General features: G+C 71.7%; 55 protein-coding genes and 1 tRNA gene (1 of these 56 running past the window's edge). 31 read left to right on the plus strand and 25 right to left on the minus strand.

Translation table 11 applies throughout. The features are described from left to right. On the plus strand, positions 1 to 630 hold the 3' portion of the coding sequence (gene rph, locus FHY03_RS03565) for a ribonuclease PH (RefSeq protein ID WP_183921875.1). It extends 84 nt beyond the left edge of the window; only the last 630 of its 714 coding nucleotides appear in the window; its start codon lies beyond the left edge, outside the window; its stop codon occupies positions 628 to 630. Next, positions 627 to 1,253 (plus strand): RdgB/HAM1 family non-canonical purine NTP pyrophosphatase, encoded by a 627-nt coding sequence (gene rdgB / locus FHY03_RS03570; RefSeq protein WP_183928773.1) that lies wholly within the window; start codon positions 627 to 629, stop codon positions 1,251 to 1,253. The genes rph and rdgB overlap by 4 nt, the downstream gene beginning before the upstream one ends. Positions 1,254 to 1,706: 453 nt before the next feature. Here the strand turns inward: rdgB and FHY03_RS03575 are convergent, their stop codons facing one another. Continuing rightward, positions 1,707 to 4,082 carry a membrane-bound PQQ-dependent dehydrogenase, glucose/quinate/shikimate family gene (locus FHY03_RS03575; protein ID WP_183928775.1) on the minus strand — a complete coding sequence of 792 codons (2,376 nt, stop codon included), beginning with the start codon at positions 4,080 to 4,082 and terminating at the stop codon, positions 1,707 to 1,709. Positions 4,083 to 4,608: 526 nt separating this feature from the next. Between FHY03_RS03575 and FHY03_RS03580 the strand changes: the two genes are divergently transcribed. Next, the gene (locus FHY03_RS03580; protein WP_183928777.1) at positions 4,609 to 5,388 is read left to right on the plus strand and encodes an SDR family oxidoreductase; all 780 of its coding nucleotides are present in this window, start codon (positions 4,609 to 4,611) and stop codon (positions 5,386 to 5,388) included. A 27-nt stretch (positions 5,389 to 5,415) separates the two neighbouring features. On the opposite strand, the gene FHY03_RS03585 is transcribed toward FHY03_RS03580, so the two are convergent. The 4 genes from FHY03_RS03585 to FHY03_RS03600 all read right to left on the minus strand — a co-directional run bounded on the left by FHY03_RS03585 (position 5,416) and on the right by FHY03_RS03600 (position 7,978). After that, a complete protein-coding gene (locus FHY03_RS03585; RefSeq protein ID WP_311721296.1) occupies positions 5,416 to 6,015 on the minus strand; it encodes a CAP domain-containing protein in 600 nt (199 codons plus the stop codon). Positions 6,016 to 6,279: 264 nt separating this feature from the next. Further along, entirely contained in the window at positions 6,280 to 6,945 is a 666-nt protein-coding gene (locus FHY03_RS03590) for a hypothetical protein (RefSeq protein WP_183928779.1), read from the minus strand. Between the two features lie 46 nt (positions 6,946 to 6,991). Then, positions 6,992 to 7,546 carry a hypothetical protein gene (locus tag FHY03_RS03595; protein WP_183929282.1) on the minus strand — a complete coding sequence of 185 codons (555 nt, stop codon included), beginning with the start codon at positions 7,544 to 7,546 and terminating at the stop codon, positions 6,992 to 6,994. Positions 7,547 to 7,891: 345 nt separating this feature from the next. After that, a tRNA-Leu gene (locus FHY03_RS03600) sits at positions 7,892 to 7,978 on the minus strand. 155 nt (positions 7,979 to 8,133) lie between these two features. On the opposite strand from FHY03_RS03600, the gene FHY03_RS03605 reads away from it, so the two are divergent. From FHY03_RS03605 to gltB, 7 genes are all read left to right on the plus strand, one after another. Further along, on the plus strand, positions 8,134 to 9,063 hold the full coding sequence (locus FHY03_RS03605; RefSeq protein ID WP_183921881.1) for a complex I NDUFA9 subunit family protein: 930 nt from the start codon (positions 8,134 to 8,136) through the stop codon (positions 9,061 to 9,063). Between the two features lie 46 nt (positions 9,064 to 9,109). After that, entirely contained in the window at positions 9,110 to 9,919 is an 810-nt protein-coding gene (locus FHY03_RS03610) for an undecaprenyl-diphosphate phosphatase (protein ID WP_183928781.1), read from the plus strand. A 152-nt stretch (positions 9,920 to 10,071) separates the two neighbouring features. Next, positions 10,072 to 11,511: an NAD(P)-dependent oxidoreductase gene (locus FHY03_RS03615; RefSeq protein WP_183928783.1), complete on the plus strand. Its 1,440-nt coding sequence runs from the start codon at positions 10,072 to 10,074 to the stop codon at positions 11,509 to 11,511. Then, on the plus strand, positions 11,508 to 12,095 hold the full coding sequence (locus FHY03_RS03620; protein ID WP_183921884.1) for a hypothetical protein: 588 nt from the start codon (positions 11,508 to 11,510) through the stop codon (positions 12,093 to 12,095). The genes FHY03_RS03615 and FHY03_RS03620 overlap by 4 nt, the downstream gene beginning before the upstream one ends. A 13-nt stretch (positions 12,096 to 12,108) precedes the next feature. Continuing rightward, positions 12,109 to 12,405, plus strand: a complete 297-nt coding sequence (locus FHY03_RS03625; protein WP_183921885.1) for a nucleotidyltransferase domain-containing protein — start codon at positions 12,109 to 12,111, stop codon at positions 12,403 to 12,405. After that, on the plus strand, positions 12,402 to 12,875 hold the full coding sequence (locus tag FHY03_RS03630) for a hypothetical protein (protein ID WP_183921886.1): 474 nt from the start codon (positions 12,402 to 12,404) through the stop codon (positions 12,873 to 12,875). Before FHY03_RS03625 ends, FHY03_RS03630 begins: the two co-directional genes overlap by 4 nt. After that, entirely contained in the window at positions 12,872 to 17,377 is a 4,506-nt protein-coding gene (gltB, locus tag FHY03_RS03635) for a glutamate synthase large subunit (protein ID WP_183928785.1), read from the plus strand. The genes FHY03_RS03630 and gltB overlap by 4 nt, the downstream gene beginning before the upstream one ends. A 302-nt stretch (positions 17,378 to 17,679) precedes the next feature. Here gltB and FHY03_RS03640 read toward each other — a convergent pair whose 3' ends face one another. Beyond that, complete coding sequence (locus FHY03_RS03640) at positions 17,680 to 19,497, minus strand: AcrB/AcrD/AcrF family protein (protein WP_260158634.1); 1,818 nt, start codon at positions 19,495 to 19,497, stop codon at positions 17,680 to 17,682. Positions 19,498 to 19,637: 140 nt separating this feature from the next. On the opposite strand from FHY03_RS03640, the gene FHY03_RS03645 reads away from it, so the two are divergent. Next, a complete protein-coding gene (locus FHY03_RS03645; protein ID WP_183928787.1) occupies positions 19,638 to 20,012 on the plus strand; it encodes a GtrA family protein in 375 nt (124 codons plus the stop codon). Between the two features lie 19 nt (positions 20,013 to 20,031). After that, positions 20,032 to 20,760, plus strand: a complete 729-nt coding sequence (locus FHY03_RS03650) for a bifunctional 2-polyprenyl-6-hydroxyphenol methylase/3-demethylubiquinol 3-O-methyltransferase UbiG (protein ID WP_183928789.1) — start codon at positions 20,032 to 20,034, stop codon at positions 20,758 to 20,760. Between the two features lie 194 nt (positions 20,761 to 20,954). Here the strand turns inward: FHY03_RS03650 and FHY03_RS03655 are convergent, their stop codons facing one another. The 4 genes from FHY03_RS03655 to FHY03_RS03670 all read right to left on the minus strand — a co-directional run bounded on the left by FHY03_RS03655 (position 20,955) and on the right by FHY03_RS03670 (position 23,665). Next, positions 20,955 to 21,923 (minus strand): glucokinase, encoded by a 969-nt coding sequence (locus tag FHY03_RS03655; protein ID WP_183928791.1) that lies wholly within the window; start codon positions 21,921 to 21,923, stop codon positions 20,955 to 20,957. A gap of 283 nt (positions 21,924 to 22,206) precedes the next feature. After that, the gene (locus FHY03_RS03660) at positions 22,207 to 22,623 is read right to left on the minus strand and encodes a secondary thiamine-phosphate synthase enzyme YjbQ (protein ID WP_183921892.1); all 417 of its coding nucleotides are present in this window, start codon (positions 22,621 to 22,623) and stop codon (positions 22,207 to 22,209) included. Then, entirely contained in the window at positions 22,623 to 22,994 is a 372-nt protein-coding gene (locus FHY03_RS03665; protein WP_183928793.1) for a tRNA-binding protein, read from the minus strand. Before FHY03_RS03665 ends, FHY03_RS03660 begins: the two co-directional genes overlap by 1 nt. Next, positions 22,994 to 23,665, minus strand: a complete 672-nt coding sequence (locus FHY03_RS03670; protein WP_183921894.1) for a glutathione S-transferase family protein — start codon at positions 23,663 to 23,665, stop codon at positions 22,994 to 22,996. The genes FHY03_RS03665 and FHY03_RS03670 overlap by 1 nt, the downstream gene beginning before the upstream one ends. 246 nt (positions 23,666 to 23,911) lie before the next feature. Here FHY03_RS03670 and FHY03_RS03675 point away from each other — a divergent pair, with 246 nt between their 5' ends. Further along, a complete protein-coding gene (locus tag FHY03_RS03675; protein WP_183928795.1) occupies positions 23,912 to 24,502 on the plus strand; it encodes a hypothetical protein in 591 nt (196 codons plus the stop codon). A 67-nt stretch (positions 24,503 to 24,569) separates the two neighbouring features. On the opposite strand, the gene FHY03_RS03680 is transcribed toward FHY03_RS03675, so the two are convergent. The 6 genes from FHY03_RS03680 to FHY03_RS03705 form a co-directional block, all read right to left on the minus strand. Then, positions 24,570 to 25,187 carry a MarC family protein gene (locus tag FHY03_RS03680; RefSeq protein ID WP_183928797.1) on the minus strand — a complete coding sequence of 206 codons (618 nt, stop codon included), beginning with the start codon at positions 25,185 to 25,187 and terminating at the stop codon, positions 24,570 to 24,572. 1 nt (position 25,188) lies between these two features. Beyond that, positions 25,189 to 26,058 carry a bifunctional methylenetetrahydrofolate dehydrogenase/methenyltetrahydrofolate cyclohydrolase FolD gene (gene folD, locus FHY03_RS03685; protein ID WP_183928799.1) on the minus strand — a complete coding sequence of 290 codons (870 nt, stop codon included), beginning with the start codon at positions 26,056 to 26,058 and terminating at the stop codon, positions 25,189 to 25,191. Continuing rightward, positions 26,055 to 26,357: a DUF167 family protein gene (locus FHY03_RS03690; protein ID WP_183922051.1), complete on the minus strand. Its 303-nt coding sequence runs from the start codon at positions 26,355 to 26,357 to the stop codon at positions 26,055 to 26,057. Before FHY03_RS03690 ends, folD begins: the two co-directional genes overlap by 4 nt. After that, the gene (locus tag FHY03_RS03695; protein WP_183921898.1) at positions 26,354 to 26,662 is read right to left on the minus strand and encodes a YggT family protein; all 309 of its coding nucleotides are present in this window, start codon (positions 26,660 to 26,662) and stop codon (positions 26,354 to 26,356) included. The genes FHY03_RS03690 and FHY03_RS03695 overlap by 4 nt, the downstream gene beginning before the upstream one ends. A gap of 245 nt (positions 26,663 to 26,907) precedes the next feature. Then, positions 26,908 to 27,825 carry an acetylglutamate kinase gene (gene argB / locus FHY03_RS03700; RefSeq protein ID WP_183921899.1) on the minus strand — a complete coding sequence of 306 codons (918 nt, stop codon included), beginning with the start codon at positions 27,823 to 27,825 and terminating at the stop codon, positions 26,908 to 26,910. 38 nt (positions 27,826 to 27,863) lie between these two features. Further along, positions 27,864 to 28,535 carry a queuosine precursor transporter gene (locus FHY03_RS03705; protein ID WP_183928804.1) on the minus strand — a complete coding sequence of 224 codons (672 nt, stop codon included), beginning with the start codon at positions 28,533 to 28,535 and terminating at the stop codon, positions 27,864 to 27,866. 341 nt (positions 28,536 to 28,876) lie between these two features. Between FHY03_RS03705 and FHY03_RS03710 the strand changes: the two genes are divergently transcribed. Beyond that, the gene (locus FHY03_RS03710; protein ID WP_183928806.1) at positions 28,877 to 30,226 is read left to right on the plus strand and encodes a NupC/NupG family nucleoside CNT transporter; all 1,350 of its coding nucleotides are present in this window, start codon (positions 28,877 to 28,879) and stop codon (positions 30,224 to 30,226) included. A 167-nt stretch (positions 30,227 to 30,393) separates the two neighbouring features. Here FHY03_RS03710 and FHY03_RS03715 read toward each other — a convergent pair whose 3' ends face one another. From FHY03_RS03715 to FHY03_RS03725, 3 genes are all read right to left on the minus strand, one after another. After that, entirely contained in the window at positions 30,394 to 31,434 is a 1,041-nt protein-coding gene (locus tag FHY03_RS03715; RefSeq protein ID WP_221189957.1) for a mannose-1-phosphate guanylyltransferase/mannose-6-phosphate isomerase, read from the minus strand. Between the two features lie 197 nt (positions 31,435 to 31,631). Further along, positions 31,632 to 32,102, minus strand: a complete 471-nt coding sequence (locus FHY03_RS03720) for a DUF3429 domain-containing protein (protein WP_183921902.1) — start codon at positions 32,100 to 32,102, stop codon at positions 31,632 to 31,634. A 25-nt stretch (positions 32,103 to 32,127) separates the two neighbouring features. Beyond that, positions 32,128 to 32,688: a Uma2 family endonuclease gene (locus FHY03_RS03725; protein ID WP_183921903.1), complete on the minus strand. Its 561-nt coding sequence runs from the start codon at positions 32,686 to 32,688 to the stop codon at positions 32,128 to 32,130. 132 nt (positions 32,689 to 32,820) lie between these two features. Between FHY03_RS03725 and FHY03_RS03730 the strand changes: the two genes are divergently transcribed. From FHY03_RS03730 to FHY03_RS03780, 11 genes are all read left to right on the plus strand, one after another. Then, positions 32,821 to 35,262, plus strand: coding sequence for a flagellar hook-length control protein FliK (locus FHY03_RS03730; RefSeq protein ID WP_183928808.1), 2,442 nt, complete (start codon positions 32,821 to 32,823; stop codon positions 35,260 to 35,262). Positions 35,263 to 35,278: 16 nt separating this feature from the next. Continuing rightward, positions 35,279 to 35,938 (plus strand): flagellar basal body-associated protein FliL, encoded by a 660-nt coding sequence (fliL, locus tag FHY03_RS03735; RefSeq protein ID WP_183921905.1) that lies wholly within the window; start codon positions 35,279 to 35,281, stop codon positions 35,936 to 35,938. Between the two features lie 6 nt (positions 35,939 to 35,944). After that, positions 35,945 to 36,913 carry a flagellar motor switch protein FliM gene (locus FHY03_RS03740; RefSeq protein ID WP_183928810.1) on the plus strand — a complete coding sequence of 323 codons (969 nt, stop codon included), beginning with the start codon at positions 35,945 to 35,947 and terminating at the stop codon, positions 36,911 to 36,913. After that, the gene (gene fliN / locus FHY03_RS03745) at positions 36,910 to 37,200 is read left to right on the plus strand and encodes a flagellar motor switch protein FliN (RefSeq protein ID WP_132908390.1); all 291 of its coding nucleotides are present in this window, start codon (positions 36,910 to 36,912) and stop codon (positions 37,198 to 37,200) included. Before FHY03_RS03740 ends, fliN begins: the two co-directional genes overlap by 4 nt. Before the next feature lie 14 nt (positions 37,201 to 37,214). After that, positions 37,215 to 37,541 (plus strand): flagellar biosynthetic protein FliO, encoded by a 327-nt coding sequence (locus FHY03_RS03750; protein ID WP_183921907.1) that lies wholly within the window; start codon positions 37,215 to 37,217, stop codon positions 37,539 to 37,541. Between the two features lie 293 nt (positions 37,542 to 37,834). Next, positions 37,835 to 38,758 (plus strand): flagellar type III secretion system pore protein FliP, encoded by a 924-nt coding sequence (fliP, locus tag FHY03_RS03755; protein WP_260158635.1) that lies wholly within the window; start codon positions 37,835 to 37,837, stop codon positions 38,756 to 38,758. Between the two features lie 81 nt (positions 38,759 to 38,839). Beyond that, the gene (locus FHY03_RS03760; RefSeq protein ID WP_183921908.1) at positions 38,840 to 39,121 is read left to right on the plus strand and encodes a flagellar biosynthetic protein FliQ; all 282 of its coding nucleotides are present in this window, start codon (positions 38,840 to 38,842) and stop codon (positions 39,119 to 39,121) included. Positions 39,122 to 39,332: 211 nt separating this feature from the next. After that, entirely contained in the window at positions 39,333 to 40,115 is a 783-nt protein-coding gene (fliR, locus tag FHY03_RS03765; protein WP_183921909.1) for a flagellar biosynthetic protein FliR, read from the plus strand. Continuing rightward, positions 40,115 to 41,239 (plus strand): flagellar biosynthesis protein FlhB, encoded by a 1,125-nt coding sequence (locus tag FHY03_RS03770; RefSeq protein ID WP_183921910.1) that lies wholly within the window; start codon positions 40,115 to 40,117, stop codon positions 41,237 to 41,239. Before fliR ends, FHY03_RS03770 begins: the two co-directional genes overlap by 1 nt. 34 nt (positions 41,240 to 41,273) lie before the next feature. Next, complete coding sequence (gene fliD, locus FHY03_RS03775; RefSeq protein ID WP_183928812.1) at positions 41,274 to 42,809, plus strand: flagellar filament capping protein FliD; 1,536 nt, start codon at positions 41,274 to 41,276, stop codon at positions 42,807 to 42,809. Between the two features lie 17 nt (positions 42,810 to 42,826). Beyond that, on the plus strand, positions 42,827 to 43,225 hold the full coding sequence (locus FHY03_RS03780; protein ID WP_183921912.1) for a flagellar protein FliS: 399 nt from the start codon (positions 42,827 to 42,829) through the stop codon (positions 43,223 to 43,225). A gap of 175 nt (positions 43,226 to 43,400) precedes the next feature. On the opposite strand, the gene FHY03_RS03785 is transcribed toward FHY03_RS03780, so the two are convergent. Further along, on the minus strand, positions 43,401 to 43,679 hold the full coding sequence (locus tag FHY03_RS03785) for a GNAT family N-acetyltransferase (protein ID WP_183928829.1): 279 nt from the start codon (positions 43,677 to 43,679) through the stop codon (positions 43,401 to 43,403). Continuing rightward, a complete protein-coding gene (locus FHY03_RS03790) occupies positions 43,676 to 43,846 on the minus strand; it encodes a hypothetical protein (protein ID WP_183921914.1) in 171 nt (56 codons plus the stop codon). The genes FHY03_RS03785 and FHY03_RS03790 overlap by 4 nt, the downstream gene beginning before the upstream one ends. Before the next feature lie 125 nt (positions 43,847 to 43,971). Between FHY03_RS03790 and recQ the strand changes: the two genes are divergently transcribed. The 3 genes from recQ to FHY03_RS03805 all read left to right on the plus strand — a co-directional run bounded on the left by recQ (position 43,972) and on the right by FHY03_RS03805 (position 46,865). After that, positions 43,972 to 45,744 (plus strand): DNA helicase RecQ, encoded by a 1,773-nt coding sequence (gene recQ, locus FHY03_RS03795; protein WP_183921915.1) that lies wholly within the window; start codon positions 43,972 to 43,974, stop codon positions 45,742 to 45,744. Between the two features lie 296 nt (positions 45,745 to 46,040). Continuing rightward, entirely contained in the window at positions 46,041 to 46,469 is a 429-nt protein-coding gene (locus FHY03_RS03800) for a TIGR01244 family sulfur transferase (protein WP_183921916.1), read from the plus strand. A 9-nt stretch (positions 46,470 to 46,478) separates the two neighbouring features. Continuing rightward, positions 46,479 to 46,865, plus strand: a complete 387-nt coding sequence (locus FHY03_RS03805) for a hypothetical protein (protein WP_183921917.1) — start codon at positions 46,479 to 46,481, stop codon at positions 46,863 to 46,865. 207 nt (positions 46,866 to 47,072) lie between these two features. Here FHY03_RS03805 and FHY03_RS03810 read toward each other — a convergent pair whose 3' ends face one another. Beyond that, positions 47,073 to 49,709, minus strand: a complete 2,637-nt coding sequence (locus FHY03_RS03810; protein WP_183928831.1) for an EAL domain-containing protein — start codon at positions 49,707 to 49,709, stop codon at positions 47,073 to 47,075. A gap of 378 nt (positions 49,710 to 50,087) precedes the next feature. Between FHY03_RS03810 and FHY03_RS03815 the strand changes: the two genes are divergently transcribed. Beyond that, positions 50,088 to 51,605 carry a fumarate hydratase gene (locus FHY03_RS03815; protein ID WP_183928833.1) on the plus strand — a complete coding sequence of 506 codons (1,518 nt, stop codon included), beginning with the start codon at positions 50,088 to 50,090 and terminating at the stop codon, positions 51,603 to 51,605. A gap of 64 nt (positions 51,606 to 51,669) precedes the next feature. Here FHY03_RS03815 and FHY03_RS03820 read toward each other — a convergent pair whose 3' ends face one another. The 3 genes from FHY03_RS03820 to FHY03_RS03830 form a co-directional block, all read right to left on the minus strand. Continuing rightward, positions 51,670 to 52,215 (minus strand): hypothetical protein, encoded by a 546-nt coding sequence (locus FHY03_RS03820; protein WP_183928835.1) that lies wholly within the window; start codon positions 52,213 to 52,215, stop codon positions 51,670 to 51,672. A gap of 117 nt (positions 52,216 to 52,332) precedes the next feature. After that, positions 52,333 to 53,037 carry a class I SAM-dependent methyltransferase gene (locus tag FHY03_RS03825; protein WP_183928837.1) on the minus strand — a complete coding sequence of 235 codons (705 nt, stop codon included), beginning with the start codon at positions 53,035 to 53,037 and terminating at the stop codon, positions 52,333 to 52,335. A 696-nt stretch (positions 53,038 to 53,733) separates the two neighbouring features. Beyond that, a complete protein-coding gene (locus tag FHY03_RS03830; protein WP_311721298.1) occupies positions 53,734 to 54,279 on the minus strand; it encodes a hypothetical protein in 546 nt (181 codons plus the stop codon). Between the two features lie 102 nt (positions 54,280 to 54,381). Here FHY03_RS03830 and FHY03_RS03835 point away from each other — a divergent pair, with 102 nt between their 5' ends. Both FHY03_RS03835 and FHY03_RS03840 read left to right on the plus strand, forming a co-directional pair. Further along, a complete protein-coding gene (locus FHY03_RS03835) occupies positions 54,382 to 54,750 on the plus strand; it encodes a PRC-barrel domain-containing protein (RefSeq protein ID WP_183921922.1) in 369 nt (122 codons plus the stop codon). An 11-nt stretch (positions 54,751 to 54,761) separates the two neighbouring features. Beyond that, positions 54,762 to 54,899, plus strand: a complete 138-nt coding sequence (locus tag FHY03_RS03840; protein WP_183921923.1) for a hypothetical protein — start codon at positions 54,762 to 54,764, stop codon at positions 54,897 to 54,899. Positions 54,900 to 54,964: the final 65 nt, after the last annotated feature.

The raw sequence follows: 54,964 nt of genomic DNA on the forward strand, positions 1-54,964 counted from the left end.
CTGATCGGCTTCGGCGACACCAAGGTGCTGGTCACCGCCTCGGTCGAGGAGCGCGTGCCGCCGTTCCTGCGCGGCAAGGGCCAGGGCTGGGTCACCGCCGAGTACGGCATGCTGCCGCGCGCCACGCACACGCGCAGCAGCCGCGAGGCCGCCAAGGGCAAGCAGTCGGGCCGCACCCAGGAGATCCAGCGGCTGATCGGCCGTAGCTTGCGCGCCGTCACCGACATGGCGCTGCTCGGCGAACGCCAGATCACGCTCGACTGCGACGTGATCCAGGCCGACGGCGGCACCCGCACCGCCTCGATCTCGGGCGCCTGGGTGGCGCTGCGGCTCGCGGTGGACGCACTGCTCCGCGACGGCAAGCTCGCCGCCGACCCGATCCGCCAGAAGGTGGCGGCGGTGTCGTGCGGCATCTACCAGGGCAACCCCGTGCTCGACCTCGATTACGACGAGGATTCGAACGCCGACGCCGACGCCAATTTCGTGCTGCTCGAGAACGGCCATATCGCCGAGGCGCAGGCCACCGCCGAGCACGCCACCTATGACGAGGAGGCGCTGCTCCGCCTGCTGCGGCTGGCGCGGATCGGCTGCACCGACATCTTCGCCGCGCAGGCGAAGGCGGTCGCGTGAGCGGCGAGGGGAAGGAGCCGCAGGCGATCCGCAAGCTCGCCCCGGGCAAGCTCGTGATCGCCAGCCACAACCAGGGCAAGGTGCGCGAGATCGCCGCCCTGCTCGAGGGGCGCGGGCTCGACGTCGTCTCCGCGGGCGAGCTCGACCTGCCCGAGCCCGAGGAGACCGGCACCACCTTCGTGATGAACGCCGAGCTCAAGGCGCGCGCCGCGGCGGACCTGTCGGGGCTGCCCGCGCTGGCCGACGACAGCGGGCTGTGCGTCGACGCGCTGAACGGTGATCCCGGCATCTTCTCGGCGCGCTGGGGCGGCGAGACCAAGGACTTCGGCCACGCGATGCGCCTGGTCGAGGACAAGCTCGCCGCGCTGCCCGACGCGCCGCGCACCGCGCATTTCGTCTGCGCGCTGGCGCTGGCCTGGCCCGACGGCCACGTCGAGTGGTTCGAGGGCCGCGTCGACGGGACGCTGGTGTGGCCGCCGCGCGGCGACAAGGGCCATGGCTACGACCCGGTGTTCCGCCCCGACGGGCACGACGCCACCTTCGGCGAGATGGACGAGCCGGCGAAGAACGAGATCAGCCATCGCGGCGACGCCTTCCGGCAGCTGGTCGCGGCGGTGTTCTGAGCCGGGCGACGCTCTTGCGCCGCTAGCGGGTCCCGACCCACGAGACCGCCCCGGCGCACGCCGGGGCTCAGGTGGGATGGCTTCGGCGGGACTCACGCACGTCCCCCGGCTGGACCCCGGCGTCCGCCGGGGTGGCGGCAGTGGGCTGAGTGGAGCTTCCTTCCGGCGCAGTGCCCCGACGGAGGCCGGGGCCCAGTCGGGAAGGCCGACGTGAGTTCCGCCAGCGTCTCTCACCTCGATCCGACAGACGCGCGGGTGGCGGCATCGGAGTGAGCGGAGCATCCCGCGCACCATGCTCCGGCGGGCGCCCGCGCCGGGTGACACGGCTCATGTTCGAGCCATCAGCCGCCCCCAACTGGGCCCCGGCCTTCGCCGGGGCACGAGCCTGCCGCCGCAGTTCACCGCCTCACCAAGCGGTTCGCCTCACCTCGGCACCCCGCCACATGCCCCTTCTCACGTCCGCGGCAACGCGTACGCCAGCGTGTAATCCCCGTACCGCGTCCCCAGCGCGCCGTGGCCGCCCGCGGTGATCACGACGTACTGCCGCCCGTCGCGCCCGCGATAGGTCATCGGCGTCGCCTGCGCGCCGGCGGGCAGTCGCGCCTTCCACACCACCTTGCCGGTGCTGAGATCGAAGGCGCGCAGATATTGGTCGGTGGTGGCGCCGATGAAGGCCAGCCCGCCCGCGGTGATGATCGAGCCGCCGAGGTTGGGCACGCCGGTCTTGAGCGGCACGCCGAGGTGCGAGCCGAACAGCCCGGTGTCGCGCGCGGTGCCCAGCACCTCGCGCCACAGCACCTTGCGCGTGCCGAGGTCGACCGCGGTGAGATGACCCCAGGGCGGCGCCACACAGGGCGCGCCGAAGATGCCGACCCACGCCTTGACCACCGCGACGTACGGCGTGTTGTACTGCGTCTGCAGCTGCGCCTGCATCGCGTTCTCGCCGCCCTGCTTCTGCTTCATCAGCTTCGCCGCGCGCGGGTCGTCGCGGCGCATCAGCCACAGCTTGAACGGCATCTCCATCGTGTTGACCGTCATCACCCCGCGCACCGGGTCAACCGCCGCGCCGCCCCAGTCGGTGACGCCGTCGAACGCCGGGTGGCCGATGATCGGCTTGAGCCCCATCGGCTGGTAGATGCCGGTGCCCTGCGCGCGGCGGATGTCGATGCGGCAGAAGAGCTGGTCGATCGGCGTCGCGCCCCAGGTCGCCACCTCGGTCGGCGCGGGCGGGGTGAAGCTCGGCATGCCGGTCGAGAAGGGCTGGGTCGGCGACACGCGCACGCCCGGCGTCGCGCCGTCGGTGCGCACCTTGCGCTCGGTGATCGCGGCGATCGGCGCGCCGGTCAGCCGGTTGAGAAAGAACACCTGCCCCATCTTGGTGGTCTGGATCAGCGCCGGAATCACCTGACCGTTCGGTGCGCGATAGTCGAACAGCGACGGGCCGATCGGCAGGTCCATGTCCCACATGTCGCGGTGAACCAGCTGGCGCACCCAGCGCAGCTTGCCCGTCTGCGCCTCGAGCGCGACGATCGCGCTGCCGAAGCGGTCGTCGAACGGGCGGCGGTAGCCGATCCAGTAATCGGGCGAGGCGTTGCCGGTGCCGAGATAGACCAGGCCGTTGTCGGGGTCGGCGGTGATCGCGCCCCACACGTTGGGCGTGCCGCGGGTATAGACCTGCCCGGCGGGCAGCGGCGCGATCGCGTCGGGCGAGCGGCCGACGTCCCACGCCCAGACCGGCGCGCCCGAGACCGGGTCGTAGGCGCGCACCACGCCCGAGGGAATGTCGCGGTTGACGTTGTCGGTGATGCGCTCGCCGATGATCAGCCGGCCGTTCACCACGACCGGCGGCGTGGTGCCGATCTGGTCGGAGGGCTTGGACACGCCCATGTTGGCGCGCATGTCGATCGCGCCGCCCTGGCCGAAGCTCGGGCACGGCCGGCCGGTGTCGGCGTCGAGCGCGACCAGCCGCGCGTCGAAGGTCGGCGCGAAGATGCGCCGCGGGCAGGCCGTGCCGGCGGGCGCCTCGAAATAGGTGACGCCGCGGCAGACCAGATAGTTGTTGCCCTCGACCTTGGCGGCCTCGTGCCAGCTCCACTTGGTCTTGCCCGTGGTGGCGTCGATCGCCTGGACGAAGGAGTGCGGCGTGCAGGTGTAGAGCGTGTCGCCGATGTGGATCGGGGTCGACTCGGAATGGTATTCGCGTTTGTGCTCGGTCGCCTCGGCGGGCATCGGCAGGTCGCCGGTGCGCTGCGTCCAGGCGAGCTGGAGCTGGGCGACATTCTGCGGCGTGATGTCGGCCAGCGCCGAGTAGCGCCGCCCCGCGGGCGTGCCGCCATAGTCGCGCCAGTCGGCGTCGGCCGCGCCGGTCGGTGCCGCGGCGAGGGTGGCACGCGGTGCGCTCCCCGGCGTCGCCCCCTGCGCGGCGACGTCCTGGTGGCCGAGCATCAGACCGAGCCCGGCGAGCGCGGCCACGCCCGCGGCCACCGCCGGCACCGCACGCGAGCGTGCGCGCGGCCCGCGCCGCCAGCCGGTCAGCAGCACCAGCGCGAGCAGCACGGTCGGCGCGACCAGCCGCGGGATCAGCTGCAGCCCGTCGAGCCCGACCTCCCACAGCGCCCACAGCAACGTGCCGACCCAGACCGCCACATAGAGCCAGCGCCCGGCGGGGTGGCCGCGCCCGAGCAACGCCCCGCTCGCCACCATCGCGATACCGGCGATGACGTAATACGGCGAGCCGCCGAGCGACGCGAGCACCCCGCCCGCGACCGCGAAGAACCCGCCGAGGATCGCGACGACCCATGCCAGCGCCACGGTGAGCAACCGCCCCATAACTCGCTTCCTCGTTGATCGAGAGCAAGAACGCGGCGGCGGACGAAAAGTAACGGGATGTTGCTGAGGGAGGGGCAATCTCACTAACTCATCTGCAATCCAGGCGCCTGGCGGGGGCGGGCCCCCTCCCCTTCCCCTGCCGTCATCCCGGACTAAGTCCGGGATCCACTGATCCGCTGGAGCAACGGGTGCGGAGTGAGCGGCACGGTGGATCCCGGACCCAGTCCGCGATGACGGAGAGAGTGCGGCGGGCTGATCTGAGCCAGGGACGTCCTTCTGCGCGCCCTTTCCGCGGACGCGGCGACGCCTCTTCCGTCGCGCGACTCCTTGCACCCGCCCGCGTCTTCGATGACAAAGCCGGCGATCCACCCGCCCCCGTCTCGCGCCGCCGCAGCTTCCCTCGCCACGTAGGCGCGCTATCTTGCCACCCGGTCAACGGAGTCGACGCCCATGGTCCCGCATCGCCGCTGAGGCGGCCCGGCCCGGCGGCGCGTGCCGCCCCCTTCTCTCCTGACCAGAGACCGACATGACACGATTGAACGACAAGACCTGCGTCGTCACCGGCGCGGCGCGCGGCATCGGCCGCGCCATCGCCGCGCGCTTCCACGCCGAGGGCGCGCGCGTGATCCTCACCGACCTGGACGCGCCCGCCGGCGCCGATGCCGCCGCCGCGGTCGGCTGTAGCTTCCGCGCGCTCGACGTGCGCGAGGAGGGCGACTGGGCGCGGCTCGCGCGCGACCTTCCCGCGCTCGACGTGCTGGTCAACAACGCGGGCGTGACCGGCTTCGAGGCGGGTGCCGTCGCGCACGACCCCGAACATGCCACGCTGGCGGACTGGCGCGCGGTCCACCGCGTCAACCTCGACGGGACCTTCCTCGGCTGCCGCTACGCGATCGGCGCGATGAAGGCGGCGGGCCGCGGCGCGATCATCAACGTCTCGTCGCGCTCGGGGATGGTAGGGGTGCCCGGCGCTGCCGCCTATGCCGCGTCCAAGGCGGCGGTGCGCAACCACAGCAAGAGCGTCGCGCTCTACTGCGCGCAGCAGGGCTGGGCGATCCGCTGCAACTCGATCCACCCCGGTGCGATCCTCACCCCGATGTGGGAGCCGATGCTGGGCGAGGGACCGGCGCGCGCAGAGCGGATGCGCGCGCTGGTGGCGGACACGCCCTTGCGCCGCTTCGGTCAGGCCGAAGAGGTCGCCGCGGTGGCGGTGATGCTTGCCTCCGACGAGGCGACCTATCTCACCGGCGCCGAGCTGACGATCGACGGCGGGCTGCTCGCCGGCTCGGCGGCGGCGCCGGGCTAGCGCGCGGCGGGCTCCGGTGGCGCCGCCTCAATAGGCCGTCTCGCCGATCGTCTCGCCCGCGGGGGCGTAGCGGCAGACGAGCACGTCGTCGCGCCGCCCCGCCGCCAGCGCGCAGCCGAGCCGCGCGGTGCCGCGCCACACGATCTGCGCGTAATGCACCGCGTCCTGCCAGCGCCCGGTGCGGCTGAAGCGCGGCGACGGCGCGTTGACATAGGCCCGGCGCTCGTCGAGCCACCAGCGCACCATCTCGGCATAGGCGTAGGCGTCGCGCGTGCCGGCGAACAGGTTCTCGCCCTGGCGCTGGCGGCCACGCGGCTGCGCGGCGTGGGCGAAGCGGCCGGTGCGCGCCAGCTCGCGGGCATACGCCTCGGCGGCGCGCGCGAGCGTCTCGTCCCAGGCGAGCGGCGGCAGCGCCAGCTCGGCGCGGGCGCGATTGTGCTCGTCGAGCATCGCCTGGCGCAGCAGCAGCGGGCCGCGCGGGGCGGGATCGATCCGCTGGCGCCACTCGGTCGCGCCGGCGCGCGGCGGCGGCGCGAGTCGCGACGGCTCGGCGCGGGCGGGGAGGTCGACGGAGGAGCGCGCGAGCAGCGCGGCGGCGAGCAGGACGACGGTTCGTTGCGAGGACACAACGAGCGCTCCTAGCGCCCGCGACTCGCGGTGCAAGGCGGGGTCGCAACGGCGCGCGGCGCTCGGCTGTGCTGGAGCGGGACGGGGGTGGTGGGCCGTCTTGCCCATGGCGCCTGCGCGCAGGGGTCCACGGCGGCGTGGCGAGCGCCGTGCGGTCTCTCTCCGCGACCATTCGCCTATGGTCGCCTGCCCCGTCCTTCCTGCCCGCGGCTTCAGGAGCTCGCCGTCCGCGAAGGTTCACCGGCCTTGCCGCACGCAGTATCGTCACCCGATCAGCCGCGGCACGGAGACGCGGGGCGGTAGCCCGGCGCGCGCGCGGCGCAGCGTCGCGGGCGCCTCCACCAGCGGGGCCGCGCCCGCCAGCGCCTCCCGCAGCTTGAAGTCGCGCGGGATCGCGCGGACGGCCTCGGCGTCGCTGGTGAAATCGGGCGCGATCACGTCGAAGGCGGCGATCAGCTCGGCGAGCGACTCCGGCGGCAGCGCGTGGAGCGTCGCCGCGAGCCGCCGCATCCCCTCGTCGTCGACGCCGGGCTCGATCTCCTCGTCACCGAAACGCTCGAGCAGCAAGGTGAAGACCGTCACGATACGCGCCGCCACCGCCGCGATCGGGGAGATACCGGCGGCTTGGCAGACTGCGCGCTGGCGAACGATGTTCGCCTCGATTCGTTGCGGTAGCTCCGATTGGTCCTGGAGCCCATGACTCTCCGATATGTCACGGACGATCGAGGCCTCTTCGCCGTCCAGCGTGTCGGCGACGGCATCGAACGCGGCGATCAACGAAGGGAGCTGCTCCAGTCCCACATGGTCGAGGGCATCTCCTGTATATTCTCCGAGGCTGACGTTGGCGTCGAGATCCAGCAGTTCTTCACCAATCTGCTCGATGAAGATGTAAACCGTCGCGTAGATGCGGGCGAGATCCATTATCGTCATGGTTACACAATCCTCACGCTTATCCTTCTCGTTCCAACCTTCCTTATCATTCTTCTCGCGATCGCCGCGCGCTTCGCATCCTCCACTTCCCAGACGGCGTGTCCTCCGCCGATATCATCCCGTCGATCATCGCAGCCACACCCGCGTTGGTCTGCGCGATCGTGATCAGTGGATTGGTGGTAAGCGCGGCTTTGAGGCCGGCGGCGCTGCTCCTCCCGACATCGGCTACGCCCTCCCCGACACCCGCGGCGAAGTCGACCGCCGCCGCCGCCGGATCGTGCGGCTGAGCCGCCAGTGCACGCAGATACTGCTGATATCGCGCCTCGATCGCGGCGCGATTGTCTGACCGGTCGCCATGACGCGAGAGCTGCTCGGCGCGCCACGCCTCAGCCTCCGCCCGCGTGCGAACCGGCGGCAGCTCCCGATCCTCGGTGAGCGCGATCTTCGTGCCGCCGTCACCACCTGGATTCGACGTGAAGCGGCCGTCACGTGGATCATGCCACGGATTGAACTTTAACTCGACGCCGTCCTCGCGGAGCGTCGGCAGCCTCCCGGTGCGCAGCCAGATCGAGAATACGCGCCGTCGTTCCGCGGGATCCAAGCCCGCGGGTAGATATGCTCTGGGCATGTTCATCGTGTCGCTCCGCCGTAGACGCGGCGAGAACATTTGAGCAACATTCTCCAACAAGGCAATCCGGTGCCGCCGCGCGATCACCGCCGCGGGTCAGCGTGCGCGGCGCGCGCGTTGACCCAGGGTGACGCGTCGGAACACCCGCCGCGACGGAGCAGATAAGAGCCGCCGTTTCGGCTCGGTCGCACGACGGCGATCTGGATCGGTCCGGGCTCGTCCCGAAGGTCGCCTCGATCGCGCGCCGCGCGCGCGGCAACTGCGTCCATCCGCCGCCGCGGGTCACCGCGGTGGGGCGTAGATCAGCTCTGCGGGAAATGGTGCCCAGAAGAGGACTCGAACCTCCACGACCTTGCGATCGCCAGCACCTGAAGCTGGTGCGTCTACCAATTCCGCCATCTGGGCACGGGGTAGGCCGGCGCCTCTAGGGGGTGGTCGGCGCCCTTGTCAACACGCATTTTCACGATCCTCGCCGCACTGCCGCATCCGGCCTTGTCATCGGCGGGCGCGGCGGGCAGAGCGGCGCGCGTAGCGGAAAGGCGTTCGAGATGAAGGACGGCATGAACGACAGACTGGTCACGCTGATCGGCGGCGGGGGGTTCCTCGGCCGCTATGTCGCGCAGGCCCTGCTCAAGACCGGCGCGCGCGTCCGCGTGGCGCAGCGCGACCCGCGCCAGGCGTTCTTCATCAAGCCGCTCGGCGGGCTGGGGCAGACCCAGTTCGTCGCCGCCGACATCGCGCGGCCCGAGACGATCCAGCGCGCGGTCGCGGGCGCGGACGCGGTGGTCAACCTGGTCGGCACCTTCGCGGGCAACCTCCAGCGCGTCCACGTCGACGGCGCGCGCATCGTCGCCGAGGCGGCGCGCGACGCGGGGGCCGCGCTGGTCCATGTCTCCGCGATCGGCGCCGACGCCGGCGGCGACTCGGTCTACGCGCGCACCAAGGGCGCGGGCGAGCAGGCGGTGCGGCAGGCTGATCCGTCCGCGACGATCCTGCGCCCGTCCACCGTGTTCGGGCGCGAGGACCAGTTCCTCAACCGCTTCGCCGGGATGATCGCGCGGCTGCCGGTGGTGCCGGTGCTGCGCCCCGCGGCGCGCTTCCAGCCGGTCTATGTCGTCGACGTCGCGCAGGCGGTGTTCGCCGCCATCGCGGACCGCGACGCGCACGCCGGCCACACCTACGAGCTGGGCGGTCCCGAGGTGCTGACGATGCTCGAGCTCAACCGCCGCGTCGCCGAGCATATCGGCCGCCGCCCGCACTTCGTGACCGTGCCCGACGGCGCGGGCGCCTTGCTCGCCGCGCTGCCGCTGACGCCGATCTCGGGCGACCAGTGGAAGCTGCTCGGCCACGACAGCGTCGTCGGCCAGGGCGCCGAGGGGCTGGCCGCGCTCGGCGTCGAGCCGACCCCGATCGACGCGGTCGCGCCCAACTGGCTGGTGCGCTACCGCAAGGCGGGGCGCTTCAGCATGATCAACCAGACCGCGGGCTGATCGGCGCGCGGGAGACGCGCCGGTGAGCTCGGGGGGGAGAAAGACATTGAACGACCTGCTGATCACCATCCTCCTCGGCATCGTCGAGGGGGTCACCGAGTTCCTGCCCGTCTCCTCCACCGGGCATCTCGTGCTCGCCGGCGCGCTGCTGGGGCTGAAGGAGGCCGACGCCACCTTCGACATCGTCATCCAGCTGGGCGCGATCCTGGCGGTGATCGTGCTGTTCTGGCGGCGCTTCCTCAAGGTCGGCGAGGGGCTGCTGCGGCGCGATCCCGGCGCGATCCGCTTCACCCGCAACGTGCTGCTCGGCTTCCTGCCCTCCGCCGTCGTCGGCGCGATCGCTTATTCCTCGATCCGCAAGGTGCTCGAGGCGCCCGGCATCGGGCCGACCGTGGTGGCGGTGGCGCTGATCGTCGGCGGTCTCGCGATCCTGTTCATCGAGCGCACCGTCCCCCCCGCCCCCAAGAGCGAGGTGGAGACGATGTCGTGGCGCGTCGCGCTCGGCATCGGGGTCGTCCAGTGCATCTCGATGATCCCGGGCGTCAGCCGCTCGGGCGCGACGATCATGGGCGCGCGCGCGATGCGCGTCGACCAGGAGACCGCCGCCGAGTACAGCTTCTTCCTCGCCATCCCGACGATGCTCGGCGCCACCACGCTGGCTTTGTGGAAGAGCCGCGACCTGCCCGGCCACGTCGATTACGGCGCGATCGCGATCGGCTTCGTCGTCGCCTTCGTCGTCGCGCTGCTGGTGATCCGCTGGTTCATGGGCGTGGTGACGAAGCACGGTTTCGCACCCTTCGCCTGGTACCGCATCGGTGCGGGCACGCTCGCGCTCATCCTGCTCGCGATGCATTGAGCCGAAGCGGACCTTCTTCTCACGTCCAAGTGGAAGGACGCTGCGTGAGCACGCAACAATCGAAGTTTTTTCGGCAGCTTTGCTGACGTATCGGCCAGAAAGTGCGTGACTCACCTATGTCGGTGTGAGACGTCGGCTGTCGGAGGACACCGATGGCCGACATGCTCAAGTTCGTGGATCGCGCGCAATCCTATCCCGCCAAGCGCGGGGCGGCCGATCGCGCCGACGATTTCCGCGAGATCGCCGAGCGCTACGCCACCCCCGCGGCGGAGGACCAGGCGGGGCGCTGCTCGCAGTGCGGCGTGCCCTATTGCTCGGTCCACTGCCCGCTCCACAACCATATCCCCGACTGGCTGCGGCTCACCGCCGAGGGCCGGCTGCGCGAGGCCTATGAGCTGAGCAACGCCACCTCGACGATGCCCGAGATCTGCGGCCGCATCTGCCCGCAGGACCGGCTGTGCGAGGGCAATTGCGTGATCGAGTTCAGCGGCCACGGCGCGGTGACGATCGGCTCGGTCGAGAAGTTCATCACCGATACCGCCTGGGAGGAGGGCTGGGTCGAGCCGCTCGTCCCGGGCCCCGCGCGCGGCCAGTCGGTCGGCGTGATCGGCGCGGGTCCGGCCGGGCTCACCGCGGCGGAATATCTGCGCGGCCACGGCTATGAGGTCCACGTCTACGACCGCCATGACCGCGCCGGCGGGCTGCTGACCTACGGCATCCCCGGCTTCAAGCTGGAGAAGCCCGTGGTCATGCGCCGGGTCGAGCGGCTCAAGGCGGGCGGGATCGTCTTCCACGAGGGCTTCGAGGTTGGCCGCGACGCCACGCTCGACGAGCTGCGCGCGCGCCACGATTCGCTGCTGATCGCGACCGGCGTCTACCAGGCGCGCGCGATCGACCTCGCCGGCAACGAGCTGGGCGGGGTCGTGCCCGCGCTCGACTTCCTCACCGCGTCGAACCGCAAGGGCTTCGGCGACCACGTCCCCGCCTTCGAGGACGGCTCGCTCAACGCCGCCGGGCGCGACGTGGTGGTGATCGGCGGCGGCGACACCGCGATGGACTGCGTCCGCACCGCGATCCGCCAGGGCGCCACCAGCGTGAAGTGCCTCTACCGCCGCGACCGCGCCAACATGCCGGGCTCGCAGCGCGAGGTCGCCAACGCCGAGGAAGAGGGCGTCGAGTTCGTCTGGCTCGCCGCGCCGGCCAAGTTCACGGGCGCGGAGGGCAAGGTCGGCGCGGTCGAGGTCAACCGCATGCGGCTCGGCGCGCCCGACGCGAGCGGGCGGCGCGCCCCCGAGGTCGCCCCCGGCGGCGCCGAGACGATGAAGGCGGACCTGGTCATCAAGGCGCTCGGCTTCGATGCCGAGGAGCTGCCGCGGCTGTGGGACGCGGCCGAGCTGGGCGTGACCCGCTGGGGCACGGTGCTGGTCGACTCCAAGACGCTGATGACCAGCCTCGACGGCGTGTTCGCGGCGGGCGACATCGTCCGCGGCGCCAGCCTGGTGGTGTGGGCGATCCGCGACGGCCGCGACGTGGCGGCGACGATGCACCAGTATCTGAAGGCGAAGGCGAAGAGCGAGAAGGTCGCGGCGTGATCGCGCGGCCCGTTCTCCTCGCCGCACTGGCGCTGGCCGCCGCGCCGGCCGCGGCGCAGACCGGCGCGCCCGGCCCGGCCGCCATCGCCGCGCCCGAACCGGCTCGGCTCGCCGCCGCGCGGCGCGTGCTCGACCGGCTGATGCCGCCCGCGACCCGCGCGGCGACGGTCTCCGCGATGGTCGCGCCGATGATGGCGAACATGCGCGAGGGCATGGCGCAGAGCCCGCAGCTGGGTGCCATGCTGCGGGAGAACGCCAAGATGAAGGCGGTGTTCGATCGCTTCATGGACGCGCAGGAGCAGCGCTCGCTGGCGCTGATCCGTGACTCGATGCCGGGGATGGTGGAAGCGATGGCGCGCGCCTATGCGCGCCGCTTCGACGTGACGCAGCTCGGCGAGATCGAGCGCTTCTTCGCCACGCCGACCGGCGCCGCCTATGCCCAGACGTCGATGTCGGTCATGAGCGATCCCGACGTCGCCGCCTTCCAGCGCCAGATGATGACGGACGCGATGCGCCAGGCACAGGCGAGCACCGGCGATCTCGCCAGGGAGATCGCGGCGGTGCAGGCGGAGGCGCGGCAGTGACGCGGCGCGCGCGATGAGGCTGCCGCCCGACTATGTCGCCGCGATCAAGGAAGCCGCGCGCGAGGCGTTCGGCGAGGGCGCGGTGGTGCGCCTGTTCGGCAGCCGCGTGCGCGACGATCGGCGCGGCGGCGACATCGACCTGCACTTCGAAGTCGATCCCGGTCGCGGCACCGACGCCGAACTCGACCGCTTCGAGGACAAGCTGTTCCAGCGCATCGAGCCGCAGCGCGTCGACAAGGTCTTCAGCGTGCGCGGTGAGCCGCTCGGCCCGTTCGAGCAGATCGCCTATCGCGATGGGGTGGTGCTGTGACCGCGCCGGAGGGCGTCCTGCTCACGAAGCTGACGACCGCGCTCGACTCGGTGCTGCGCGGTGCGGACGTCGCTGCCCGCATCCTCGGTACGTTGCCCGAGACGGCCGTCGACTTCGCGGCACTCGATGACCTGCGCGCCACAGGCGCGCGCGCCCTGCTCAAGGCGGTAGAACAGGCGCAGGATCTGCTCGCCCGCATCTTTCGGACGTATCTGATCGCCGAACAGATCGACATCTCCGAGATGACCGCGCGCGACATCGCGAACCGTATGGAAAAGTACGGGATGCTCGCCGATGCGGCGGCCTGGTCCGGGCTCGTGCGGCTGCGCCACCGCTTGGCGCATGAATATCCCGTCAGCCCCACCGAACAGCGTGAACGCGTCTTCGATGCGCTGGCGGCGGTGCCGCTGCTCCGCTCCATCCGCGATGGTCTTCTACCGACGCTTCATACCAAGGGTTATTTGGCATGACCGATCCCCGCACCCACCTCGCCACGCACGGCATGTACCGCCCCGAGTTCGAGGGTGACGCGTGCGGCGTCGGCCTCGTCGCCGCCACCGACGGGCGCGCCTCGCGCCGCGTCGTCCAGTCCGCGATCGACGCGCTCAAGGCGGTGTGGCACCGCGGCGCGGTCGACGCCGACGGCAAGACCGGCGACGGCGCGGGCCTCCACGTCGACCTGCCGGTGCGCTTCTTCGACGATTGCGTCGCCGCCAGCGGGCACAAGCTGCTCCCCAACCGCCTCGCCGTCGGCATGGTGTTCCTGCCGCGCACCGATCTCGGCGCGCAGGAGACCTGCCGCACCATCGTCGAGAGCGCGATCATCGAGGCGGGCTATACCATCTACGGCTGGCGCCAGGTGCCGGTCGACGTGTCGGTGATCGGGCTCAAGGCGCAGTCCACGCGCCCCGAGATCGAGCAGATCATGATCGCCGGCCCGCTGCCGGACCAGGTCTCGGCCGAGGAGTTCGAGAAGAACCTGTATCTCGTCCGCCGCCGCATCGAGAAGCGCGTGATCGCGGCGCAGATCCAGGGCTTCTACGTCTGCTCGCTGAGCTGCCGCTCGATTATCTACAAGGGGCTGTTCCTCGCCGAGAGCCTGTCGGTCTTCTACCCCGACCTGCAGGACCAGCGCTTCGAGAGCCGCGTCGCGATCTTCCACCAGCGCTATTCCACCAACACCTTCCCGCAATGGTGGCTGGCGCAGCCGTTCCGCTGCCTCGCCCACAACGGCGAGATCAACACCGTGCGCGGCAACAAGAACTGGATGCTCAGCCACGAGATCCGCATGGCCTCGATCGCGTTCGGCGAGCATTCGGAGGACATCAAGCCGGTGATCCCCGCCGGCGCGTCCGACACCGCCGCGCTCGACGCCACCTTCGAGGCGATCTGCCGCTCGGGCCGCGACGCGCCCACCGCCAAGCTGATGCTGGTGCCCGAGGCCTATTCGGACGACATGCCACCCGCGCACCACGCGATGTACCAATATCTCGCCTCGGTGATGGAGCCGTGGGACGGCCCCGCCGCGCTGGCGATGACCGACGGGCGCTGGGCGGTCGGCGGGGTCGACCGCAACGCGCTGCGCCCGCTGCGCTTCACCGAGACCGCCGACGGGCTGCTGATCGTCGGCTCGGAGGCGGGCATGGTGGTGGTGCCCGAGAGCACGGTGATCGCCAAGGGCCGGCTGGGGCCGGGGCAGATGATCGCGGTCGACCTGCACGAGGGCCGCGTGCTGCGCGACCGCGAGGTGAAGGACCGGATCGCCGCCGAGCAGGATTATGCCGCGATGATCGGTGAGTTCTCCACCATGGCCGACCTGCCCCCCGCCCCGGTCGACACGCTGACGCGCTACGCCCGCGCCGACCTCACGCGGCGCCAGGTCGCCGCCGGCCAGACGATCGAGGACATGGAGCTGATCCTGTCGCCGATGGTGGAGAGCGGCAAGGAAGCGATCGGCTCGATGGGGGACGACACGCCGCTCGCGGTGATCTCGGACAAGCCGCGCCTGATCAGCCAATTCTTCCGCCAGAACTTCAGCCAGGTGACCAACCCGCCGATCGATCCCTTGCGCGAGCGGTACGTGATGTCGCTGCGCACGCGCTTCGGCAACCTCGCCAACATCCTCGACACCGAGGACCGGCGCGAGCGCGTGCTGGTGCTCGACAGCCCGGTGCTGACCTCGACCGACTGGGCGCGGCTCAAGGGCTATTTCGGCCAGGCCGCGGCCGACATCGACTGCACCTTCGAGGCGGGCGGCGGCCCCGAGAAGCTGCGCGCCGCGATCCAGCGCATCCGCAACCAGGCCGAGCAGGCGGTGCGCGAGGGCAAGAGCGAGCTGTTCCTCACCGACGAGCATATCAGCGAGGACCGCGTCGCGATCCCGGGCGTGCTCGCCGCCGCGGCGGTGCACACGCACCTCGTCCGCCGCGGCCTGCGCTCCTACGCCTCGGTCAACGTGCGCGCGGCCGAGTGCCTCGACACGCATTATTACGCGGTGCTGATCGGCGTCGGCGCCACCACGGTGAACGCCTATCTCGCCGAGGCCGCGATCGCCGACCGCCACGCCCGCGGGCTGTTCGGCAAACTCTCGCTCGAGGACTGCCTCGCGCGGCACAAGAAGGCGATCGAGGAGGGCCTGCTCAAGATTCTCAGCAAGATGGGGATCTCGGTGATCTCCAGCTATCGCGGCGGCTACAACTTCGAGGCGGTCGGGCTCAGCCGCAGCCTCGTCAACGACCTGTTCCCGGGCATGCCGGCCAAGATCTCGGGCGAGGGCTATGCCTCGCTCCACGTCAACGCCACCGAGCGTCACGAGGCGGCGTACGATCAGGCGGTGGCGACGCTGCCGATCGGCGGCTTCTACCGCCAGCGCCACAGCGGCGAGGCGCATGCCTATTCGGCGCAGCTGATGCACCTGCTGCAGACCGCGGTGGCGACCGACAGCTACTCGAGCTACCTGCAATTCTCGCGCGGGGTGGCCGACCTGCCGCCGATCTACCTGCGCGACCTGCTCCAGTTCAACTTCCCCAACGAAGGCGTGCCGGTCGACCAGGTCGAGGCGATCACCGAGATCCGCAAGCGCTTCGTCACCCCGGGCATGTCGCTCGGCGCACTCTCGCCCGAGGCGCACGAGACGCTGGCGATCGCGATGAACCGGATCGGCGCCAAGGCGGTGTCGGGCGAGGGCGGCGAGGACAAGGCGCGCTACACGCCCTATGCCAACGGCGACAACGCCAACTCGGTGATCAAGCAGATCGCCAGCGGGCGCTTCGGCGTGACGGCCGAGTATCTCAACGCCTGCGACGAGATCGAGATTAAGGTCGCGCAGGGCGCCAAGCCCGGCGAGGGTGGCCAGCTGCCCGGCTTCAAGGTGACCGAGTTCATCGCCAAGCTGCGCCACGCCACCCCGGGCGTGACGCTGATCAGCCCGCCGCCGCACCACGACATCTACTCGATCGAGGACCTGGCGCAGCTGATCTACGACCTCAAGCAGATCAACCCGCGCGCGCGCGTCTGCGTCAAGCTGGTCAGCTCGGCGGGGATCGGCACGGTCGCGGCGGGCGTGGCCAAGGCGCACGCCGACGTCATCCTCGTCTCGGGCCATGTCGGCGGCACCGGCGCTTCCCCGCAGACCAGCATCAAATACGCCGGCACGCCGTGGGAGATGGGGCTCTCCGAGGTCAACCAGGTGCTCACGCTCAACGGGCTGCGCGGGCGGATCAAACTGCGCGCCGACGGCGGGCTCAAGACCGGGCGCGACATCGTCGTCGCCGCGATCCTGGGCGCGGAGGAGTTCGGCATCGGCACGCTCAGCCTGGTGGCGATGGGTTGCATCATGGTGCGCCAGTGCCACTCGAACACCTGCCCGGTCGGCGTCTGCACGCAGGACGAGGCGCTGCGGCAGAAGTTCGTCGGCACGCCCGAGAAGGTGATCAACCTGATGACCTTCATCGCCGAGGAGGTGCGCGACATCCTCGCCCGGCTCGGCGTGCGCAGCCTCGACGAGGTGATCGGCCGCACCGAGCTGCTGCGCCAGGTCAGCCGCGGCGCCGAGCATCTCGACGACCTCGACCTCAACCCGATCCTCGCCAAGGTCGACGCCACCGACGCCGAGCGCCGCTTCTCGCTCAGCACCTTCCGCAACGAGGTGCCCGACAGCCTCGACGCGCAGATCATCAAGGACGGCGCGCCGGTCTTCTCGCGCGGCGAGAAGATGCAGCTCACCTACTCGGTGCGCAACACCCACCGCGCGGTCGGCACGCGCCTCTCCAGCGAGATCACGCGCAAGTTCGGCATGTCGACGCTGGCGGACGGGCACGTGACGATCCGGCTGCGCGGCTCGGCGGGCCAGTCGCTCGGCGCTTTCCTGTGCCGCGGCATCACGCTGGAGGTGTTCGGCGACGCCAACGACTATGTCGGCAAGGGGCTGTCGGGCGGCACGATCATCGTCCGCCCGGCGGTGTCCTCGCCGCTGCGCAGCCAGGAGAACACCATCCTGGGCAACACCGTGCTGTACGGCGCCACCTCGGGCAAGCTGTTCGCGGCGGGCCAGGCCGGGGAGCGGTTCGCGGTGCGCAACTCGGGCGCGACCGTGGTGGTGGAGGGCTGCGGCGCCAACGGCTGCGAATATATGACCGGCGGCACGGCGGTGGTGCTGGGCGCGGTCGGCGCGAACTTCGGCGCGGGTATGACCGGGGGCATGGCGTTCGTCTACGACGCCGACGGCAGCTTCGCGCGCTCCGCCAACCCCGAGAACATCACGTGGCAGCGCGTCGCCGCGGCGCACTGGGAGGAGCAGCTGCGCTCGCTCATCGCCGAGCATGCGGTCGCGACCGACAGCCGCTGGTCGCGCGGGCTGCTCGACGACTGGGAGCGCACGATCGCCTCGATCTGGCAGGTGGTGCCGCGCGAGATGCTCACCCGGCTGGCGCACCCGCTCGACGACGCGGAGACGCTGGTGGCGGCGGAGTGATCTTCCCTTCTCGTGACGGGATACGGGGTGAAGTGAAGTCCCCTCGCGGACGCGGCGCCTGAGGAGGCGCCATACCTCACCCCCTCCCTCACGGGGATCGCTGCACCTTTCGGTCCTGTGCTCCGGCGAAAGCTGGAGCGCAGCATCGCACACACCGCCCGGAGCCGTTCTGCTTGCCCCTGGGTCCCCGCGTTCGCCGCAACACGGCCACCGAACCCGCACGTCGGGCGATCTCGCCACGAGCTCCTGAGGGGCGGGAGAGAATAGTGCCGTGACGCTCCTCCCCTCTCGGCGGAGCGGTCCTACTCGATCCGGAACGCGCGGAACGGCGAGCCCTTCTTCAGCGGCACCGGCACCAGCCAGTCGAACCGCTCGCCGCGCGCCAGCCGCGCGTAGAAGCCGCCCGGCGCCTTAGCGCGATAGTTGGTCGATTCCGCCATGTCCGGGCACACCAGCAGCAAGGTCGCGCCGTGGCGCTTCATGATCGCGCGCGCCTGCTCGGGCGTGCCCTTGAAGGCGTGGTGGACGTCGAGGATCGCGTCACCGTTGCGGTGGTACGGCCCGGCGATCGCGTCGTGGTGGGTCAGCGTGATCAGCCGCGGGCCGATGTCGACGAAGGTGAAGATAGTCTGGCGCGGCAGCCGGTCGAGCGGCGCCATCGCGGGGATCGTCATGCACCGCCCGGTCGCCTTGTTGACGCGGCGGACATAGGCGCTGGGCCGGTCGATCTGGAACCAGTCGATCGCCAGCTGGGTGAAGCTGCCCGACACCAGCACGAACACCGCCACCGCCGCGAACGCCTTCGCCGGCCAGAAGCGCGGCGCCAGCAGCCAGGGCAGCGTCGCCCACGCCAGCCCCGCCGCGCCGGGGATGGCGAGCAGCTGCGCCGCCGGACCGGCGCGCGCCTGCCACAGCAGCATCAGCGCGGCGAAGGCGCCGAACAGCGCGACCGCGGCCCAGCCGCGCAGAGCGGGCGTGCGCCGCGCGCGCCATGTCGCCAGCAGCGCGCCGATCAGCCCGATGATCGGCAGCGTCACGATCGGCAGCGCGATGCGCAGCGGGTGGCGGTAGATCGGCTTGGCCTCGCGCACATTGGCGAGCCAGGTGGTGTAGAGCTCGTCCGACACCTGCTCGGGCCGGCCGAGGCATTGCGGGAAGGCGAGCGCGAAGAACGCCGCGACCGCCGCGCCCGCCGCCAGCGCCAGCACCAGCCGCACCGCCGGCTTCTTCGGGTCGGCCAGCGCGAGCAGCAACAGCAGCCCGCCCGCCAGCACCACCACCGACAGCCACACCGGGGTGAGCGCGTCGCAGCGCAGGACGCGGTTGGCGTAGGAGGCGAAGCCGGCATAGCCCGCCGCGCCGCCGCCCGCGAGCGTCAGCGCGTAGACCGCGAGCCGGTCGCGCTCGCCGCGATCGATCACCCAGGCGAGCGCGATGATCGCGCCCGACATCGCGGCATAGGGCAGCATCTCCAGCCCGATCGTCAGCGACACCGCGGTGGCGATCCCCACCAGCGCGCCGCCGCGCGCGCCGCGCGGGTCGCACAGGCCCGCCACCGTCACCGCGAGCATCGCCAGCTGCCAGCCGTGATGGTCGATCCGATCGGGCAGGAACATGCCGAGCGTCACGTTGGTGGCGAGGAACAGCGCCGGCGCCAGCACCCAGGCGAGCGGGTGAATCAGCCGCCGCAGCGTCGCGCCGAGCGCCACCAGCGTCACCGCCGCGGGCAGCAGCGGCGCGATGCCGCACGCCAGCCGCTCCGCCTCCGCGTAGCCGACCAGCGGGCGCAGCAGCAGGATCAGCCCCGCGATCGGCAGGTCGACCAGGCGCGACCAGTGGATGTCGAACCCGCCCGGCGGGTCGAGCCGATAGTCGCGCAGGTCGTACCAGCCCTGGCCGTTCAGCAGCGCGCGCACCTGCATCAGCCGCATGTTGTCGTCGGTGTCGCCGAGCGACAGCCAGTGGATCGCGGCCCAGCGCTTCCACACGAACCAGGCCGCGATCGCGACCCAGACGAGCAGCGAGAGGCGCAGCCAGTCGCGATCGATCACGCGCGCCGCTCGCTCCAGCCCGTCACGCGCGCTGTGGCGCTCACCCGGCCCGGCGTCCCGCCCCTGCATATCCAAAACGCTTCCTTCCGGCCGCCGCGCGCGATAGAGCCGCAGCCGCGTCTAGCCCCGGCGGCGCAAAGGGCAAGGTTTTGGCAGCGTCTCACTCATCCCCGTCGTCCCCGCCGCCGGCGTCCTCCTCACAGCGCGAGATGATCTGGCAGCTGGTGCGCTTCGGCGTGACGGGCGGGGTGATGACCGCGCTGTACGCGGTGGTCTACTGGCCGCTCGCCACCTATGTGATGAACCCCAACCTGGCGGTGGTGGTCGCCTTCCTCAGCGTGACCTTCATCGGACGGTTCGCGCACGGCGCGGTGAGCTTCCGCGGCCATGGCACGCGCAGCGCGCGCACCGCGCGGCGCTTCTTCCTGGTGCAGCTGTTCGGCTTCTTCCTGCAGCAGGGGTTCACCTGGGTGCTGGTGACCGGCCCCTTCTTCCATGGCCCGACATGGTGGCCGCTGGTACCCGCGGTGTCGGTGGTGCCGCTGCTGACCTTCTGGCTCCAGCGCAACTGGGTGTTCGCGTAAACATGAAGGCTGATCGCTGATGGACCGCCGCGTCTACGACCGCATGGCGGAGCACGACTCGACCCACTGGTGGTATCGCGCGCGCCGCGACGTGCTCGCCGATTTCCTCACGCGCGAGGCGCATCTGCCCGCGAACGCGCGCATCCTCGAGATCGGCTGCGGCACCGGGCACAACCTGCCGATGCTGGCGCAGTTCGGCACGGTCGACGCGATCGAGATCGACCCCGCCGCGCGCGCGATCGCGAGCGAGCGGCTCGGCCGCGCGGTCGGCGCCGCGCCGCTGCCCGAACTGCCGGGCGTCGAGCGCGGCGCCTATGACCTGGTCGCGGTGCTCGACGTGGTGGAGCATATCGAGGACGACGTCGCCGCGCTGGCGGCGATGCGCGCGTGCCTGAAGCCGGGCGGCAAGATCCTGATCGCGGTGCCCGCGCACCAGTGGATGTGGAGCGCGCACGACGTGGTGAACCATCACCACCGCCGTTATTCCAAGCCCACGCTGGTGCGCGCGATCCGCGCCGCCGGGCTGAAGGAGCGCGGGCTGACCTATTTCAACTCGCTGCTGTTCCCGCTCGCCGCCGCGGCGCGTCTGGCGGGGCGACTGACCGGGCGCGACGACAGCGACGATTCGCCCCCGGCGGCGCCGCTCAACGCCTTGTTCGAGCGCGTCTTCCGTGTCGAGCGCCACCTGGTCGGGCGGGTGCCGATGCCGATCGGCGTGTCGATCCTGACGCTGGCGGAGCCGGCGTAGCGGGGGAGGCGTGGCGGCGGTATCGGCGGCGCGGCGCGGTGCCTGGCCCGTCCCACACCGTCATTCCTGCGACGGCAGGGATCCAGAGACGCGACGGTCGCGATATCGAACGGGACGACGGCGCGTCTGGATCCCCGCCTGCGCGGGGATGACGGGCAGAATGAGGCGAGCGCACGTCGAACGCTCCCGGCCCCTCACCCCAGGTGCCGCAACGCCTCGGCCGCGCCGGCCAGCTCGCCGTCGTCGAGCGCGGCATAGACCCGCGGCACGGTCGCCAGCAGCCGCGCATATTTGCCGCTCCCCGCGAACAGCGGCGCCATCTCCGCCAGCCGCAGCAGCGGGCGCAGCGCCGCCGCCACGCCGCCGGTGACGATCACCCCGTCCCACGCGCCATAGACGATCGTCAGCTGGCCGGCGTAGCTCCAGAAGGCTCGGCACAGCCAGGTGCAGGCCTCGCCCGCGAGCGGGTCGGCGGCCATCGCGCGCGTGATGTCCTCGGCGCTGGTCCAGCGCGGCGCGGTGCCGCGGCGGCGCGCCAGCGTCTCGTACAGGCGCACCAGCCCGGGCGCGGAGAGCAGGTCCTCCGCCACCACCGGGTAGCGCCCGGGGAAGATCTCGGCGGCGAGCCGCGCCAGCTCCTCGCTCACCGCGATGAAGCCGCCATGCCCTGCCTCGGTGGCCAGCACGCGCACCGCCCCCGCGGCGTCGCGGCTCAGCACCGAGACACCCAGGCCCGAGGTCATCCCGAGCACGCAATAGGTGCCGGCGCGGCGCAGCGAGGGTTCGTCGCCGGCGAACCGCTCCTCGGCGCGCACGTCGGCGCCATGGAACGCCCAGGCCTCGGCCTCGAAATCGTTGAGGATCAGCGGCGCGTGCCCGAGCATGCCGCGCAGCCCCGAGCGCGACACGTACCAGCGCCCGCGCGTGATCGATACGGTCTCGCCGCGCGGCAGCCCCGCCACCGCGAAGGCGGAGCGGCGCGGCGGCGCGTCGGGCCGGGCGTCGCGAAGGAAGTCCATGATCGCGCCGGAGATGCTGACGGTGGTGTCGGCGGTGAAGCCGCGCACGCTGTCGCGCCGCACCTGCCCGGCCGCGTCGGTGAGCGCGAAGCGCATGCGCTTGCGCCCGACATGCCCGACCAACGCCGTCCCCGCCTCCGCCATGCGGCGCTCTCCCTCGTTATTATTTTCCGTGATATCGCTATCAGCGCAGGACTAACAGAGGGTTAGCTGTGACCGTGGGGCGGGTGTGCCACTCCTCCCCGCTTGGCGGGGAGGGTCGTGCAGGTCGCCATGTCCCCAGGACATGGCGGGAATTACCGGGGCCATTCCACCCGCACGACAGCCGCAGGCTGGTGGAGGGGGGCCTCCACAGGCCCTGCGCTGCGGGGAGATCCCCCTCCACCACTCGCCTGCGGCGAGCCGCGAGCGGGGCGGATCTAGACCCTCACTCGCCGATCACGTGCAGCGCCACGCGGCGGCGATGTGGCGCGGCGCGGTGCTCGGCGAGGTAGACGCCCTGCCATGTCCCCAGCACCATCTGGCCGCGCGCCACCGGGATCGACAGCGACACGCCGGTGAGCACGCTGCGCAGATGCGCGGGCATGTCGTCGGGTCCCTCGTCGTCATGCTCATAGTCGCGCGACTCGGGCGCCACGCGCGCCAGCCAGCGCTCGAGGTCGCGGCGCACCGCGGGAGCGGCGTTCTCGTTGATCAGCAGCGAGGCCGAGGTGTGACGGCAGAAGACGGTGAGCAGCCCGGTCGCGATCGCCTCGCCCTCGAGCCACGCCGCCACCTCGCGCGTGATCTCGACCAGCCCGGCGCCGCGCGTCGCCACCACGATCTCGCCGGCCGCCTGGCGCATCAGAACAGCCGCCCGCCGTCGGGCACGCGCTCGCTCGGCGCCACCAGCACCACCTTGCCCGCGGCGTCGGGGAAGCCGAGCGTCAGCACCTCGGAGAGGAACTTGCCGATCTGGCGCGGCGGGAAGTTGACCACCGCGGCGACCTGCCGCCCGACCAGCTCCTCGACCGCGTAGTGCTCGGTGATCTGCGCCGAGGAGCGCTTGCGGCCGATCGCGGCGCCGAAGTCGATCAGCAGCTTGTAGGCGGGCTTGCGCGCCTCGGGATAGGGTTCGGCCGACACGATCGTGCCGACGCGCACGTCCACCTTGAGGAAGTCGTCGAACGCGATCTCGGGCGCGGCCGCGGCGGCAGGGTCGTGCGTGACGTGCATCAGAAGTCCGGATTCTCGTAATAGCTGGGCGGCTCGATCCCGGTGATGCGCTCGGCCAGCAGCGGGCGGAAGCTGCGCCGGCTCTTGAACGCCGAATACCATGCCTTGGTATGCGCATGGCCGGTCCAGTCGATGCCGCCGAGATAGTCCGCGACCGAGATCTGCGCCGCCGCGGCGAGGTCGGCGAGGCTGATCGTCGCGCCGGCGATCCACTTGCGATGATCGAGCAGGAAATCGATGTAGTCGAGGTGGCCGACCGAGGATTTCATCGCCTCGCGCAACCGCGACGCGTCCGGCGTGGTGCGGTGGACGACGCGCTTGATCATCCGCTCGTCGAGCAGCGGCTGGGTCACGTCGCGGTAGAAATGCGTGTCGAACCAGGCGACCAGCCGGCGGATCTCGGCGCGGTTGGCGGCGGTGCCGTTGATCATCGCGACGCGCTCGACGGTCTCCTCGAAATATTCGCAGATCGCCATCGAGTCGACGAGCACGACGCCGCGCTCGTTGTCGGTCATCACCGGGGTCTGGCCGGCGGGGTTCATGTCGATGAAGGCGTCGCGCCGCTCCCACGGGTTCTCGCGCATCAGCTGATAGCCGACGTCCTTCTCGTTGAGGAGCGTGCGGACCTTGCGCGTGAACGGGCACAGAGGGAACTGGTAGAGCTGCCACATGCCCGCCCGCTTAGGCCGAAAGCGCGGCGCGGGGGAAGCGGCTTCGTGGGCGCGCGGCGCGCGACTGTGTCGGGGCGGCGCGGTGGCAGGAGGGCGCGCGCGGGCGGGGATGTGGCGCGTAGCAGCCCCTTCCCTTCAAGGGAGGGGAGATGCGTTCACGTCGTGGGCGCTGAACGGCAACACGCCAGCGGAAGGGAGGACGCCGCCTCGTCGGGTCACGCTTCAGGGTGACCGCGGCGCTAGGGCGTGGCAGCGGCCCTACCGATGCCGTCACCCGAGCCCTCCATCTCCCCGCCACCCGCCGTCGCCGCGCTCGTCACGCTGGCCGCGCTCGCGGTCGGGCTGACGCTGCCCGACGTCGACCTGCGGCTCGGGCTCGGCCACCGCAGCGCGCTGACGCACAGCCTGCTGCCCGCGCTGCTGCTGCTCGCCTGGCGCCGGCGCGCGGCTGCCTGCGGGATCGCCGCGGGCATCGGTGTGCACCTCGCCGCCGACTGCTTCCCGCGGCGCATGACGGGCTATGCCACGGTGAAGCTGCCGCTGCTCGGCGCGCTGCCGCCGCTGGAGTCCTACGCCTGGCTCGCGCTCAACGCCGCGGCGGCGCTGCTGCTGGCGGCGTGGTGGGCGCGGCGGCTGCACGCGCCGGTCGCGCGCGCGCTGGTGGGGCTGGCCGCGCTGGCCGCGGCGCTGCGCTACCTGTGGCACGATCCCGGCGGCTGGCCGGTGCTCGCGCTGGCGGGCGCGGTGGCGCTGGCGGTGGCGCGAAGGCGTGGGCGCTGGGCGGGGCGGGCACGGTGCGCCGGCGGAGCGAGGAGCACGAGGTCGCGCACACCGTGAGGCGCTCGTCTGCGCGATCGCCTGACCGGCGACGGAGAGATCGTGCCGCCGTCGCTTCGGCGCGTCCTCAGCGCAGCTGCTCGACCACGCCGTCGATCACGAATTGCACCGCCAGCGCGGCCAGCAGCACGCCGAGCAGCCGCGTGATCACCGCCTCGATCTTGGCGCCGAGGATCCGCATGATCGGCCCCGCCGCCAGCAGCGAGCCCAGCATCAGCAGCAGGTTGGCGCCCAGCGCCGCCATCACCACCGCCGAGCGCTCGAAGCCGTTGCTGCGCGCCATCAGCAGCATCACCGTCGCGATCGAGCCCGGCCCCGCGATCATCGGCATCGCCATCGGAAAGATCGAGACGTCGTCGGCCTCCTCCGCGGTCACCTTGGCGGCGCGGTCCTCGCGGCGCTGGGTGCGCTTCTCGAACACCATCTCGAGCGCGATCAGGAACAGCATCAGCCCGCCCGCGATGCGGAACGAGGCGAGCTCGATGCCGAGCGCGTGGAGCAGCGGCTCGCCCGCCAGCGCGAACAGCAGCAGGATGCCCGCCGCCACCATCACCGCGCGGATCGCCATGGCGCGGCGGTGCGCCGGGGTCGCGCCCGCGGTCAGCCCGGCGAAGATCGGCGCGCAGCCGGGCGGGTCGATGATCAGGAACAAGGTGACGAAGGACGAGACGAACAGCTCGACCATCTCAGAGCGACGCGTCCACCGCCAGCCCGGCGCGGCGCGACGCCGCCACCACGGTGTTGCGCAGCAGCACCGCGATCGTCATCGGCCCGACCCCGCCCGGCACCGGGGTGATCGCCCCCGCCACCTCGGCGACGCGCGGGTCGACGTCGCCCACCAGCCCGCCCTCGACCCGGTTGATGCCGACGTCGATCACGGTCGCGCCGGGCTTGATCCACTCGGGCTGGACGAAGCCGGGGATGCCGACCGCGGCGACGACGATGTCGGCCATGCGCACGTGCGCCATCACGTCGCGGGTGCGGCTGTGCACCGTCGTCACCGTGCAGCTCTCCTGCAGCAGCAGCGCCGCCATCGGCTTGCCGACGATGTTCGAGCGGCCGATCACCACCGCCTCCAGACCGGCGAGATGCGGGTGGACGTCGCGCAGCAGCATCAGACAGCCGAGCGGGGTGCACGGCACCAAAGCGTCGAGCCCGGTGGCGAGCCGCCCGGCGTTGAGCGGGTGGAAGCCGTCGACGTCCTTGTCGGGATCGACCCGCGCGATCACCGCGCGCTCGTCGATGTGGCGCGGCAGCGGCAGCTGGACGAGGATGCCGTCCACCGCCGGGTCGGCGTTGAGCCGGTCGACCAGGGCGACCAGCGTTTCCTGCGTCGTGTCGGCGGGGAGACGGTGCTCGAAGCTCGCCATGCCCGCGGCCAGCGTCGCCTTGCCCTTGGAGCGGACGTAGACCGAGGAGGCGGGGTCCTCGCCGACCAGCACCACCGCCAGCCCGGGCTGGCGCCCGGCGGCCGAGGTGAAGGCGGCGGCGGCGGTGGCGACACGGTCGCGCAGCGCGGCGGCGAAGGCTTTTCCGTCGATGAGGCGGGCGGTCATGACTCGGCCGCATAGAGCGAAGCGGCGCGCTGTGCCAGCGTCGCGGGATCGCCTTTGATCGTCAGCCGCTTGAGCCGCGCGGTTTGCCCCGCGACCAGCGCCACGTCGCGCTTCGCCACACCGAAGTGGCGCGCCACCAGCGCCACCAGCGCGTCGTTGGCGGCGCCGTCGACCGGGGCGGCGGCGAGCCGCGCGGCGAGATGCTCCTCTGTCCCCGCCACCAGCGAGTCGCGCCCGCCGCGCGGCGTCACGCGCACCGCGAGCGCGATCCCGTCCGCGGTCGCGCGCCAGGCGCTCAGACGGCGGCGCCCACCAGCACGCTCGCGGCGATGTTGTTGAGGATGATGTTGAGGATCACCAGCCCGAGCAGCACCACCATCGGCGCGAAGTCGATCCCGCCGGTGGCGGGCAGCATGCGGCGGATCGGGCGGTAGAGCGGCTCGGTCAGCCGGTCGAGCCCGTCGTGCAGCCCGCGGATGAACGGGCTGGAGGTGTTGATGATGTTGAACACGATCAGCAGCGACAGGATGAACTGGATGATGATGATCCAGCGCACGAACGAGATCAGCACCTGCAGGATCTGGATGATGGTGAGCGTCAGCACGCGCGGCGTCTCCGTGATGGTGTATCGGTCATATAGGGCACTGGCAGGGTCTGTGCCAGCGGGGTGTGGTTGGCATGGTAGGAGCAGGGCAAATCCTCCCCGCTTTGCGGGGAGGGGGACCATGCGCAGCATGGTGGAGGGGGGCTTCCGCGTACGAGCCGGTGCGTTCGCGGAGCACCCCCTCCACCACGCCCTGCGGGCGCGGTCCCCCTCCCCGCGAGCGGGGAGGATCTACGCCCGCCCCCTCACCGCCGGATCAGCGTGCCCGCGCCGCGCCGCGTGAAGATCTCGAGCAGCATCGCGTGTGGCACGCGCCCGTCGAGCACCACCGCCGCGTCCACCCCGGCCTCGACCGCGGCGACGCAGGTCTCCAGCTTGGGAATCATCCCGCCCCTGATCGTGCCCTCCTCGCGCAGCCGCTTGATCGCGGCCGGGTCGAGGTCGGTGAGCAGCTCGCCGTCGCGGTCGAGCACGCCGGCCACGTCGGTCAGCAGGAAGAAGCGCGCCGCGCCCAGCGCCGCGGCGATCGCGCCCGCCATCGTGTCCGCGTTGATGTTGTAGGTGTGGCCGTCGGCGCCGATGCCGATCGGCGCGATCACCGGGATGATGCCGTCGCGGCTGAGCGAGTCGATGATGCGGCGGTCCACCGCGACCGGCTCGCCGACGAAGCCGAGGTCGACCTTGCGCTCGATCCCTTGCAGCGGGTCGGGGTCGCGCCCGCCGACCTTCTCGGCCAGCACGAGCCCGGCGTCCTTGCCCGAGATGCCGACCGCGCGCCCGCCGGCGCGGCCGATCCAGCCGACGATCTCCTTGTTGATCGATCCGGCGAGGACCATCTCGGCGATCTGCGCGGTCTCCGCGTCGGTCACGCGCAAGCCGTCGACGAACCGCGATTCGACGCCCAGCCGCTTGAGCATGCTGCCGATCTGCGGCCCACCCCCGTGCACCACCACCGGGTTGATGCCGACCGCCTTGAGCAGCACCACGTCCTCGGCGAAATCGGCCTGCGCCTCGGGCTCGCCCATCGCATGGCCGCCGTATTTCACCACGAAGGTCTTGCCGGCGTAGCGCTGGAGGTACGGCAGCGCCTCGACCAGCGTCTCGGCCTTGAGCGACGGGGGCACGGCAGCGATCGGGGCGGCGGCGGGGGTCGGGTCGGTCATCCGCGGCGCCATAGCGGCGCGGGCGCGGGCGCGAAAGGTCAGCCGTCGAGCCGGCGGCCGAGCGCGACCATCAGGTAGATCAGCGGCGGCACCAGCACGATCGACAGCACCACCTTGGCCAGCATCTGCCCCGCCATCAGCCAGCCCACCGCGGAGAGGCCGAAGGCGATCGAGATGAACAGCACCGAGTCGACGATCTGGCTGAGCGCGCTGGCGGTGGCGGCGCGGAACCACAGCAGCCGCCCGCCCTCGCGTCCCTTGAGCCACGAGAAGATCGTGACGTTGAGCGTCTGCGACACGCCGTAGGCGACGATGCCGCCGGCCCAGATCCACGGCGTCGCGCCCATCATCTGCTCGAACGCGGCGAGATGCGCGCGGTCCATCTCGGGCGCGGCGGGCAGCTCGAGCACCACCAGCGTCAGCACCATCGAGACGAGCAAGGGCACGAAGCCCATCAGCACGAGCCTGCCGGCGACCTTCTGCCCGTGCAGCTCGGCGACCGCGCTGGAGGTGACCACCAGCAGCAGGAAGGCGAAGATCCCCGCCTCCACCGCGAGCGGCGGCAACCCGACCAGCGGCCCCAGCGCCGAGATCGGCCCGAGCGACACCTGCTTGTTGCCGAGCACCCCGGCGATGCAGACCATCCCGCCGTAGAAGATCGACAAGGCGAACAGCGAGCGCGGGATCGGGGCGTGGGGAGCGGAGGCCATCGTGACGCGTCGTAGCGGGCTCGGGTGAGGTGGGGAAGGTGTTGTGCGGCAAGCTAATCCTCCCCTGCAAGGGGAGGTGGCAGGCCGCAGGCCTGACGGAGGGGTGTCGCCGCTGGCGATGGTAGGTGGACTCACTTGTGGGGACACCCCTCCGTCAGCGCTGCGCGCTGCCACCTCCCCTTGCAGGGGAGGATCATGCCCCCCAACCCGTTGCGAAACCGGCACACCCTTGCCCAACTCGCGCAAACATGGCTGGCGGCGCGCGGCCACCGCTGTATGATCGGCCCCCGCGTGCGCGCCCTCGCCGCGCCTCCTTCCGCGGCTCACATCAAAGAAGACGAATGCAGAGAATTCTGATCGGTCTCGCGGGCATCGCGGTGATCCTGCTGCTCGCGGTGCTGCTCTCCGCCGACCGTCGCGCGATCCGGCCGCGCGTCGTCGGCAGCGCCTTCGCGCTCCAGGCGCTGATCGCGGTGATCGTGCTCTACTGGACGCCCGGGCGCGCCGCGCTCGCCGGTGCCTCGGCGGGCGTCGCCGCGCTGCTCGGCTATTCGCAGCGCGGCACCGAGTTCCTGTTCGGCAATCTCGCCAGCCCCGCGGTGGGTGGGCAGAGCTTCGCCATCGCCGCGCTGCCGGTGATCATCTTCTTCGCCAGCCTGGTGTCGATCCTCTATTATCTCGGCGTGATGCAGCTGGTGGTGCGCTGGCTCGGCGGCGCGATCGAGAAGCTGATCGGCACCAGCAAGGTGGAGAGCCTGTGCGCCGCCGCCAACATCTTCGTCGGCCAGAGCGAGTCGCCGCTGGTGATCCGCCCCTATCTCGCCGGGCTCACGCCGCCGCAGGTCTTCACCGTGATGACCAGCGGCATGGCGGGCGTGGCCGGGACGATCCTGGCCGCCTATGCCTCGATGGGCATCAGCATCGACTATCTGCTCGCCGCCAGCTTCATGGCGGCGCCGGGCGGGATCCTGATGGCCAAGATCATCATGCCCGACCGTTGCCTCCCGCCCGAGGGCGAACTGGCGCTGGGCGACGTGCCGGGCGAGCCGCGCGAGGTCGCGCTGGCCGACCATCGCCGCACCGCCGCGGGGATCGGGCCGGCGGCGCTGCCGAGCGAGGCGGCGCACCCGGTCGCGGGCGAGCCACTGCCCGACGCGACGCACGACGAGGAGAAGCCCGCCAACCTGATCATGGCGGCGGCGCAGGGGGCGCAGACCGGGGTGAAACTGGCGGTGGCGGTGGGCGCGATGGTGCTCGCCTTCGTCGCGCTGGTGGCACTCGCCAACGGGCTGCTCGGCGGCGTCGGCGGCTGGTTCGGCCATCCCGAGCTGAGCTTCCAGGGGCTGCTCGGCTATGTCTTCCAGCCGGTGATGTTCCTGCTCAACGTGCCCTGGCGCGAGGCCGGCATCGCGGGCGGACTGTTCGGCGAGAAGATCGTGCTCAACGAGTTCGTCGCCTATATCGATCTCGGCAAGCAGGCGGCGCAGCTCAGCCCGCGCACCATCGCGATCGTCACCTTCGCCCTGTGCGGCTTCGCCAATTTCTCGTCGATCGCGATCCAGATGGCGGTGACGGGCAGCCTCGCGCCCAACCAGCGCCCAACGATCGCGCGGCTCGGCCTGCGCGCGCTGGCGGCGGGGAGCCTGGCGAACCTGATGAGCGCCGCGCTGGCAGGGCTGCTGATCGGCTGAGGGGCCACAATCCTCCCCTGCAAGGGGTGGTGGCATGCCGAAGGCGTGACGGAGGGGTGTCACCGGTTGTGAGTTCAGCGACACTCGCCGGCCGGATCACCCCTCCGTCAGCCCTGCGAGCTGCCACCTCCCCTTGCGCGGGAGAATAGAGCCGATCCGGACCGCCCCTACCGCTTCATCGCCTCGAGCAGCAGCTTGACGTCCTGGCTGCGGCCGCGCGGCAGGATCAGGATGTCGCTGCCGCTGGCGACCACGATCAGGTCCTCGACCCCGACCATCGCCACCTTGGCGCCGTCGCTGCGCACCAGGCAGTTGCGCGTGTCGAGCAGGAGCACCTCACCCGCGACGACGTTGCCGCCGGCGTCGCCCGCGCTGATCGCGTGCAGCGCGTCCCAGCTGCCGACGTCGCTCCAGCCCATCGCCACCGGCACCACCGCGACCCGCTCGGCCTTCTCCATCACCGCATAGTCGATCGAGTCGGAGGGCGAGGCGGCGAAGGCCTCGGCGTCGGGATAGATGCGCGCGCCGTCGTGCCGCGCACCGTCGAGCGAGCGCTTCACCGCCGCCAGGATATCAGGCCGGTGCGCCTCCAGCGCCGCCAGATAGGCCTCGGCGCAGAACAGGAAGATGCCGCCGTTCCAGGCATGGTCGCCCGCCGCCACCATCGCTTCGGCGACGTCGCGCTTCGGCTTCTCGACGAAGCGCGCCACGCGGTGGACGCCCGCGGCGATCTCCTCGCCCACCTTGATATAGCCATAGCCGGTCTCGGGCGCGTCGGGGGTGATGCCGAAGGTGACCAGCCAGCCCTGCTCGACCAGCGGCAGCGCGGCATGGATCGCGGCGTGGAACGCCTCGCGGTCGGCGATGACATGGTCCGACGGCATCACCAGCAGCGGGCTGTTGCCCTTCGCCACCAGCGCGGCGAGCGCGATCGCGGGCGCGGTGTTGCGGCCCGTCGGCTCGAGGATCAGCGCGCTCGGCGCCGCCCCGATGCCGGCGAGCTGCGCCTCCACCTCATCGGCGTGCGCGGCGTTGGCGACCACCACGGGCGCGGCGAAGGCGTCGCCGTGCGCACGTGCCGCGGTGAGCTGGAGCATCGTCTCGTCCGCGGTCAGCGCCAGCAGCTGTTTGGGCTTCTCGGGCCGCGACATCGGCCACAAACGGGTACCCGATCCACCCGAGAGGATCACCGGCACGATCTCGGTCAACGTTATTCCCTTTCCCCCGGGGCGCGCGCGGCGCCCGCTTCGTCCGTGACAACACCCCGGCGGGCGCTTGGGTCCCGTACGGCCCTTTGTGCGGTGCGGCAATTGGCGTTAACCGCGTAACTGTTCCACCTTTAGCCGTTCTTCGTGAAACACGGCAGCAAGGCGGTAACGCGTCGACGCGCCAAGCACCGTAATTCTCAGCGAGTCACCACCCAGGCCCAGCAGGCGGCCAGCCCGGCGCAACCGATCAGCAGCTGGGGTACGCGCAGCCGCGCGAAATGCGCCGGCGCGTCGCCGCGCAGTGCGGCGCGGCGGTCGAGCAGCGCCGCCAGCGCGTAGCCCGCGGCGAGCAGCGCCACCGCGGTGGCCGCATAGGGTACCAGCAGCGCCAGCCCCGCGATCGTGACATAGGCCACGGCGGCGGCGAGCTCGACCGCGGTCGAAGCCTGAGGGCGCGCGAAGCCGAAGCCGCGCCGCACCCCGCCGATGAACGACAGGATCAGCGCGCCCCAGATGATCGCCAGCCGCACCGCGAGCACGCCCCAGGATGCGGGCAGCACCCAGGCACCGACGCCGGCGGCGACGAGCGGCAGCATCGGGCCGAAGCCGAAGACGAGGCTGTCGATCGGGATCGACCGGTCCGTGGGAGTCGGTGCGTGCGTCGCCATCGCCCCCGAACGCGCGAGCGCGCGATCAGTCGCGCGCAAACGTCTCGTCGGCGGGCAGCACGATCGCGAGCGACGGCAGCGCCACGTCGCGGCGCGCGGGCACCGTGTCGATCCACCCGCCCTCGACGCGCTGGCTGACGATCACCCATTCCTCGCCGGGATCGACGAACAGGATCGTGTCGACGCTCGGCAGCGCGCGATATTCCTCTTTCTTGACGCGGAGATCGTGGTCGCGCGTGGAGGGCGAGAGCACCTCGACGATCACCCGCGGCGCGGTCAGCCGCGTGTCCGACTCGCGGTCTCCCGCCGCACCGCAGTCCACCGTCACGTCCGGGTAGCGCACCGAGCGGTCGTGCGTGGCGACCGCCATGTCTGAACCATAGGCATGACAGCCGCTGCCCCGGACGCGTTCCCGCAAGAAACTGATGATGTTGGCCTGCACCCGTGCGTGTTCGCGCGAGCCGCCCGTCATCATGCGGATCACGCCATCGTCGAGCTCGGCGCGCAGCTCCGGACCGAAGTCGATCTGGAGGAACTCCTCGGCGGTGAGGAAGCGCGGGTCCTGGAGCGCGAGCAGGCTGGCCATGCCCTTACTATAAAGCCTGCGCGCCGCCGCACCAAGCGGCTCCGCCGGTCGGGCACTCCTCCGCCTCCGCGCAAACGGCACGGCTCTTGCTGATGGTGGGCCGTATCCTTCCACCAGCGCCCGGAGCCTGCCTTGACCACGATCGCGAGCCTGCTGCTGACCGCCGCCCCCGGCGCGCTGGCGACCCCCGGCGCCCCCGCCGGCGAGTCGCTCGCCGCCGCGGCGGGCGGGCGCGCCAGGCTCGCGGTGGCGGGCGGCACCTTCCTCGATCTCGTCGCGCCCGGGCTCGACGTCGCGGCGGCAGCCGCGGGCGGTGAGCGGCAGGCGCTTGCCGTTCCCGGCAGCGACTTGCCGCTCGCGCCCGGCGAGGGCGCGCTGCCCGCGGCGGGTCCGACGGGCGAAGCCGCGCTCGCCTGGCTCGCCGACGCCACCGGGCTGGACGTGCCGCCCGCGCCCGTGCTCGCCGACGCGGTCGCCGCGCCGGCGGCACCGCGTCACAGCGTGCCGCTGCCCGCGGGCGCCGTGCTGGGCCGCACCGCGGCGGTACGGCGCGCGATCGCGCCCGAACTGCCCGCGCCGGCGCGCGAGACCGTCGCCGCTGCCGCGCCGTCGCTCGCGGCGGACCGCGCCTCGACCGCGGAGGAGACGGCGACGGCGGAACCGGCGGCGGCCGAGACCCCGACGGTGGCGCCGGGCGAGCTGCCGCCGGCGACGCCGGTCGTGGCGGCCGACCCGCCGCCCCCGACCGCGCTGCCGGTCGCGCCCGCGCCGAGCGCGTCAGCGGCGACCACCGAGGCTGCCGCCGCGTCCGTCGCGACGGCGATCGCCGCGCCGGCGCGCGCCGCCGTGACACGCGAGGCGGCGCCCACCCCTTCACCCATCCCGCGCGACCCGATCGCGGCCGAAGCTCGGCCGGGCAGCGCTCCGCCCGCCGGGGCGGCACCCACGACGGCGGCGACGCCGACACCCGCGGCGCCGACGGCGCCGCCGCAGGCGGCCGCCGCCGACGACGGGCGCGCCAGCCGGGGCGGTTCGCCCGTCCCGGCGGCCGAGTCGGTCGCCGCCGCGCCGGCGCCGATGCCGCGCGACGCGGCAGGTGACGCCGCCCCGAGGCGCGCCACCGCGTCCGCGCCCGGCACTGCCGCCGGGTCGCCGCTCCCCACGCCAGCGGTCCCTGGGCGCACCGCGCGGTCGCACCCCGCACCCGACACGGCCGGGCCGAGCGCCGCGACGACGTCGCCCGGCGACGCGACCGCGACCGTCAGTGCCGCGACCGACCCCGGCCCCGCGCCCTCACGCGCCACCGCGCGCCGCGCCGACTCGACCGACGCCTCGTCGCGCCCCAACGGCGCCGCGCAACCGGCGTCGGCCCCGGTCACCGTGGCGGACGAGATCGCTCCGGGCGTCACCGCGCCGGCACCGTCCTCGATCGCGGCCGCCCCTCCCGCCACTGCACCGTCGAGCGAGCCTGCCGGCGTTCGGCCAGCGCCGCAGCCCGCCGTCGCGACCGAGACCGCGCCCGCCGCGGCGGCGCGCGGCAGCGAGCGCGCGCCGGTGACGAGCCCCGCCCCGCGCGCGGCCGGCTCCCCCGCCGCATCGTCGACGGCGCGTCCGTCCGCCGCCGCCGCCCCGGTCGCCGCCGCGGCGCCCGCCGCGCCTGTCGCCAGCGTCCCGCCCGTCATCGCCGCGGCGGCGCCGGCGCGGGTCGACGCACCGCTGCCGCTCGCCACGTCGGCGTCGCCCGCCCCGGCGCCGGTCGCCCTCTCCGGCGCCGCGCCGGCCGACCCGGTGGCGACCGTCGCACCCGAGTCGACCGCCACGCCGACGCTCGAGCCAGCGCCGCGCGCCGCGGTCGCGCCGGCGCCCGCGACCGCTCCCACGCTCGCTCCGGCGGCGCCCCCGATCGCGAGCGCGGCGCGTACCTTCGCCGACGCGATCCACCGCGCCGTCACCGCCGACGAGCGCGCCGCGCCCGCCGAGCCGCTGCCGACCGCGCAGCTCGCCCAGCCCGCCACCGGCGCGATCACCGCCGCCGCGGTCGCCGCGCCGCAGCCCGCCACCCAGCAGCCGCTCGACATGACGCACGGGCGCTGGCCCGAGGCGATGATCCACCGTATCGAGATGCTGCGCGACATGGCCAATGCCAATGACGTGCGCATCCGGCTCGTCCCCGACGCGCTCGGCGCGATCGACGTCGCGCTGCGGCGCGATGGCGACACCGTGCAGGTCCAGCTCGTCGCCGAGCAGCCGCAGACCCGCGCGCTGCTCGCCGAGGCGCAGCCGCGCCTCCAGGAGATGGCCGAGCAGCGCGGCATCAAGCTCCAGCACGGCGGCGGCGCGACCTCGGGCAATGGTTCAGGGGGCACCGGCGCCGGCAGCACGCCGCAGCAGGGCCAAGCCTCGTCCGGCGGGTCGCAGGCGTCGCAGACCGCCGCCGGCCAGTCGCACGGCAGCCACGCCGGCCAGCAGCCCGATCGCCAGCAGCCGCAGGCGCAGCAGCAGCGCGCGCCGCGTGCCCCCGCCTCCGCCCGCCGCGTCGCCGACGCGGCCTCCACCGACGACCGTATCGCCTGAACCGAGGGAATGACCGATGAGTGACACCGAAGCTGCCGCGCCCAAGAAGAAGGGCAAGATGAAGACGATCCTGGTCGGCGTCGTCGGCGTCGTCGTCCTGCTGGGCGGCGGCGTCGGCGCCGGCCTGTACGCCGCCAACTCCGGGCTGGTCGGCGGCGGCGGCGCGCACCCCGCGCTCAAGGAGGATCCCAACAAGCCCCATCTCGTCCCCAAGAGCGAGCAGAAGCGCGCCGGTGAAGGCGGCGAGGGCGGCGAGGGTGGCGAGGGCGGCCACGGCGGCGGCGAGAGCGCCGAGGGCGGCGAGGCCAAGAGCGAGGACCACGGCGCCCCCACCCCCGAGGGCGCCGGCGGCGAGCCGTACGCCTCCAACTACTACGCGATGGACAAGGAGTTCACCTCCAACCTCCAGGACTCGGTGCACTTCGTCCAGGTCGGCATCGCGGTGTCGACGCCCTATGACGACAAGGTCATCAACAACCTGAAGACCAACGACATCGCGATTCGCTCGGCGATTCTCATGACGCTGGGCGACACGACCGAGGATCAGGTCTTCACCAGCGCCGGCAAGCAGCAGCTCCAGAAGCGGCTGGTCGCGTCGATCAATCAGACTCTGCGCGAAAAAGAGGGATTCGGCGGCATCGCTAACGTCTACTTTACCAACTTCGTGGTTCAGTGACCGGGCATGGTTAACGAGCCCGACCTCTCCGACTTCGGCCTGGAGCCCGACGCCACCGAGCGGCGCGGGCGTGGGCGCACCGACTCTCCGGTCGGCGTGACCAACCTCGGCGCCGGGTCGGGGGCGGCGGGCAAGCTGCATCCCTTCGGCGACCTCCACACGCTGCAACATCTCTCGGCGCGCGCCGCGCGCGGGGTGCGCCAGGTGTTCGAGGGCTATTGGCGCAGCGAGACGCGCACCTGGGCGGAGCCGCTCGAGGTGCTGCGCCTCGCCGACTATCGCGCCGCGCGCGGCGACAAGCTGACCGCCTATCTGCCGCTGACGATGGACGGCCGCCCGCTGCTGGTGGTGCTCGACTCGCAGTTCGTCGCCGAACTGCTCGACCTGTTCTTCGGCGGCACCGGCGACGTCTCGCCGATGCTCGCGCTCGAGTTCACTCCCGCCGCCGACGTGCTGGCGCAACGCGTCGCCGCCGCGATGGCGCGCACGTTGCAGAGCGCGTGGGAGCCGCTGGCGCGCGCGCGCTTCGGCGCCGAGCGGTGCGAGCTGGGCTCCAACCTGATCCAGGGGATCGAGGGCGACGACGTGGTGATCTCGACCCGCTTCGGCCTCGCGCGCGGCAGCGCCAAGCCGCTGTTCGTCGACGTGCTCTACCCCGTCGCCACGCTCAAGCCGCACACCGTCGCGCTCACCGGCAAGGTGGTGGCCAAGCCCGCCGAGGTCGACGCCGAGTGGCGCACCCAGCTGACCCGCGCCGCGATGGGCGTGCGGCTGCCGGTGCGCTCGGTGCTGGCCGAGCCGACGATCTCGCTCGCCAAGCTAATGGACCTCAAGGAAGGCGACGTCATCCCGATCAGCTTCGGCCCCGACGTGCCGATCGTGATCGGCGGCGTCGCGCTCGGCATGGGCACGGTCGGCACCTCCAACGGTCGCGCCGCGATCCGCATCTCCAAGCTCGAAGGACCCCTGCTATGAACGATATGACGAGCGGCTTCACGATCGACGCGGCGGTCGCCGCCAACCTGCGGATGCTCCAGGACGTCGACGTCAAGCTGACGGTGGAGATCGGCTCCACCACCTTGTCGCTGCGCGAACTGCTCGCGCTGGGCGAGGCCAGCGTGATCGAGCTCGACCGCCAGGCGGGCGAATTGCTGGATGTTCTGGTTAACGGCACGTTGATCGGACGCGGCGAAGTCGTCACGGTGGGCGACCGCTTCGGGGTGAAGATGACCGAGCTGGTCGCGCCCGAGAAGCGGGGCTGAGAGGCGACGCGCGTATGATGTGGACCTATATCCTCAAGCTGGTGGTGCTGCTGCCGCTGGTCTGCGGCTTGATGATCGGGTGCCTGTATCTGTGGCGGCGGCTCGAGACCCGGCTGCCGGGCAAGACCGCGACCCGGATGATCGCGGTGCGCGAGACGATGATGATCTCACCCGGGCTGCGACTCGCGGTGATCGATTTCGAGGGCAGCCGCCTGCTCGTCTCGGTCGGGCGCGGCGGCGTGACCCTGGTCGACAAGACGCCCGCGACCGGCGAGGGCGCCGCCGCACCGGCCGACCCGGTCGAGGCGGCGCGCGCGCTGGCGCGGGAGTTCCGCCGGTGAGCGGGGGTGCGATGAGATCCTCCCCGGAACGGGGAGGGGGACCGCCGGCCGCAGGCCGGTGGTGGAGGGGGGTTTCCACGGACGCTGCGCTGCGTGGCGAACCCCCTCCACCACTCGCCTCCGGCGAGCGGTCCCCCTCCCCGCCATGCGGGGAGGATTTAGTGAGCGCCCTCTCCTTCCGTCATCCTGAACTCGTTTCAGGATCCACCGTGCCGCAGGGCTGGAAGCCGCGGCAAGCTGGGCGGAGTGGATCCTGAAACGAGTTCAGGATGACGCTGGGGAGGAGGATGCGGATGCCACTGATGCAACAGACCTATACCGTCACGCGCACCGGCGGCACCGCGGCGCTGATCCGCGCGCGCGCGGCCAAGCGCCAGCACGCCTGGCGGGTGCTGCTCGCGCTCGCCGCCATTGCGGTGATGCTGTGCGTCGCCTTCCCCGCGCTCGCCCAGGTCGCGGCTCCCTCCGGACCCGCCGCGCCACCGCCCGGCGCGCCCGCGGCGCCCGCGCCCGGCGTCGGCGACGCGGTCGACCGCGCGCTCGGCCAGCTCTCGCGCGGCGACGCCTCGAGCACGCCCGGCAACGGCTCGCTGTCGCTGTCGCTGCAAGTGCTCATCATCATGGGGTTGCTCACGATCCTGCCCGGGATCGTGCTGATGATGACGAGCTTCACCCGCATCATCATCGTGCTGTCGATCCTGCGGCAGGCGATGGGGCTGCAGCAGACGCCGCCCAACCAGGTGCTGATCGGCCTGTCGCTGTTCCTCAGCTTCTTCGTGATGGCGCCCGCGATCAACCAGATCAACACCACCGCGATCCAGCCCTATTCGCAGGGGCGCATCGGCGGCACGCAGCTGATCCAGGCCGCCGGCGCGCCGCTCCACGCCTTCATGGAGAAGCAGACGCGCGTGAAGGACGTCACCATGTTCGCCGAGATGGCCAAGTCCGGCCCCTATGCCAGCCCGCGCGACATCCCCTATTCGGTGCTGCTGCCGGCCTACGTGACCTCCGAGCTGAAGACCGCGTTCCAGATCGGCTTCCTCGTCTTCCTGCCCTTCATCGTGATCGACCTGGTGGTGGCCACCGTGCTGATGGCGCTGGGCATGGCGATGCTGAGCCCGACGATCATCTCGCTGCCGTTCAAGCTGCTGCTGTTCGTGCTGGTCGACGGCTGGGCGCTGACGATGGGCAGTCTCGCCAACAGTTTCGCGACCTAGTGGTAGAGGTGCGTTAACCAAGTTCCGCCATAGCGCGCCTGTCCCGACCCCGCGTCCGGGGTGACGCCATAGAGAGCCCGCATGCACCCGCTCGTCGACGCCGACTATTTCCTGACCGTCGCCAACCAGACGATGTGGGTGCTCGCGCTCGCCGCGGCGCCGATCCTGATCCCGGCGCTGCTCTCCGGACTGATCCTCGGCATGGTCCAGGCGGCCACCTCGATCAACGAGCAGACGCTGAGCTTCGTCCCCAAGCTGGTGGTGGTGGCGGTGTCGATCATGGTGTTCGGCGCGATGATCCTGGGGCTGCTGAGCGACTTCACCACCGAGATCTTCGCGCGCATCCCCGATCTGGTGCGGTGAGCGCGTGACCGTGCTGCCCCCTCCTTCTTCTCTTCGGTTCCCCGGGGAAGGCCGGGGCCCAGGTGGGGGACGTTCCGTGCCGGCCACAGCGCTCCACCCAACTGGACCCCGGCGTTCGCCGGGGATCAAGCGTGAGGGGGAACGGTGTCGCTCCCCCGGGCGCCGTGCTCCTGCCTGCGCAGGAACACGGAACATCGAGCCCCGGCGCTAGATGCTCGGCTTCGGCCTCGCCATCGAGCCGCAGCTGTGGGCGATGATCTTCGTGATGATCCGCGTCGGCGCGGCGTTCGTCGCCGCGCCCGTGTTCAGCAACGTCTCGGTGCCGCTCACCGTGCGGGTCGCGCTGTCGGGCGCGATCGCGGTGCTGGTGCTCGGCACCACGCCCGTGCAGGTGCCGCAGACGGTGTTCGCGCTCGCCACCTTCGTCGCGGTCGCGGCCGAGGCGCTGGTCGGGCTGGCGATCGGCTTCGTGCTCCAGATCGCCTTCGCCGCGCCGCTGGTGGCGGGCGAGATCATCGGCGGCTCGATGGGGATCGGCTTCGCCAACATGATCGACCCCAATTCGGGCCGCTCCAGCCCCGCGATCGGCCAGTTCCTGTCGATCATGATGACGTTGCTGTTCCTCTCGCTCGACGGGCATCTGGTGCTGGTCGACCTGGTGGTGCGCAGCTATCGCGCGCTGCCGCCCGGCGCCTCGTGGCTGGCGGCCGGCCAGCTGCGCGACATCGCGCTGTTCGGCAGCTACGCCTTCGTCGCCGGGCTGCTGCTGGCGCTGCCGGTCGGCTTCCTGCTCTTGTGCCTCAACCTGGTGATGGGGATGGTGTCGCGCTCGGCGCCGTCGCTCAACCTCTTCTCCGTGGGGTTGCCGGTCAGCCTCGCCGCCGGCGTGATCAGCCTCGCGATCGCGCTGCCGGCGATGGGTGACTATATGCAGGTCATCGTCCGCGAGGGCCTCGCCGCGGCGCAGAGCCTCGTGCTCGCGGGGGCGCGCTGATGTCGGAGGGTGGCGACAAGACAGAAGCCCCGACCGACAAGCGTCGCAAGGACGCACGCGAGAAGGGCGACATCCTCAAGAGCCGCGACCTCGCCACCGCCTTGGTGGTGCTGGCGGGCGTGGCGTGGCTGATGTTCTTCGGCCCCGCGCTGCTGGCGGCGTGCCGCGGCGTGATGGCCTCCAGCCTCACCTTCGACCGCGCCGACGTCGAGGATTTCGCGCCGTGGCGACCGCTGGTCGAGGCGGGGTGGAAGCTCGCCATGCCGCTCGGCACCTTGTTCGCGATCACGATCGCCGCGGCGGTGGTCAGCCAGGCCGGGCTCGGCAGCTTCGGCTTCAACGGTTCGCTGCTCGCGCCCAAGGCCTCGCGGATCAACCCGGCCTCGGGGCTCAAGCGCATCATCGGCATGTCGGGCTGGATCGAGCTCGGCAAGTCGCTGCTCAAGGTGATCCTGCTCGGCTCGATCGGCACCTGGATGGTGTGGAAGACCGCGCATTTCAGCTTCGGCCTGGCCGCCTCGAACCTGCCGGTGGCGCTCGCCGGGCTGGGCGCGACGATGACCAACGTGCTGCTCGTCATGGCGATGGGGCTGGTGGCGATCGCCTTGTTCGACGTGCCGACGCAGATCCTCCAGCTGCTGCGCAAGCTGCGCATGACCAAGCAGGAGGTGCGCGACGAGCACAAGGAGAGCGAGGGCAACCCCGAGATGAAGGGGCATCTGCGCGCCAAGCAGCGTGCGATGCTCTCGGGCGGCATGCGCCAGGCGCTGACCGAGGCGCACGTGGTGCTCACCAACCCGACCCATTTCGCGGTGGCGCTGCGCTACGACCGCGGGCGCGACCAGGTGCCGGTGGTGGTGGCCAAGGGCCGCAACGCCACCGCGCTGGCGATCCGCGAGGCCGCCGCCGAGATGAGCCTGCCCGTGCTCGAATATCCCGCGCTCGCCCGCGCGGTCTATTACACCAGCCGCGAGGGGCAGGAGGTGCGCGACGACCTGTACGTCGCGATCGCCACCGTGCTAGCCTTCGTCTTCGGGCTCAACGAGCGCGCCGGCGGGCGAATGCCGCCGGTCGACGTGCCGCTCACCGCGCGGTTCGACGAGAATGGCAAGAAACAGGGGTAAATTTCTGCCGCGAGCGGTCGTTTAGAGGGGCATCATGGCGACGACGATCAGCAGCACCAGCAGCAGCACGGCAGCGACCGCCACGACGTCGACGACCAAGACGTCGTCGACCTCGTCGGTCAACCAGTCGGCGGCCAACTCGGTCCTCACCTCGCTCGGCTCGGGCTCGGGGGTCGATACCGGCGCGCTCGTCACCCAGCTGGTCGACGCGCAGTTCGCGCAGAAACGCGCGCAGCTTACCTCCAAGAGCGACACGCTCACCGCGCAGATCTCGGGCGTGGCGACGCTCAAGAGCACGATCTCGGACTTCACCAAGGCGCTCGAGAACCTCGTCGAGGGCGGCACGCTCGCGACCCAGCCCAGCAGTTCGATGAGCGGGGTCGCCACCGCCAGCCCGGTCGCGGGCACCTCGGCGTCGGGGCTCAACAGCAGCGTCACCGTCAACGCGCTCGCCACCGCGCAGATCGCCACCAGCGCCAAGATCGCGTCGCCGTCCACCGCCACCTTCGGCACCGGCACGCTGACGCTGACGCTCGGCACCGCCACCACCAGCGGCGGCGCGATGACCGGCTTCACCGCTGGCACCAACAGCGACGGCTCGGCCAAGTCGTTCGCGATCTCGATCGACTCGAGCAACAACTCGCTGTCGGGCATCGCCGCCGCGATCAACGCCAAGAAGGCGGGCGTCACCGCCACGGTGATCAACGACGCGGACGGCGGCGCCTATCTCTCGCTCAAGGGCACCACCGGCGCGGCGCAGGCCTTCACGCTGGCGGCGAGCGACCCGGCCGGCGCGCTGGCGCAGTTCGACACCGGCTTCGGCACCGGCAACAAGACGACCGTCTCGAGCCAGGCGGGCAACGCCAAGCTGGTGGTGGACGGCGTATCGGTCGAGCGCGGCAGCAACGAGGTCAGCGACCTGATCGCGGGCGTGAAGCTCAGCCTGACCGGCACCGGCACCACCAACCTCACCTCGACGCGCCCCGACAGCGCGCTGACCAGCGCGGTGAAGGACTTCGTCGACACCTACAATCAGGTGCTGGCGGTGGTGAAGGAGCAGACCGATCCGATCAACGGCCAGCTCCGCGCCGATCCCGCCGCCAAGACGCTGCTGCGCACGTTGCAGGGGCTGACCAGCCGCGTGCTGCTGCCCGGCGCGGCCGCGGGCTCGCCGGCGACGCTCGCAGCGATCGGCGTGCGCACGACGCGCACCGGCGAGCTCGAGGTCAACGACGACGCGCTGAGCAGCGCGATGAAGAACGCGCCCGAGGCGGTCGAGGCGATGTTCACCAAGAGCAGCAGCGGCGCCACCGGACTGTACGCGGCGATGAAGTCGCTCGACCTCAACACCGGCAGCACGATCTACGGCCTGGGTGCCTCGTCCACGCGCTTCCTCCAGGCGCAGTCGGACCTGGGCAAGCAGAAGAGCAACGTCGACGACCAGGCGACGAAGTTGACGACGCGGCTGACGCAGCAGTTCTCCAGCATGAACGCGCGCGTCTCCGCCTACAAAGCCACGCAGTCGTTCATGCAGCAGCAGATCGACAACTGGACCAAGTCGACGGGTTGAGCGAGAGATAGACGACCATGGCCTATGCTTCCGCCCTGCTGCGCGATCCGGCGCGCACCTATCGCGAGATCGACCTCGCCGGCCGCACCGCCGCGGCCGACGGCCCCGCGCTCGTCCAGCTGCTGTACGAGGAGCTCACCCAGGCGCTGCGCGTCGCCGCCTGGGCGGCCGACAACCGCCAGTTCGCCACGCGCAGCGAGCGCGTGACCCGCGCCACCGCGATCCTCTTCGCGCTGGAGGCGAACCTCGACTTCGAGCGCGGCGGCGACGTCTCGCGCACGCTGGCGCGCTTCTACGCCGGCTGCCGCCGCCAGGTGGTGGACGCCAGCATCGGCACCGACGGCGAGCCGTTCCGCGCGGTGGCGTCGGAGCTGGAGGAGATCGCCGCGGCGTGGCGGATGGCGCGCGCGGCGTGAGGGGGTGACGATCGCCACCTAACGGCCTCCTTGTCATCAGCGTCATCCTGAACTTGTTTCAGGATCCACCCTGCGGCGCGCTCACCGACCGCGGCGCTCGCGGGACCGTGGATCCTGAAACGAGTTCAGGATGACGGCAAAGAAGGAGAGCAGTGTCGCTCCCCTCACCTCCCGCTCACCGCACCAGATCGCGATACTCCGGATGGCGCTCGATGAAGGCGCGGACGAACGGGCATTGCGGCACGACGCGCAGGCCCTGGTCGCGCGCGGAGTCCAGCGCGGCGCGGATCAGCCGCGAGCCTACCCCCCGCCCCTCGATCGCGAGCGGCACCAAGGTGTGCGTGAAGACGATCGTGTCGCCCTCGAGCTGATAGGCCGCGACCGCGCGCTCGCCCGCCACGGTGAGCTCGAACTCCTGCTCGGAGCGATTGTCGCGGACGCGCTCGACGCTCACTGGCCGGGCGCCGCCGCGGGCGCGTCGGGCGCGCGCGCCACCGGCGCGGCGGGCGTGGCCTGCGCCTCCACCGCGGCCGCGGCGCCGTCGGCGGGCTCGCGCTCACACGCGGCGAGCAGCGCCGCGGCGCCGAAGGTGAAGAGCGCGAGGTTCGGGCGCGGGGTCATCGGTCGTCCTGAGAGCATGCCCGCACTACGCCCCGCCCCCGCCGCGCGTTCCCCCGCCCGCTCGCCCCGCCGCGTCACCGCGCCGGTTGCCCTCGGCCGCGCGCGCGCCTAGGTCGGGCGCGCCCATGGCGCTCGACCCGCTTCCCCAGCTCCAGACGATCTTCGGCTTCCCCGCCTTCCGCGGCGTGCAGGAGCAGGTCGTCACGCGCGTGCTCGCGGGCGAGCGCACGCTGGCGGTGATGCCGACCGGCGCGGGCAAGTCGCTCTGCTACCAGCTGCCCTCGGCGATGCTGGAGGGGACGTGCGTGGTCGTCAGCCCGCTGATCGCGCTGATGCACGACCAGCTCCGCGCCGCCACCGCGGTCGGCCTGCGCGCCGCCACGCTGACCAGCGTCGACGAGAACAAGGCCGAGACGCGCGGGCGCTACCTCGATGGCGGGCTCGACCTGCTGTACGTCGCGCCCGAGCGCGCCTCCACCGCCGACTTCCGCGACCTGCTCGAGCGCGGCCGCCCCGCGTTGTTCGCGATCGACGAGGCGCATTGCGTCAGCGAGTGGGGGCACGATTTCCGCCCCGACTATCGCCTGCTGCGCCCATTGCTCGACGCCTTCCCCGAGGTGCCGCGGCTGGCGCTGACCGCCACCGCCGACGCGCACACCCGCGCCGACATCCTCGAGCAGCTCGGCATCCCGCAGGACGGCATGATCGTCGCGGGGTTCGACCGGCCGAACATCCGCTACGCGATCCGCCCCAAGGACAACAGCACGCGCCAGATCGCCGACGTGGTGCGCGACACGCCCGGCCCCGGCATCGTCTACGTCCAGACCCGCGCCGCGACCGAGAAGATGGCGGCGCAGCTCACCGCGATCACCGGGCGCCCGGTGCGGGCCTATCACGCCGGGCTCGACCCGGCGGTGCGCGCGCGCAACCAGGCCGATTTCGTCGCGTCGGAGGACATGGTGATGTGCGCCACGGTCGCCTTCGGCATGGGGATCGACAAGCCCGACGTCCGCTTCGTCGCGCATGCCGGCCTGCCCAAGTCGATCGAGGCCTATTACCAGGAGACCGGCCGCGCCGGGCGCGACGGCGACCCGGCGGTGGCGCATCTCTTCTGGGGCGCAGAGGATTTCGCGCGCGCGCGGCAGCGCATCGGCGAGGTCGAGCCGCAGCGCCAGCCCGGCGAGCGCCAGCGGCTCGCCGCGCTCGGCGCTTTGGTGGAGACCGCGGGCTGCCGCCGCGCCATCCTGCTGCGCCACTTCGGCGAGCACCCGCCCGAGCGCTGCGGCAATTGCGACAACTGCCTCTCGCCCCCGGCCGCGCTCGACGCGACGGAAACGGCACGCAAATATCTCTCGGCGGTATTCCGCACCGGGCAGATGTTCGGCGCGACCTATATCGAGCAGGTGCTCACCGGCCAGTCGAGCGAGCGCAGCCTGATGAACGGGCACGAGCAATTGTCGGTGTGGAACATCGTCGACGGCGACGAGCTGGCGCTGCTCAAGCCGGTCGGGCGCGCCCTGCTGCTCAAGGACGCGTTGCGCACCAACCATCACGGCGGGCTCGAGTTCGGCCCGGCGGCGCGTGCGCTGCTGAAGGGCGAGGCGACGCTGCCGCTGGTCGAGCCGCCCAAGCGCGAGCGCCGCCGCGGCGGGCGCGCCGGCGCGACGCCCAACCCGGTCGACGATCCCGTGTTCGAGGCGCTGCGCGCGTGCCGGCGCGAGCTGGCGAAGGAAGCGGGCGTGCCGCCCTATGTGATCTTCCACGACTCGGCGCTGCGCGAGATGGCGGCACTGCGCCCGACCTCGCTCGCCGCGCTGGGGCGGATCGCGGGGGTGGGGCAGCGCAAGCTCGACGCCTACGGCCAGGCGTTCCTCGACGTGCTGAAGGGAGCGGGGTGAGGGGGTGAGTTGCGCCGGGTCGGGAGACCTAAATCCTCCCCGCTCGCGGGGAGGGGACCATGCGCAGCATGGTGGAGGGGGTCTCCACCGACGCTGCGCTGCGTGGAAAGCCCCCTCCACCACTCGCCTGCGGCGAGCGGTCCCCCTCCCCGTGCCGGGGAGGATTTCGCCCCCTCACCCACCGGCCGCTCTTCCCCCTCGCCGTCGCGCCCGTCCGCCGCTAAGCGTTGCTCTCCCGCGACGGGACGAACGGGATCAGTGACGCGGCGGCCCGTCCGCGCTAGAGGCACCATCCTATGTTGCGCATCATCGACGAGACGATCGCGGTCGCGCCGCAGATCCGGCCCGAGGACCTGCCCGCCATCGCCGCCGCCGGCTACAAAGCCGTCGTCAACAACCGCCCCGACGGCGAGGAACCCGGCCAGCCCGACGGCGAGTCGATCCGCGCCGCGGCCGAGGCGGCGGGGCTGCGCTACACCGCGATCCCGATCACCCACGCCGGCTTCTCGCTGCCGCAGGTCGAGGCGATGACCGCGGCGCTGGCTGCGGCGGGCGGCCCGGTGCTGGCCTATTGCCGCTCGGGCACGCGCTCGTGCAACCTGTGGGCGCTCGCCGGCGCGGCGCGCGGCGACGACGCCGACTCGCTCACCGCCAAGGCGGCGGCGGCGGGCTATGACCTCACCAACCTGCGTCCCCTGCTCGACGCGGTGGCGCGGCGCGGCTGAGCCGGTACGATGGGGCTGGCGGCATGGCTCGGCCTCGGCCGGGCGCACCGGATGATGCGATCGGTCGACGAGGCGATCGAGGCGGTCGGCGTCGCGCTGCCGCGCTTCGCCGCCTTCGACGCGGTGATCGCGGAGGACGGCCGCGCCGCGCTGGTGATCGACTCGACCGGGGTGATCGCGCTGGTGCTGGTGCGCGGCGCACGGGTGCGGGCGCGTTTGGTCGAGTGGGCGATGGTGCGGCAGACTCACGCGGGCATCCTGGTCGAGACCGGTGACCGCGGCTTCGGCGACGTGCTGCTGGCGGGGGTGAGCGCGATCGACGTGCGCCGCCTCGGCATGCCGCCGCTGCCGCAGCGCGAGCCTGCCACGATCGTCGGGTCGCTCGAGACCGCCTAAACGGAAGTTAAGGGGTCGAAGGCAGCTCGTCCTTCCGACGAGGCATAGCTCTGCGGAACTTCCGAAACGCTCTTCACCTTCCGTCATCCCGGACCTGGTCCGGGATCCACTCTTCCGCATAAGAAACGCTTTCAGAGTATGCGGAAACGGTGGATCCCGGACCAAGTCCGGGATGACGAGGATTGAGGACGCCCCGCCCTTGCCCGCTCACGCCGCGCGACGCGGCACCGGCTGATTGAGCCACTCCAGGTCGAACGCCGCGTCGAACTGGAGCCCGGCGCGGCCCTCGTCGTCGACCCAGCGCAGCGTCGCCGCCAGCGCCAGCCCGTCCTCCAGCTCCAGCGCGACCGGATAGCCGATCGCGGCCGCGGGCAGGTCGACGCCATCGATCATCGCCCCCGCCGGCGAGATGTTGCGCACGCGCACCTCGGCGCGCTCGCCCGCCAGCTCGAGCCGCGCCGAGCGCAGCACGCGGTGGCGCGGCGCGCGGCTGGTCTTGTGCCCGATCGGCACCGCATAGCCCTCCGCCTCGGCGAGCTGCGCGCGCACCGTGCCGGCATCGGCGGGGCGACCGTAGACATAGCCCTGGATATGGCTGCACCCCAGGCCGCGGATCAGCACGATCTCGTCCTGCTGCTCGACCCCTTCCGCGGTCGTCTCCATGCCGAGCGTCTCGGCCAGGCTGACGATCGCGCGGATGATGGCGGCGTTGCGGTTGCCCGGCTGGATCGCGCCGCGCACGAAGCTCTGGTCGATCTTGATCTTGTCGAACGGCGCCTTGCGCAGATAGCCGAGGCTGGAATAACCGGTGCCGAAGTCGTCGAGCGCGAGCCGCACGCCCAGCGCCTTGAGCGCGCGGAACATCTGCTCCGACGAGGCATCCTCGTTGAGGAACACGCCCTCGGTGATCTCCAGCTCGAGCCGGTGCGGCGCCAGCCCCGTCGCGGCGAGCGCGCCCGCCACCAGCGCCGGCAGCCGCGGGTTGGCGAACTGGATCGGCGAGACGTTGACCGCGACCCGGACGTGATCGGGCCAGCCCGCCGCCTCGGCACAGGCGGTGTCGAGCACCCACGCGCCGATCGCCTCGATCAGCCCGCATTCCTCTGCCACCGGGATGAACTCGGCGGGGCTGACGGCCCCGCGCTGCGGATGGTCCCAGCGCACCAGCGCCTCATAGCCCATGATGCGCGCGTCCGCGGTCGACACTACCGGCTGGTAGGCGAGGCGGAACTGGCCCGCGGCGAGCGCGCGGCGCAGGTCGTCCTCCAGCCGCTTGCGGTTCTGCGCGCCGTGCAGCAGCTCCTCGCGATAGAAACGGTGGACGCCGCGCCCGTCGGCCTTGGCGGCGTAGAGCGCGAGGTCGGCGTTGCGCACCAGCTCTTCCTGCGCCGCGCCGTCGGCGGGAGCGATCGCGACGCCGACCGAGCAGCCGATCGACAAGGTCGAGCGGTCGATGTGATAGGGCAGCGACAACGCCGCGATCACGCGCTGCGCCAGCGCGCCGAGCCGGTCGCGGTCGCCCTCGTTGGGGACGATCACCTTGAACTCGTCGCCGCCGAGCCGCCCGACCAGACCGGCGTCGCCGATGGTGCGCTGCAGCCGCTGCGCGACTTCCTTGAGCAGCTCGTCGCCGACCTGGTGGCCGAGCGTATCGTTGACCGCCTTGAAGCGGTCGAGGTCGAGCAGGAACAGACCGGTCGGGTGAGTGCCGCCCGCCTGCGCCTGCGCCAGCGTCTGCTCGAGCGCGAGCCGCATGCGCTGGCGGTTGGCGATGCCGGTGAGCGCGTCGAACAAGGCGAGCCGCTTGATCTCGGCCTCGGCGCGGCGCTGCTCGGTCAGGTCCGAGCCCGCGCCGATGAAGCCCTGGAAGCGGTCGAGCTCGTCGCGCGCGGGGCGGCCCGAGATCGACCACCAGCGCTCGGCGCCGCTGCCCCCCGCGGCCGGGCGCACCGAGTAATCGGTGAAGGAGGTGCGCGACGAGAGGTGGAAGCTCAGCGTCCGCTCGGTCTCGACCCAGGCCGAGTCGACGCGGAACACGTCGGTGAGCGGGGCGCCGATCGGCTCGATGCCGAGCGCGCGCAGCTCGCGCGCGACCTTGTCGGAGAGATAGGTGAGCCGGCCGCGACGGTCGCTCTGCCAGAACCAGCCGGCGCCGTGCGCCTCATATTCGGCGACGAGGCGGCTGTCGCGTCGCTCGGCGTCGCGGCGCTGCCGCCGCTCGGCGAGCGCGCGCTGGCGGACGAGCGCGGCACGGCCGATCGCGAGCGCCACCGCCGCGGCGGTGCCGAGCGCGAGCGCGGCCGGCAGCGGCGCGGCGCCGGTGAGCGCCACCGCGGCGAGCGCGAGCGTCACCACCAGCGCCAGCGCGGCGGCACGCAGCGGCTGGAGCGCGAGCGCCAGCGCGATCAGCGCGGCGGCACCCGCCACGCCGGCGGCGGGGTGCAGTGCGGGCGGGAGCGTCGCGGCGGCGTGCGCGCCGAGCGCGAGCAAGAGCGCGATCGCGCTGCCGCCGGCGCTGACGGTGGCGATGCGCCAATGGCTCGGGCTCGCCGCCGCGCGCGGGTGCGCCGCGACTGCCCAGCAGCCGATCGCGAGCAGCACGGCCGGCGCGACGCACCATGCCAGCCCCGCCGCGGCGGTGCTGGCGGAGGCGCGCACCAGCAGCGTGAGCGGTGCGAGCACCAGCACCGCCGCGACGGCGGGCCACAGCGCGGCGCTGGCGGCGAGCGCGGCAAGGCGCGACTCCTCCACCAGCGCGTCCGACGCGGGCGCGAGCCCGAGCGCCTCGGCGAGCGCGCGCGGGCCGCCGGTCGGTTCGTCTCGGTCGGGGGCGGGCGGGCGCATGGCCTTGTCCTACCGCGACATCCTTGCGTTTTCCTTTGCGCCGGGCGGAGCGTGGAGCGGGGACGGTCGCGACTGCCCCGATGTGCTCGGGATTGGCGGCGTTCCCATAGTCTCGGAAGCGAAGAGGTGGAGCAGACCCTCGACGCTCTTCACCGTCCGTCATCCCGGACTTGGTCCGGGATCCACCCGTCCGCGAAAGCAACGTCCCAAGAGGATGCGGCACCGTGGATCCCGGACCAGGTCCGGGATGACGGGGTGAGGAAAGCTGCGAAGGGGGAAGTCACTGGTACCCGCCCGGGATCGTCACCGCCCAAGGTGCCCCATCGCGCCCCGCCCCAACAGTTGCCCGTCCCCCGGCAGCGTCGTACAGCCGCGCGCATGACGACGATCCGCGAAGCCGACCTGATCGAGAGCGTGGCCGACGCGCTCCAGTTCATCAGTTACTACCATCCGATGGATTACATCCGCGCGCTGGGCGAGGCCTATGCCGCGGAGCAGAGCCCCGCCGCCAAGGACGCGATGGCGCAGATCCTCACCAACAGCCGGATGTGTGCCGAGGGGCACCGCCCGATCTGCCAGGATACTGGCATCGTCACCGTCTTCGTCAAATGGGGGCAGGACTGCCGGCTGGAGAGCCGGCGCTCGCTCCAGGAGGTCGTCGACGAGGGCGTGCGCCGCGCCTATCTCCACCCCGAGAACAAGCTGCGCGCCTCGATCCTGGCCGACCCCGCCTTCACCCGGCGCAACACGCGCGACAATACGCCGAGCGTGCTCCACGTCGAGTTGGTGCCGGGCGACAAGGTGCACATCGACGTCGCGGCCAAGGGCGGCGGCAGCGAGAACAAGTCCAAGTTCAAGATGATGAACCCCAGCGACTCGATCGTCGACTGGGTGCTCGAGATGCTCCCGCAGATGGGCGCGGGCTGGTGCCCGCCGGGGATGCTCGGCATCGGCATCGGTGGCACCGCGGAGAAGGCGATGGTGCTCGCCAAGGAATCGCTGATGGGCCAGATCGACATGGCGCAGCTCAAGGCGCGCGGGCCGAAGAACGACCTGGAGGCGCTGCGCATCGAGCTGTTCGACAAGGTCAACGCGCTCGGCATCGGCGCGCAGGGGCTGGGCGGGCTCTCGACCATCCTCGACGTCAAGATCCTCGACTGGCCGACCCACGCCGCGTCCAAGCCGGTGGCGATGATCCCGAACTGCGCCGCGACCCGCCACGCACACTTCACGCTCGACGGCTCGGGGCCGGTGTACCTGGAGGCGCCAAAGCTCGCCGACTGGCCGCAGGTCGACTGGCAGCCCGACAGCGCCGCGATCCGCGTCGACCTCGACACGCTGACGCCCGAGGTGGTGCGGACGTGGAAGCACGGCGACCGGCTGCTGCTCAACGGCAAGATGCTCACCGGGCGCGACGCCGCGCACAAGCGCATCGCCGACATGCTGGCGAAGGGCGAGCCACTGCCGGTCGAGTTCAAGGGGCGCGTGATCTATTACGTCGGCCCGGTCGATCCGGTCGGCGAGGAAGTGGTCGGGCCGGCGGGGCCGACCACGGCGACGCGGATGGACAAGTTCACGCGCATGATGCTCGAGCAGGGCCTGCTCGCGATGGTCGGCAAGGCCGAGCGCGGCCCGGCCGCGACCGAGGCGATCCGCGATCACCAGAGCGCCTATCTGATGGCGGTCGGCGGCGCGGCCTATCTGGTCGCGCGCGCCATCAAGGGCAGCAAGGTCGTCGGCTTCGCGGACCTCGGGATGGAGGCGATCTACGAGTTCGAGGTGAGCGATTTCCCGGTCACCGTCGCGGTCGACGCCGAGGGGCAGAATGTCCACCAGCTCGCGCCGCTGGTGTGGCGCGAGAAGATCGCGCGGGAGCGATTGTTGCAGCCGGCGTGAGCCGGGCGGCGGTGCTCCCTGTCATGGGGCACCGCCGCCGTCGCCCAAGGTCTCGGCCGTCCTGCTAACGCCGTTTGAACGGCTCCTGCTCCCACGCGGGAGCGGCAGGCGCGGCGATTGCCGCGCAGATCTGAACGATCGCGGCGGTCCATGCCGTCAGGTAGACCGCGATCCAGAGATGATCGCCGCGCGTCACGCCTAATAGCGCAACGCTTTTCGCCACCACCCCACCGATGACCAGCGGCAGGCTGAGCGCCAATGTTGCCATGACCAGCAAGGTCCAGCGGTGTCCCTCGAAGGTCTTCATGACGCCGCGCGCCGCGCCGGCCGCCCGTACGCTCGCCATCAGCATGACGAACCCACCGAGCACCAAGGCAAGGCGCTGTCCCGTCTGGAGGTAGAGCGTGTCCGTCCCGTGTAGCCCGGCGCTCGCATAATGAAGGAGGACGAGCAGATATTGCAGCGGGACGAGGACGAAACCGTACAGCATCACCATCAGCAAGACCGCGAGACAGCTCTTATCTAGTCGATGCACGACTCTCGGGTGCGCATGCAGGATCTTGTTACGACGCGCTGCTATCGCAGCCAGCCACAGATAGATCCGCTGCATCGCGGCTTTCCTTCCGATCGGCCTGAACGACTCAGGTTCGAACGGAAGAATGACATAGCCGGTACAAACCCGCAACAGGAGCGTCGCTGGGCGTCGACCTGTGACCGGCGCCGCGGCTCAGTCGCGCCGGAACAGCACCGCCTCGCCCGCCCCGGCGGCGACGCGCCAGCCCTCCGCCGCCAGCGCATCGCGGTGGCGCGGGGTGACGTACAGCAGCCGCACGTCGCGCTCGGGCGGCAGCGCCGCCAGCCGCCGCGCCACCGCGCGGATGATCGCCTCCTCGAACGGGTTGAAGAGATAGACGAGCAGGTCGCCGTCGGGGAGCGCGACCGCGGTGGCGTCGCCCAGCAGCGCGCTCGCGCGCGGGTCGCCGCGGCGCGCGAGGTTGCGCGTCGCGGTGGCGTGCAGCTCGGCGGCGAACTCCACGCCGGTGACGGCGCGGAATGGATAGTCGCAGGCGAGCAGCAGCGCGCGCCCCTTGCCCGAGCCGAGGTCGAGGAAATGGAAGCGCGACAGGTCGCCGTCGACCAGCGCCATCGCCGCCGCGAACACGTCGGGGTCGGAGGCGACATGGTCGATGCCGTAGCGCGCGTTGGGGCTGTCGATCGCGAGCGTGTAGAGCCGCTGGACTCCGCCGGTGTCGCTGTCGTGGGCCGAGTCATAGGCGGCGTCGCGCGCGGCCTTGGCGGCGAGATAGTCGCCGAGCCCGGTACCCGGGCGCGCGCGGCGCAGCAGTCGCCGCGCCGCCTCGAGCGGCCCCTCGTCGGCGACGATCGCGCCGAGCCGCCGCGCCGCCTGACCGAACCGTGCGAGCCTGCCCAACCCCCGCTCCCCTTCTCACCCATGCCAGATATGAGAAGAGGTTGCCGGACCCCGCCGAAGCGGTGCCCGACAACCCCTAAACATGGTCAGCGGCCGGAGAGCTCCAGCCCGGGAGACCATGCAGGCCTCCGACAGAATGACCTACCTCGTTGTCAGGGGGAGGATACCCCCCGAGGCAGACCGTACCGTCAGAAGCGCGTCCCCCGAACGAACTGAACCGACCCCATTGCTGAACCATGAGACATCGGATCACCTCCTTTCGCTGATTGATAACGAGCGCGGTCCTCGCGAACCGCACGGTCAATGTGAGCCGCGCGCGACTCGGATACAAGTCTTGTGTTGCGGGCCGGATTGTACGATTCTCGCACGCTCGGTTTTCGCGTTAGGGCGGGACAGTTGGCGGTGCCGGGCTCACTCGATGCATCGACGCGCCGCTTATACCCAGGTCGCTGTTCTCGCCGGCCTCTGCGTGGGCTTCCCGACATCCGCCGATCGGGCGACCGGTTTCACACCCCCTTCGTCATCCCGGACTTGTTCCGGGATCCAGCCTGCCGCGAACGCAGAAGGCGTTGCTCGTGCTGAAGAGTGGATCCCGGGCCAAGTCCGGGATGACGGCGGGAGGCGTGTTGCAGCGGTTCGGTCCATCCGTCCGTGGGTGGTAGCCCTATGCACGTAGGCACGTGACCGCTCAGCCCCTCACCCGCGGCAGTCCTCGATCACGCGCGCCAGCTCGGCCCAGGGCGGCAGCACCAGCGGCGCGCTGCCCGGCTGCTCCAGCGTGAAGCGGCCACGGCTGAACACCATCGCGTCGAGCAGCCGGTCGCTCGCCTGGAGCGCCACCCCCGCGCCGCCCGCCACCGCGGTCGCGGGCAACGTGCGTGTCGTCGCGCTGGTGCGCACCGTGAGCGGCGCGGCGACGCCGCCGACCCGGGTCAGCGTCACCGTGCGCGCGGCGCGGTCGCAGCGCGCGGTGGCGACCGCGGTCGTGCCGGTGCCGAAGCTGGCGACCGTGCCGGCGGCGTCGCGCGTGTAGCGCCACGTCCCCGGCGTGCGCGGCCAGTCCTGCCACTCCGCCGCGAGCGGCGCGGGCGCGGGGGCCGGCGGCGGAGGCGGCGGCGCGGGCGCAGGAGTCGGCGCGGGCGCGGGCGGCGGCGGAGTCACCTGCGGCACGCAGCCGGCGGCGAACGTCAGCATGGCGGTGAGCGGCGCGAGGCGCGCGCGCGAGGAAAAGTATCGAGGCACGATCGGGGCCTATGCCGGAAGCGACGGGCGCGCTCAACCGCGCGGAACCGCGGCGCGGCGCGGGCGGTTCTCGACTGATAACGTTTGTTGATGGAGTCACCGATGGCCGACGACGCGCCGACCCAGATCCTCGTCCAGTCGAATCTGGGGGAGACGATGAAGGTGGACAGCCGCGACGGCGACCATCTCGGCGCGGTCCATGCCTTCATGGTGCACAAGGCGTCGGGGCGCGCGACCCACGCGGTGCTCAGCCTCGGCGGCTTCCTCGGCATGGGCAAGAGCTTCTATCCCCTGCCCTTCGCGCTGCTGCAGTTCGATCCGGTGCGCGACCGTTACGTCGTGACGATCGACCGCCGCCTGCTCGAGGGCGGGCCGAGCTGGGCCAATAATGCGCCGGTGTTCGACCAGGCCTATGCCGATCGCGTCGCCAGCTACTACCAGGTGCGCGGCGAGAATCTCGCCGCCGAGTGAGGAGAGGATCGATGCCCGAGCCGGACCACGACGACGCGGTGGAAGAGACGGTCGAGGAACTGCTGACCGACCCCGACGCGCCGGAGCACGGCACGCACCCGCGACCGCCGCAGACGATCGACGCCGAGCCGAGCGGGGACAAGCGCTAGCGCGCGCGAACCGGTGCTCCCGCGCACGCAGGAGCATCGGCCCAGAGGCCCGACCCCGAGGCGGC

Source organism: Sphingomonas sp. BK345 (assembly GCF_014193845.1).
GTDB lineage: Bacteria > Pseudomonadota > Alphaproteobacteria > Sphingomonadales > Sphingomonadaceae > Sphingomonas.

Coding starts and splice junctions, on each gene's coding strand:
- FHY03_RS03575 (WP_183928775.1), bottom strand. CDS start 4,082: ATGGGGCGGTTGCTCACCGTGGCGCTGGCATGGGTCGTCGCGATCCTC.
- FHY03_RS03580 (WP_183928777.1), top strand. CDS start 4,609: ATGACACGATTGAACGACAAGACCTGCGTCGTCACCGGCGCGGCGCGC.
- FHY03_RS03590 (WP_183928779.1), bottom strand. CDS start 6,945: ATGACGATAATGGATCTCGCCCGCATCTACGCGACGGTTTACATCTTC.
- FHY03_RS03605 (WP_183921881.1), top strand. CDS start 8,134: ATGAACGACAGACTGGTCACGCTGATCGGCGGCGGGGGGTTCCTCGGC.
- FHY03_RS03615 (WP_183928783.1), top strand. CDS start 10,072: ATGGCCGACATGCTCAAGTTCGTGGATCGCGCGCAATCCTATCCCGCC.
- FHY03_RS03625 (WP_183921885.1), top strand. CDS start 12,109: ATGAGGCTGCCGCCCGACTATGTCGCCGCGATCAAGGAAGCCGCGCGC.
- gltB (WP_183928785.1), top strand. CDS start 12,872: ATGACCGATCCCCGCACCCACCTCGCCACGCACGGCATGTACCGCCCC.
- FHY03_RS03640 (WP_260158634.1), bottom strand. CDS start 19,497: ATGCAGGGGCGGGACGCCGGGCCGGGTGAGCGCCACAGCGCGCGTGAC.
- FHY03_RS03645 (WP_183928787.1), top strand. CDS start 19,638: ATGATCTGGCAGCTGGTGCGCTTCGGCGTGACGGGCGGGGTGATGACC.
- FHY03_RS03650 (WP_183928789.1), top strand. CDS start 20,032: ATGGACCGCCGCGTCTACGACCGCATGGCGGAGCACGACTCGACCCAC.
- FHY03_RS03655 (WP_183928791.1), bottom strand. CDS start 21,923: ATGGCGGAGGCGGGGACGGCGTTGGTCGGGCATGTCGGGCGCAAGCGC.
- FHY03_RS03660 (WP_183921892.1), bottom strand. CDS start 22,623: ATGCGCCAGGCGGCCGGCGAGATCGTGGTGGCGACGCGCGGCGCCGGG.
- FHY03_RS03665 (WP_183928793.1), bottom strand. CDS start 22,994: ATGCACGTCACGCACGACCCTGCCGCCGCGGCCGCGCCCGAGATCGCG.
- FHY03_RS03670 (WP_183921894.1), bottom strand. CDS start 23,665: ATGTGGCAGCTCTACCAGTTCCCTCTGTGCCCGTTCACGCGCAAGGTC.
- FHY03_RS03680 (WP_183928797.1), bottom strand. CDS start 25,187: ATGGTCGAGCTGTTCGTCTCGTCCTTCGTCACCTTGTTCCTGATCATC.
- folD (WP_183928799.1), bottom strand. CDS start 26,058: ATGACCGCCCGCCTCATCGACGGAAAAGCCTTCGCCGCCGCGCTGCGC.
- argB (WP_183921899.1), bottom strand. CDS start 27,825: ATGACCGACCCGACCCCCGCCGCCGCCCCGATCGCTGCCGTGCCCCCG.
- FHY03_RS03705 (WP_183928804.1), bottom strand. CDS start 28,535: ATGGCCTCCGCTCCCCACGCCCCGATCCCGCGCTCGCTGTTCGCCTTG.
- FHY03_RS03710 (WP_183928806.1), top strand. CDS start 28,877: ATGCAGAGAATTCTGATCGGTCTCGCGGGCATCGCGGTGATCCTGCTG.
- FHY03_RS03720 (WP_183921902.1), bottom strand. CDS start 32,102: ATGGCGACGCACGCACCGACTCCCACGGACCGGTCGATCCCGATCGAC.
- FHY03_RS03725 (WP_183921903.1), bottom strand. CDS start 32,688: ATGGCCAGCCTGCTCGCGCTCCAGGACCCGCGCTTCCTCACCGCCGAG.
- fliL (WP_183921905.1), top strand. CDS start 35,279: ATGAGTGACACCGAAGCTGCCGCGCCCAAGAAGAAGGGCAAGATGAAG.
- FHY03_RS03740 (WP_183928810.1), top strand. CDS start 35,945: ATGGTTAACGAGCCCGACCTCTCCGACTTCGGCCTGGAGCCCGACGCC.
- fliN (WP_132908390.1), top strand. CDS start 36,910: ATGAACGATATGACGAGCGGCTTCACGATCGACGCGGCGGTCGCCGCC.
- FHY03_RS03750 (WP_183921907.1), top strand. CDS start 37,215: ATGATGTGGACCTATATCCTCAAGCTGGTGGTGCTGCTGCCGCTGGTC.
- fliP (WP_260158635.1), top strand. CDS start 37,835: ATGCCACTGATGCAACAGACCTATACCGTCACGCGCACCGGCGGCACC.
- FHY03_RS03760 (WP_183921908.1), top strand. CDS start 38,840: ATGCACCCGCTCGTCGACGCCGACTATTTCCTGACCGTCGCCAACCAG.
- fliR (WP_183921909.1), top strand. CDS start 39,333: ATGCTCGGCTTCGGCCTCGCCATCGAGCCGCAGCTGTGGGCGATGATC.
- FHY03_RS03770 (WP_183921910.1), top strand. CDS start 40,115: ATGTCGGAGGGTGGCGACAAGACAGAAGCCCCGACCGACAAGCGTCGC.
- fliD (WP_183928812.1), top strand. CDS start 41,274: ATGGCGACGACGATCAGCAGCACCAGCAGCAGCACGGCAGCGACCGCC.
- FHY03_RS03780 (WP_183921912.1), top strand. CDS start 42,827: ATGGCCTATGCTTCCGCCCTGCTGCGCGATCCGGCGCGCACCTATCGC.
- FHY03_RS03790 (WP_183921914.1), bottom strand. CDS start 43,846: ATGACCCCGCGCCCGAACCTCGCGCTCTTCACCTTCGGCGCCGCGGCG.
- recQ (WP_183921915.1), top strand. CDS start 43,972: ATGGCGCTCGACCCGCTTCCCCAGCTCCAGACGATCTTCGGCTTCCCC.
- FHY03_RS03800 (WP_183921916.1), top strand. CDS start 46,041: ATGTTGCGCATCATCGACGAGACGATCGCGGTCGCGCCGCAGATCCGG.
- FHY03_RS03805 (WP_183921917.1), top strand. CDS start 46,479: ATGGGGCTGGCGGCATGGCTCGGCCTCGGCCGGGCGCACCGGATGATG.
- FHY03_RS03810 (WP_183928831.1), bottom strand. CDS start 49,709: ATGCGCCCGCCCGCCCCCGACCGAGACGAACCGACCGGCGGCCCGCGC.
- FHY03_RS03815 (WP_183928833.1), top strand. CDS start 50,088: ATGACGACGATCCGCGAAGCCGACCTGATCGAGAGCGTGGCCGACGCG.
- FHY03_RS03820 (WP_183928835.1), bottom strand. CDS start 52,215: ATGCAGCGGATCTATCTGTGGCTGGCTGCGATAGCAGCGCGTCGTAAC.
- FHY03_RS03835 (WP_183921922.1), top strand. CDS start 54,382: ATGGCCGACGACGCGCCGACCCAGATCCTCGTCCAGTCGAATCTGGGG.
- FHY03_RS03840 (WP_183921923.1), top strand. CDS start 54,762: ATGCCCGAGCCGGACCACGACGACGCGGTGGAAGAGACGGTCGAGGAA.